The organism is Streptomyces sp. NPDC014891, from assembly GCF_043081085.1.
Taxonomy (GTDB): Bacteria; Actinomycetota; Actinomycetes; order Streptomycetales; family Streptomycetaceae; genus Streptomyces.
Map to the genome: position 1 here is coordinate 113,613 of NZ_JBIBWF010000002.1, position 54,876 is coordinate 168,488.

51 protein-coding genes, 1 other RNA gene and 1 pseudogene (2 of these 53 running past the window's edge) are annotated in these 54,876 nt (G+C 74.3%); 25 read left to right on the forward strand and 28 right to left on the reverse strand.

What is annotated here, in order from left to right; translation table 11 throughout:
- The 3 genes in view from efeB to ACF09E_RS05135 are tightly spaced (at most 30 nt apart) and all read left to right on the forward strand, a layout consistent with a single transcriptional unit that may run on beyond the window.
- On the forward strand, positions 1-974 hold the 3' portion of the coding sequence (gene efeB, locus ACF09E_RS05125) for an iron uptake transporter deferrochelatase/peroxidase subunit (protein WP_392203940.1). The gene continues 301 nt to the left of window position 1, outside the view; the window shows 974 of its 1,275 coding nt (coding positions 302-1,275); its start codon lies beyond the left edge, outside the window; the stop codon is at positions 972-974.
- Positions 975-1,004: 30 nt separating this feature from the next.
- On the forward strand, positions 1,005-1,886 hold the full coding sequence (gene efeU, locus ACF09E_RS05130) for an iron uptake transporter permease EfeU (protein ID WP_392203941.1): 882 nt from the start codon (positions 1,005-1,007) through the stop codon (positions 1,884-1,886).
- On the forward strand, positions 1,843-2,919 hold the full coding sequence (locus tag ACF09E_RS05135; RefSeq protein WP_392203942.1) for a hypothetical protein: 1,077 nt from the start codon (positions 1,843-1,845) through the stop codon (positions 2,917-2,919). Before efeU ends, ACF09E_RS05135 begins: the two co-directional genes overlap by 44 nt.
- Before the next feature lie 90 nt (positions 2,920-3,009).
- On the opposite strand, the gene ACF09E_RS05140 is transcribed toward ACF09E_RS05135, so the two are convergent.
- Both ACF09E_RS05140 and ACF09E_RS05145 read right to left on the reverse strand, forming a co-directional pair.
- On the reverse strand, positions 3,010-3,789 hold the full coding sequence (locus ACF09E_RS05140) for a bifunctional DNA primase/polymerase (RefSeq protein WP_361850166.1): 780 nt from the start codon (positions 3,787-3,789) through the stop codon (positions 3,010-3,012).
- Positions 3,790-3,904: 115 nt separating this feature from the next.
- Positions 3,905-4,543, reverse strand: coding sequence for a TetR/AcrR family transcriptional regulator (locus ACF09E_RS05145; protein ID WP_392203943.1), 639 nt, complete (start codon positions 4,541-4,543; stop codon positions 3,905-3,907).
- Between the two features lie 170 nt (positions 4,544-4,713).
- On the opposite strand from ACF09E_RS05145, the gene ddaH reads away from it, so the two are divergent.
- Positions 4,714-5,544, forward strand: a complete 831-nt coding sequence (gene ddaH / locus ACF09E_RS05150) for a dimethylargininase (RefSeq protein ID WP_392203944.1) — start codon at positions 4,714-4,716, stop codon at positions 5,542-5,544.
- 88 nt (positions 5,545-5,632) lie between these two features.
- Here the strand turns inward: ddaH and ACF09E_RS05155 are convergent, their stop codons facing one another.
- Together ACF09E_RS05155 and ACF09E_RS05160 are read right to left on the reverse strand one after the other, a co-directional pair.
- Positions 5,633-6,616 carry a small ribosomal subunit Rsm22 family protein gene (locus ACF09E_RS05155; RefSeq protein WP_392203945.1) on the reverse strand — a complete coding sequence of 328 codons (984 nt, stop codon included), beginning with the start codon at positions 6,614-6,616 and terminating at the stop codon, positions 5,633-5,635.
- A 9-nt stretch (positions 6,617-6,625) separates the two neighbouring features.
- Positions 6,626-7,951 (reverse strand): Bcr/CflA family multidrug efflux MFS transporter, encoded by a 1,326-nt coding sequence (locus ACF09E_RS05160; protein WP_392043396.1) that lies wholly within the window; start codon positions 7,949-7,951, stop codon positions 6,626-6,628.
- Positions 7,952-8,034: 83 nt separating this feature from the next.
- Here ACF09E_RS05160 and ACF09E_RS05165 point away from each other — a divergent pair, with 83 nt between their 5' ends.
- Positions 8,035-9,075 carry a Gfo/Idh/MocA family protein gene (locus ACF09E_RS05165; RefSeq protein WP_392203946.1) on the forward strand — a complete coding sequence of 347 codons (1,041 nt, stop codon included), beginning with the start codon at positions 8,035-8,037 and terminating at the stop codon, positions 9,073-9,075.
- On the opposite strand, the gene ACF09E_RS05170 is transcribed toward ACF09E_RS05165, so the two are convergent.
- Positions 9,062-10,702: an alkaline phosphatase D family protein gene (locus ACF09E_RS05170; protein WP_392203947.1), complete on the reverse strand. Its 1,641-nt coding sequence runs from the start codon at positions 10,700-10,702 to the stop codon at positions 9,062-9,064. The genes ACF09E_RS05165 and ACF09E_RS05170 overlap by 14 nt on opposite strands.
- A gap of 135 nt (positions 10,703-10,837) precedes the next feature.
- Between ACF09E_RS05170 and ACF09E_RS05175 the strand changes: the two genes are divergently transcribed.
- Positions 10,838-11,581 carry an SDR family oxidoreductase gene (locus ACF09E_RS05175; RefSeq protein ID WP_392203948.1) on the forward strand — a complete coding sequence of 248 codons (744 nt, stop codon included), beginning with the start codon at positions 10,838-10,840 and terminating at the stop codon, positions 11,579-11,581.
- A 102-nt stretch (positions 11,582-11,683) separates the two neighbouring features.
- Here the strand turns inward: ACF09E_RS05175 and ACF09E_RS05180 are convergent, their stop codons facing one another.
- Positions 11,684-12,007 carry a nuclear transport factor 2 family protein gene (locus ACF09E_RS05180; RefSeq protein WP_392203949.1) on the reverse strand — a complete coding sequence of 108 codons (324 nt, stop codon included), beginning with the start codon at positions 12,005-12,007 and terminating at the stop codon, positions 11,684-11,686.
- 306 nt (positions 12,008-12,313) lie between these two features.
- Between ACF09E_RS05180 and ACF09E_RS05185 the strand changes: the two genes are divergently transcribed.
- Entirely contained in the window at positions 12,314-12,769 is a 456-nt protein-coding gene (locus ACF09E_RS05185) for a hypothetical protein (RefSeq protein WP_392203950.1), read from the forward strand.
- A gap of 166 nt (positions 12,770-12,935) precedes the next feature.
- Here the strand turns inward: ACF09E_RS05185 and ACF09E_RS05190 are convergent, their stop codons facing one another.
- On the reverse strand, positions 12,936-13,397 hold the full coding sequence (locus ACF09E_RS05190) for a VOC family protein (RefSeq protein ID WP_392203951.1): 462 nt from the start codon (positions 13,395-13,397) through the stop codon (positions 12,936-12,938).
- Between the two features lie 146 nt (positions 13,398-13,543).
- Between ACF09E_RS05190 and ACF09E_RS05195 the strand changes: the two genes are divergently transcribed.
- The 3 genes from ACF09E_RS05195 to ACF09E_RS05205 all read left to right on the forward strand — a co-directional run bounded on the left by ACF09E_RS05195 (position 13,544) and on the right by ACF09E_RS05205 (position 15,522).
- Complete coding sequence (locus ACF09E_RS05195; protein WP_392203952.1) at positions 13,544-14,515, forward strand: helix-turn-helix transcriptional regulator; 972 nt, start codon at positions 13,544-13,546, stop codon at positions 14,513-14,515.
- A 23-nt stretch (positions 14,516-14,538) separates the two neighbouring features.
- Positions 14,539-14,940 (forward strand): VOC family protein, encoded by a 402-nt coding sequence (locus tag ACF09E_RS05200; protein WP_392203953.1) that lies wholly within the window; start codon positions 14,539-14,541, stop codon positions 14,938-14,940.
- A 75-nt stretch (positions 14,941-15,015) separates the two neighbouring features.
- Entirely contained in the window at positions 15,016-15,522 is a 507-nt protein-coding gene (locus ACF09E_RS05205) for a DUF1203 domain-containing protein (RefSeq protein WP_392203954.1), read from the forward strand.
- Between the two features lie 43 nt (positions 15,523-15,565).
- Here ACF09E_RS05205 and ACF09E_RS05210 read toward each other — a convergent pair whose 3' ends face one another.
- A complete protein-coding gene (locus ACF09E_RS05210; RefSeq protein ID WP_392203955.1) occupies positions 15,566-16,339 on the reverse strand; it encodes a glycosyltransferase family 2 protein in 774 nt (257 codons plus the stop codon).
- 218 nt (positions 16,340-16,557) lie between these two features.
- An RNA gene (rnpB, locus tag ACF09E_RS05215) (RNase P RNA component class A) lies at positions 16,558-16,956 on the reverse strand.
- Positions 16,957-17,066: 110 nt separating this feature from the next.
- On the opposite strand from rnpB, the gene ACF09E_RS05220 reads away from it, so the two are divergent.
- A complete protein-coding gene (locus tag ACF09E_RS05220) occupies positions 17,067-17,837 on the forward strand; it encodes a MerR family transcriptional regulator (protein WP_392203956.1) in 771 nt (256 codons plus the stop codon).
- Positions 17,834-18,733, forward strand: a complete 900-nt coding sequence (locus tag ACF09E_RS05225) for a hypothetical protein (RefSeq protein WP_392203957.1) — start codon at positions 17,834-17,836, stop codon at positions 18,731-18,733. The genes ACF09E_RS05220 and ACF09E_RS05225 overlap by 4 nt, the downstream gene beginning before the upstream one ends.
- Here ACF09E_RS05225 and ACF09E_RS05230 read toward each other — a convergent pair.
- Positions 18,678-20,120 carry an RNB domain-containing ribonuclease gene (locus ACF09E_RS05230; RefSeq protein WP_392203958.1) on the reverse strand — a complete coding sequence of 481 codons (1,443 nt, stop codon included), beginning with the start codon at positions 20,118-20,120 and terminating at the stop codon, positions 18,678-18,680. The genes ACF09E_RS05225 and ACF09E_RS05230 overlap by 56 nt on opposite strands.
- Positions 20,121-20,430: 310 nt before the next feature.
- Here ACF09E_RS05230 and yaaA point away from each other — a divergent pair, with 310 nt between their 5' ends.
- Both yaaA and eda read left to right on the forward strand, forming a co-directional pair.
- On the forward strand, positions 20,431-21,198 hold the full coding sequence (gene yaaA, locus ACF09E_RS05235; protein WP_392203959.1) for a peroxide stress protein YaaA: 768 nt from the start codon (positions 20,431-20,433) through the stop codon (positions 21,196-21,198).
- 110 nt (positions 21,199-21,308) lie between these two features.
- The gene (eda, locus tag ACF09E_RS05240) at positions 21,309-21,965 is read left to right on the forward strand and encodes a bifunctional 4-hydroxy-2-oxoglutarate aldolase/2-dehydro-3-deoxy-phosphogluconate aldolase (RefSeq protein ID WP_392203960.1); all 657 of its coding nucleotides are present in this window, start codon (positions 21,309-21,311) and stop codon (positions 21,963-21,965) included.
- Here eda and ACF09E_RS05245 read toward each other — a convergent pair.
- The 4 genes from ACF09E_RS05245 to ACF09E_RS05260 form a co-directional block, all read right to left on the reverse strand.
- Complete coding sequence (locus ACF09E_RS05245) at positions 21,946-22,752, reverse strand: GNAT family N-acetyltransferase (RefSeq protein WP_392203961.1); 807 nt, start codon at positions 22,750-22,752, stop codon at positions 21,946-21,948. The genes eda and ACF09E_RS05245 overlap by 20 nt on opposite strands.
- 71 nt (positions 22,753-22,823) lie before the next feature.
- Complete coding sequence (locus ACF09E_RS05250; protein ID WP_392203962.1) at positions 22,824-24,275, reverse strand: bifunctional RNase H/acid phosphatase; 1,452 nt, start codon at positions 24,273-24,275, stop codon at positions 22,824-22,826.
- Positions 24,275-25,018 (reverse strand): C4-type zinc ribbon domain-containing protein, encoded by a 744-nt coding sequence (locus ACF09E_RS05255; RefSeq protein ID WP_361862921.1) that lies wholly within the window; start codon positions 25,016-25,018, stop codon positions 24,275-24,277. The genes ACF09E_RS05250 and ACF09E_RS05255 overlap by 1 nt, the downstream gene beginning before the upstream one ends.
- Entirely contained in the window at positions 25,015-25,884 is an 870-nt protein-coding gene (locus ACF09E_RS05260) for a Nif3-like dinuclear metal center hexameric protein (RefSeq protein ID WP_392203963.1), read from the reverse strand. The genes ACF09E_RS05255 and ACF09E_RS05260 overlap by 4 nt, the downstream gene beginning before the upstream one ends.
- Positions 25,885-26,371: 487 nt before the next feature.
- On the opposite strand from ACF09E_RS05260, the gene ACF09E_RS05265 reads away from it, so the two are divergent.
- Together ACF09E_RS05265 and ACF09E_RS05270 are read left to right on the forward strand one after the other, a co-directional pair.
- Positions 26,372-27,580, forward strand: a complete 1,209-nt coding sequence (locus tag ACF09E_RS05265) for a hypothetical protein (RefSeq protein ID WP_392203964.1) — start codon at positions 26,372-26,374, stop codon at positions 27,578-27,580.
- 48 nt (positions 27,581-27,628) lie between these two features.
- Positions 27,629-27,757: a hypothetical protein gene (locus ACF09E_RS05270; RefSeq protein WP_361856233.1), complete on the forward strand. Its 129-nt coding sequence runs from the start codon at positions 27,629-27,631 to the stop codon at positions 27,755-27,757.
- Positions 27,758-27,869: 112 nt separating this feature from the next.
- Here ACF09E_RS05270 and ACF09E_RS05275 read toward each other — a convergent pair whose 3' ends face one another.
- From ACF09E_RS05275 to ACF09E_RS05285, 3 genes are all read right to left on the reverse strand, one after another.
- The gene (locus ACF09E_RS05275; RefSeq protein WP_392203965.1) at positions 27,870-28,832 is read right to left on the reverse strand and encodes a 3-oxoacyl-ACP reductase; all 963 of its coding nucleotides are present in this window, start codon (positions 28,830-28,832) and stop codon (positions 27,870-27,872) included.
- Positions 28,833-28,916: 84 nt separating this feature from the next.
- Positions 28,917-29,993: a Zn-dependent alcohol dehydrogenase gene (locus tag ACF09E_RS05280; RefSeq protein ID WP_392203966.1), complete on the reverse strand. Its 1,077-nt coding sequence runs from the start codon at positions 29,991-29,993 to the stop codon at positions 28,917-28,919.
- A gap of 103 nt (positions 29,994-30,096) precedes the next feature.
- Positions 30,097-30,951, reverse strand: a complete 855-nt coding sequence (locus ACF09E_RS05285) for a MaoC/PaaZ C-terminal domain-containing protein (RefSeq protein ID WP_392203967.1) — start codon at positions 30,949-30,951, stop codon at positions 30,097-30,099.
- A gap of 399 nt (positions 30,952-31,350) precedes the next feature.
- Here ACF09E_RS05285 and ACF09E_RS05290 point away from each other — a divergent pair.
- Positions 31,351-31,770 (forward strand): annotated as a pseudogene (locus ACF09E_RS05290) (response regulator transcription factor); the annotation flags it as partial.
- A gap of 195 nt (positions 31,771-31,965) precedes the next feature.
- Here the strand turns inward: ACF09E_RS05290 and ACF09E_RS05295 are convergent.
- Genes ACF09E_RS05295 through ACF09E_RS05310 form a run of 4 tightly spaced genes read right to left on the reverse strand, consistent with a single transcriptional unit; the run spans position 31,966 to position 38,133 of the window.
- Entirely contained in the window at positions 31,966-33,252 is a 1,287-nt protein-coding gene (locus ACF09E_RS05295; RefSeq protein ID WP_392203968.1) for a phosphatidylserine/phosphatidylglycerophosphate/cardiolipin synthase family protein, read from the reverse strand.
- Between the two features lie 10 nt (positions 33,253-33,262).
- Positions 33,263-34,714 carry an MFS transporter gene (locus tag ACF09E_RS05300; protein WP_392203969.1) on the reverse strand — a complete coding sequence of 484 codons (1,452 nt, stop codon included), beginning with the start codon at positions 34,712-34,714 and terminating at the stop codon, positions 33,263-33,265.
- Between the two features lie 49 nt (positions 34,715-34,763).
- On the reverse strand, positions 34,764-35,957 hold the full coding sequence (locus ACF09E_RS05305; RefSeq protein WP_392203970.1) for a lipid-transfer protein: 1,194 nt from the start codon (positions 35,955-35,957) through the stop codon (positions 34,764-34,766).
- Between the two features lie 13 nt (positions 35,958-35,970).
- A complete protein-coding gene (locus ACF09E_RS05310) occupies positions 35,971-38,133 on the reverse strand; it encodes an acyl-CoA dehydrogenase (RefSeq protein WP_392203971.1) in 2,163 nt (720 codons plus the stop codon).
- 217 nt (positions 38,134-38,350) lie between these two features.
- Here ACF09E_RS05310 and ACF09E_RS05315 point away from each other — a divergent pair, with 217 nt between their 5' ends.
- Positions 38,351-39,115 carry a hypothetical protein gene (locus tag ACF09E_RS05315; protein ID WP_392203972.1) on the forward strand — a complete coding sequence of 255 codons (765 nt, stop codon included), beginning with the start codon at positions 38,351-38,353 and terminating at the stop codon, positions 39,113-39,115.
- A 123-nt stretch (positions 39,116-39,238) separates the two neighbouring features.
- Positions 39,239-39,643 carry a DUF4259 domain-containing protein gene (locus tag ACF09E_RS05320; RefSeq protein WP_392203973.1) on the forward strand — a complete coding sequence of 135 codons (405 nt, stop codon included), beginning with the start codon at positions 39,239-39,241 and terminating at the stop codon, positions 39,641-39,643.
- A 4-nt stretch (positions 39,644-39,647) separates the two neighbouring features.
- Here the strand turns inward: ACF09E_RS05320 and ACF09E_RS05325 are convergent, their stop codons facing one another.
- The 3 genes from ACF09E_RS05325 to ACF09E_RS05335 all read right to left on the reverse strand — a co-directional run bounded on the left by ACF09E_RS05325 (position 39,648) and on the right by ACF09E_RS05335 (position 46,751).
- Positions 39,648-40,937, reverse strand: a complete 1,290-nt coding sequence (locus ACF09E_RS05325) for a hypothetical protein (RefSeq protein WP_392203974.1) — start codon at positions 40,935-40,937, stop codon at positions 39,648-39,650.
- 118 nt (positions 40,938-41,055) lie between these two features.
- Positions 41,056-45,954, reverse strand: a complete 4,899-nt coding sequence (locus ACF09E_RS05330) for a ricin-type beta-trefoil lectin domain protein (protein WP_392203975.1) — start codon at positions 45,952-45,954, stop codon at positions 41,056-41,058.
- Between the two features lie 425 nt (positions 45,955-46,379).
- Positions 46,380-46,751: a winged helix-turn-helix transcriptional regulator gene (locus ACF09E_RS05335; protein ID WP_392203976.1), complete on the reverse strand. Its 372-nt coding sequence runs from the start codon at positions 46,749-46,751 to the stop codon at positions 46,380-46,382.
- Positions 46,752-46,886: 135 nt separating this feature from the next.
- On the opposite strand from ACF09E_RS05335, the gene ACF09E_RS05340 reads away from it, so the two are divergent.
- Complete coding sequence (locus ACF09E_RS05340) at positions 46,887-47,762, forward strand: NAD(P)-dependent oxidoreductase (protein ID WP_392203977.1); 876 nt, start codon at positions 46,887-46,889, stop codon at positions 47,760-47,762.
- Here ACF09E_RS05340 and ACF09E_RS05345 read toward each other — a convergent pair.
- The 3 genes from ACF09E_RS05345 to ACF09E_RS05355 are packed head-to-tail and all read right to left on the reverse strand — an operon-like array spanning position 47,746 to position 49,290.
- Positions 47,746-48,195 carry a hypothetical protein gene (locus ACF09E_RS05345; RefSeq protein ID WP_392203978.1) on the reverse strand — a complete coding sequence of 150 codons (450 nt, stop codon included), beginning with the start codon at positions 48,193-48,195 and terminating at the stop codon, positions 47,746-47,748. The two genes, ACF09E_RS05340 and ACF09E_RS05345, sit on opposite strands and share 17 nt — an antisense overlap.
- Before the next feature lie 2 nt (positions 48,196-48,197).
- A complete protein-coding gene (locus ACF09E_RS05350) occupies positions 48,198-48,482 on the reverse strand; it encodes a DUF397 domain-containing protein (protein WP_392203979.1) in 285 nt (94 codons plus the stop codon).
- Positions 48,442-49,290, reverse strand: a complete 849-nt coding sequence (locus tag ACF09E_RS05355) for a Scr1 family TA system antitoxin-like transcriptional regulator (RefSeq protein WP_392203980.1) — start codon at positions 49,288-49,290, stop codon at positions 48,442-48,444. The genes ACF09E_RS05350 and ACF09E_RS05355 overlap by 41 nt, the downstream gene beginning before the upstream one ends.
- Positions 49,291-49,374: 84 nt before the next feature.
- Between ACF09E_RS05355 and ACF09E_RS05360 the strand changes: the two genes are divergently transcribed.
- Positions 49,375-49,782: an ATP-binding protein gene (locus tag ACF09E_RS05360; RefSeq protein ID WP_392203981.1), complete on the forward strand. Its 408-nt coding sequence runs from the start codon at positions 49,375-49,377 to the stop codon at positions 49,780-49,782.
- 46 nt (positions 49,783-49,828) lie between these two features.
- Positions 49,829-50,461, forward strand: a complete 633-nt coding sequence (locus tag ACF09E_RS05365) for a class I SAM-dependent methyltransferase (protein WP_392203982.1) — start codon at positions 49,829-49,831, stop codon at positions 50,459-50,461.
- Positions 50,462-50,536: 75 nt separating this feature from the next.
- On the opposite strand, the gene ACF09E_RS05370 is transcribed toward ACF09E_RS05365, so the two are convergent.
- Positions 50,537-52,516, reverse strand: coding sequence for a hypothetical protein (locus tag ACF09E_RS05370; RefSeq protein WP_392203983.1), 1,980 nt, complete (start codon positions 52,514-52,516; stop codon positions 50,537-50,539).
- A gap of 253 nt (positions 52,517-52,769) precedes the next feature.
- On the opposite strand from ACF09E_RS05370, the gene ACF09E_RS05375 reads away from it, so the two are divergent.
- From ACF09E_RS05375 to ACF09E_RS05385, 3 genes are all read left to right on the forward strand, one after another.
- On the forward strand, positions 52,770-53,678 hold the full coding sequence (locus tag ACF09E_RS05375; protein ID WP_392203984.1) for an N-acetylmuramoyl-L-alanine amidase: 909 nt from the start codon (positions 52,770-52,772) through the stop codon (positions 53,676-53,678).
- Between the two features lie 109 nt (positions 53,679-53,787).
- The gene (locus tag ACF09E_RS05380; RefSeq protein WP_392203985.1) at positions 53,788-54,627 is read left to right on the forward strand and encodes a DUF5336 domain-containing protein; all 840 of its coding nucleotides are present in this window, start codon (positions 53,788-53,790) and stop codon (positions 54,625-54,627) included.
- Between the two features lie 119 nt (positions 54,628-54,746).
- Positions 54,747-54,876: the start of an LLM class F420-dependent oxidoreductase gene (locus tag ACF09E_RS05385; RefSeq protein ID WP_392203986.1), read on the forward strand. 881 nt of this gene lie beyond the right edge of the window; only the first 130 of its 1,011 coding nucleotides appear in the window; the start codon lies at positions 54,747-54,749; the stop codon falls past the right edge of the window.

Below are 54,876 nucleotides of genomic sequence, written 5' to 3' on the forward strand. Positions count from 1 at the left end.
CGCGGGCGGCCGAGCGGATGACGGCCGGCGCCGAGGTCGGCGAGGGCGCCTACGGGGGTCTCCCGGAGGCGCCGCCGGACGACACCGGCGAGGCGCTCGGCCTCAAGCCCTCCCGCCTCACCCTCACGATCGGCTTCGGACCCTCCCTCTTCGACGGGCGCTTCGGGCTGAAGGGCCGCCGGCCCGGGGCCCTGGTGGAGCTGCCCAGGTTCCCCGGCGACAACCTGGACCCGGCCCGCAGCGGCGGCGACCTCTGCGTCCAGGCCTGCGCCGACGACCCGCAGGTCGCGGTGCACGCCATCCGGAACCTGGCGCGGATCGCCTTCGGGAAGGCCGCGGTCCGCTGGTCGCAGCTGGGCTTCGGCAAGACGTCCTCGACGACCCCGGACGCCCAGACGCCCCGCAACCTCTTCGGCTTCAAGGACGGCACCCGCAACATCGCGGGCACCGAGACCGAGCGGCTGGCGCGGCACGTGTGGGTCTCGGGCAGGGACGCGGAGGGCCCCGCGGCGTGGATGGACGGCGGCTCGTACCTGGTCGCCCGCCGCATCCGGATGAACGTCGAGACCTGGGACCGCACTTCGCTCGCCGAGCAGGAGGACATCTTCGGCCGCGACAAGCGCGAGGGCGCGCCCGTGGGCAGGGCCGAGGAGCACGACGAGCCGTTCCTGAAGGCGATGAAGCCGGACTCCCACGTCCGGCTCGCCCATCCCGACACCAACGCCGGGGCGACGATCCTGCGGCGTGGCTACTCCTTCACCGACGGCACGGACGGCCTCGGCCGCCTGGAGGCCGGGCTGTTCTTCCTGGCGTACCAGAAGGACGTGCGGACCGGCTTCGTCCCGGTGCAGACCTCCCTGTCGCGGGCCGACGCCCTCAACGAGTACATCCAGCACGTGGGTTCGGCGCTCTTCGCGATCCCGCCGGGCGTCCGGGACAAGGACGACTGGTGGGGCCGGGCGCTCTTCTCGTGACACACCACGCAACCCCGGGAGGGAACCGGCGTGTTCGGTAACTATCTGATCGGCCTGCGCGAGGGCCTCGAAGCCAGCCTCGTCGTCTGCATCCTCATCGCCTACCTGGTGAAGACCGGCCGGCGCGACGCGCTGAAGCCGGTCTGGGCCGGCATCGCCGTGGCCGTCACCGTGGCCCTGGCCTTCGGCGCCGGCCTGGAGTTCGGGTCCCAGGAGCTGACCTTCGAGGCGCAGGAGCTGCTGGGCGGCTCGCTCTCGATCGTCGCGGTCGCCCTGGTGACCTGGATGGTCTTCTGGATGCGGCGCACGGCACGGCACCTCAGGGCCGAGCTGCACGGCAGGCTCGACGCGGCCCTGCGGATGGGGACGGGCGCGCTGGTCGCCACCGCCTTCCTCGCGGTGGGCCGGGAGGGCCTGGAGACGGCGCTGTTCGTCTGGGCGTCGGTCCGGGCCTCCTCGGACGGCACCTTCGCGCCGCTGGCCGGGGTCCTCCTCGGGCTGCTCACGGCGGTGCTGCTCGGCTGGCTGTTCTACCGGGGCGCGCTGCGGATCGACCTGGCGAGGTTCTTCACGTGGACCGGCGGCATGCTGGTGGTCGTGGCGGCGGGCGTCCTCGCCTACGGCGTGCACGACCTCCAGGAGGCCCGTTTCCTGTCCGGCCTCGCCGACAAGGCCTTCGACATCTCGGCGACGATCCCGCCGGACAGCTGGTACGGCACCCTCCTCAAGGGCGTCTTCAACTTCCAGCCGAACCCGACGGTCCTTCAGGTCACGGTGTGGGCGCTGTATCTGGTCCCGACGCTCGCGCTGTTCCTCGCCCCGATAGGGTCGGGTCCGTCCACGCGGGTGAAGAAGCAGAAGGCGACCGATGAGAAGGCTGACGCTGAGGCGAGCGCCGGGCCGACCGCTTGAGCGGTCGTCGGCAGGACGGTCCACCACAGCCGCCGGGGCCGGGCGCCCCGCGCGGCCCGTACGCCTCCTCTCCGCGACGGCGGCCGCGACCGTCCTCGCGCTGACCGCGAGCGGCTGCGTCACCGTGCACGGCGAGCTGGCCCTGCTGCCGCCGGCCACCCGGGCCGAGGCGGCGCAGGCCCTCGCCGACTTCACGGCCGCCTACAACGCGGCCGACAAGGCCCACGATCCGGCGCTGGACGCGGGACGGGTCACCGGCCCGCTGGGCGAGATCAACCAGGCGGGTCTGCGCGCCCGGGCGGTCACCTCGCCCGGGACCAACCCGAGCCACCGCCCCCTCGAACTCTCGGACGCGCGCTTCGTGCTGCCCCGGAAGGCGGGCTGGCCTCGCTGGTTCCTCGCGGACACCGACCCCAGTCTGGACACCGACGGGGGCTCGGGCGACCAGCGGTGGCTCCTCGTCTTCGTGCGCAACGGCCCCGAGCAGCTGTGGGAGGTCGCCCACCTGGTGATCCTCGGCCCGTCCCAGGTGCCCGAGTTCGCCGAGGAGGACGGGTACGCGGTGCCGGTCGCCCGGGACGGCGACGGCCTCGCGGTCGCTCCCGGGGACCTCGGCAGGGAGTACGTCGCGTTCCTGGAGAGCGGGCGGCCGGGGCCGTTCGCGGCGGGACCGCACACGACGCTGCTGCGGGAGCAGCGGGAGAAGGGCGCCAAGCGCCCGGGGCTCGCCACCCAGTACCTCGACCGGGTCGCGGACGGCGGCGACTTCGCCCCGCTGGGGCTGCGGACGAAGGACGGCGGCGCGTTCGTGTTCTTCGCGACGCGGTTCTTCGAGCGGCAGACGGCGGCCGCGGGCTACCGTCCCAAGGTCGACCCCGACATCAAGGCGCTGCTGACCGGCGAGGTGCGGAACACGGTCACCAAGGAGTGGGTCTCCAACCAGGCGGTCCTGGTCAAGCCGGCCGGCGCCGACCGCGACGCGGTGACGTTCAAGGCCCGGCTCCAGGGCGTGGTGGGCGCGCAGGGCTCGTAGCGGCCCGCCGGCCGCGCACGGGTCCGCCCGCTCCGCCCCACCGGGGGCGGCGGCCCGCGACCGGCGCGGGTGCGTCGGCGGGGACGCGGGTCAGCGGGTCAGCGGCCAGGCGATCTCGTGGGCCGTGTGCTCCCCGTCGCCCTCCGCCTCGCGCGCGGCCGCGTGGCGGGCGCAGGCGTCCTGGAGGGTCTCCAGGAGGTTCAGCGGATCGGGCAGCGGATGCTCGGGGCCGCGCAGCCAGGCCACGACCGGATGGGCGCTCTCGTCACCGGGAAGCCGGGCCGGCGGGACCAGGACGTAGCTGCCGCGGCAGTGCCAGCGCAGCCCCGGGTGCTCGTCCATCGTCTCGGGATGGCAGTCGAGCTCGCACGGCCACCACTCGTCCTCGTCCTCGGGAGTGCCGCGGGTGGCGGTGAAGAAGAGCATCCGGCCGCCGGCCGGGTCGGCGTCGGACGACTCGGCGACCGGCCCGACCTCGACGCCCTCCGCCAGGAGGCGCTCCAGGGCGGCGCGGCCGGCGGCGAGCGGTACGTCGAGGACGTCGTGGACCATGCCGGTGGCGGTGATGAAGTTCGCCTCGGGCTCGTTGCGGGCCCAGCGCTCGATCTGGCCGCGGTCGGTGGTCGACTGCGTCTGCCAGGCGAAGGAGACGGGGTGCCGGGCGGGGGTGGGACAGCCGATCCGCTCACAGGAGCAGCTGTAGCCGACGGGGTACGCGGCGGGGGCGAGGGGCAGCCCGGCGGCGGCGACGGCCAGGAGCAGCGTCTCGCGGTCGTTCTCGTCGTCGGCCGCGGTGCGTTTGGGACGCCTGCGCAGCCACTGCGCGAGTTTGCTCTCCGTGCCGCGGTAGCGGCCGATCCCGTCGCCCATCTATCCCCTCACACCTCATGCTCGCCCGTTCGGCTCTGCCCATGGTCCCACCATCCTGCGCCCTGGGTGACCGGAGTGCGGAACCGGGGGGTGGAACCGGTGTGCGACGGATGTCTCAGTCCCTCGGCGCGAGGCCGCGCAGGGCGAGGTCGACGAGGGTGTCGGCGTAGGCGTGGGTGAGCGGCAGGGTGCGGTGGAGCCAGCGGTGGTGGAGCGGTCCGACGAGGAGTTCGAGGGCGATCCGGGGGTCGATGGCGGGGTCGACGTCGCCGGCCGCCTGGGCCGCCGCGATCCGGCGGGCGTAGTACTGGAGCTGCGGTTCGAGGAGGGCCTCGGTGAAGCGGGCGCCGAGCTCGGGGTCGACGATGCTCTCGGCGGCGAGGGCGCGACTGGGGGCGTCGAACGCGGGGTCGTTCATCTCGTCGACGGTGGCGCGCAGGACGTACCGGAGGTCGGCGGCGAGGTCGCCGGTGTCGGGGATCCCGGCGTCCCCCTCCCCGCCCTGGGCGTCCTCGTGCCGAACGGCCTCGTTGGCGCGGGCGGCGAGGTCGAGGAAGGCGTCGAGGAGGACGGCGGCCTTGGAGGGCCACCAGCGGTAGATGGTCTGCTTGCCCACTCCGGCGCGGGCGGCGATGCCCTCGATGGTGGTCTTCGCGTAGCCGGTCTCGGAGACGAGGGCGAGGGCGGCGTCGAAGATGGCGCGGCGCGAGCGCTCGCTGCGGCGGGAGGCGTCGGGGGCCTTGGCGTCGGACATGGGCCCAATCTAACAGCTCGCGAGACGTCACGTCTCGTGAGTCGGTGGCCGGAACCGAACCACCCGAACGGTCCACTGCGCACCGGGCCCGGAAGGCGGACCATGGGGTTCACCGAACCGGCGGAGACCCCCGCCGGTTTCTCTGACCACCCGTCCGTGAGGAGCCCTCATTGCGCACCACTCCGCGCACGCCCTCGCCCCGCCGTTATCTGATGTGCCCACCCGCGCACTTCACGGTGACGTACTCCATCAACCCCTGGATGGACCCCACGAAACCGGTCGACCTGCCGCTCGCCCTCACCCAGTGGGAGGACCTGCGCGACCGCTACCGCGCGCTCGGCCACACGGTCGAGCTCCTCGCCCCCGACCCGGCGCTGCCGGACATGGTCTTCGCGGCGAACGGCGCCACCGTCGTCGACGGCCGGGTCCTCGGGGCGATGTTCGCCCACGCGGAGCGCACGGCCGAGGCCGCCGCGCACCTGGCCTGGTTCCGAGGAAACGGTTGGGCAGCCGAGGACGTACGCGCTCCGGAGCACATCAACGAGGGCGAGGGGGACTTCGCCGTCACCGCCTCCTGGATCCTGGCCGGGCGCGGCTTCCGCTCCAGCCCGCTCTCGCACGACGAGGCGCAGGAGTTCTTCGGGCGGCCGGTGATCAGCCTGGAGCTGGTGGATCCGCGGTACTACCACCTGGACACGGCGCTGTGCGTCCTGGACGACGCGGCCGACGAGGTCATGTACTACCCGGACGCCTTCTCCCCCGGCAGCCGCGCGGTGCTCGCCCGGCTCTTCCCCGACGCCCTGATCGCGACGGCGGAGGACGCGGCGGCGCTCGGCCTGAACGCGGTCAGCGACGGCCGGCACGTCCTCCTGCCCCAGGCGGCGGTCGGCCTCTTCGACCCGCTGCGCCGCCGGGGCTTCGAACCGATCGGCATGGACCTGGGCGAGCTGCTCAAAGGCGGCGGCAGCGTGAAGTGCTGCACCCAGGAGCTGCGGCCCTAGGCGGCGGGCGGGACCGGTCCCGCGCGGTGCCCGCCGGCGGTCCGGCGGGCACGGCGCGGGCGCGGGGCCGCGGGTCGGGTGCGGGCCGTCAGCCCTCGTCCTCCGGCGGCCAGGAGTCGCCCCACTCCGCGTCGCGGGCCTGCCGGTACAGCGGGCCGTGCCGCTTGGTGACCGTGTCGCGGCCCAGCCCGTCCGGGCCGCACAGGTCGAGCAGGACCATGCCCTTGCGGATCTGCGGCCTGCGCGTGATGCGGGAGGCGGCCGGCGAGGGCGGGAGCCGGGTCGCCGCCACGTAGGCGTACTTCTCGTCCTCGTAGGGCAGCGAGCCGCCCTTGACCTGCCGGTGCAGCGAGGAGCGGCTGACCCGGGCCGCGAAGTGGCACCAGTCCGTGCCCGGCTCGATCGGGCAGGCCCCGCTGTGCGGGCAGGGCGCGGCGACCGTGAACCCGGCCTCGATCAGCAGGGTGCGGGCGGCGATGATCCGCTCGTAGCCGTCGGGGGTGCCGGGCTCGACGATCACGACCGTCTGCGCGGCCCGCGCGGTCTCGGTCACGAGGGCGGCCCGGTCGGCCGGGGTCAGCTCCTTGAGCACGTACGACACGGTGACCAGGTCCGTGTCGTCGAGCTTCAGCGCGCCGCCGATCCTGGCCGTGCGCCACTCGGCGTCCAGGGCGCCGGCGGCCAGTTCGCGGCCCAGCGCGAGGGCCGGCTCGGCCCAGTCCAGGACCGTGCTGCGGGGCGGCCGCTCCGCCCAGGCCTCGGCGACGGCCCAGCTCGCCGCGCCCGTGCCGCCGCCGACGTCCGTGTGGGTGCGCGGCTCCCAGTCGGGCGCCGCCGCGCGCAGGGCGGCGAGGGCGCCCCGTACCGCCTCGAAGGTCGCCGGCATCCGGTACGCGGCGTACGCGGCGACGTCGGAGCGGTCGCGGAGCACGGGGGCGTCCGTCGGGGTGGTCCCCCGGTAGTTGGCGATCAGCCGGTCGACGGCCTGGGCGGCCTGCTTGGGCGGCAGCCCGCCGAGGAGCCCGGCGAGGGCGGCGCGCAGCGAGTCGGCGGAGGGAGCGGAGGCGTTCACCGACCCAGTCTAGGCGGCGGGCCCGGTGGTCCCGGGGGCCCGGACCGGCCGGCCCGCCCCGGCCGACCGCCACGGGCGGCACAGGCCCAGGAAGCAGGCCAGGGCCAGGACGGCGCAGCTCAGCTGGACGACCGCCATCGGCACGGCGGTGTGCTCGCCGGCGATGCCGACGAGCGGGGAGGCGACGGCGCCGACGAGGAACGACGTGGTGCCGAGGAGCGCGGAGGCGGAGCCGGCGGCGTGCGGGGTGCGCATCAGGGCCTGGGCGTTGGTGTTCGGCATCGCGAGGCCCATCGCGGACATCAGGACGAAGAGCCCGGCCGCGACCGGCGCGAGTCCGACCTTCCCGAAGACGCCGGCGGTCATGAGGAGCAGCGCGAGCGAGGCGACGAGGATCGTCCCGAGGCCCCAGCCCAGCGCCTTGTCGAGGCTGACGCGGCCGACGAGCAGCTTGCCGTTGATCTGGCCGACGGCGACCAGGCCGATCGAGTTGAGGCCGAAGAGCAGGCTGAAGGTCTGCGGCGAGGCCCCGTAGATCTCCTGGACGACGAACGGCGAGGCCGAGATGTACGCGAAGAGGGCGGCGAAGGCGAGGCCGCCGGTCAGCATGTACCCGGCGAAGACGCGGTCGCCGATCAGTCCCCTCATCGTGCGCAGGGCCTGCCCGACCCCGCCCTCGTGCCGGCGCTCGGGCGGCAGCGTCTCGGCGAGGAAGCGCCAGACGACCAGGGTGAGGAGGACGCCGATGACGGTGAGGACGTGGAAGACGCCCCGCCAGTCGGTGATCCGGAGGATCTGGCCGCCGATGAGGGGCGCGATGACCGGGGCGACGCCGGAGATCAGCATGAGGGTGGAGAAGAACCGGGCCATCTCCACGCCGTCGTACAGGTCGCGGACGACCGCGCGGGCGATGACGATGCCGGCGGCGCCGGCGAGTCCCTGGAGCAGCCGGAAGGCGATGAGCAGTTCGGCGGAGGGGGCGAGCGCGCAGACGGCGGTGGCCAGGACGTACACGATCATGCCGACGAGCAGGGGGCGGCGACGACCCCACTTGTCGCTCATGGGGCCGACGACGAGCTGGCCGAGGGCCATGCCGGCGAGGCAGGCGGTGAGGGTGAGCTGGACGGTGGCGGCGGGGGCGTTCAGCGCGCCGGTGACCTCGGGCAGGGCCGGGAGGTACATGTCCATGGAGAGCGGGGGCAGCGCGGTGAGCCCGCCGAGGACGAGGGTGACGAGCAGCCCGGTGCGCCGGGCGGCGGTGACGGACTCCGCCGGAGCGACCGGAGTGCTCTCGGTTATGTGTCCTTGTGTTGCTTTCTGACCGCTCTCCGGCATCGACTGCTCCATATCGTTGAATCCTTGCCTATGCTCTCAGCTCGATCGGCATGGTCGAGACCTCTGTGGGACGGGTGGGGTACATGAGTGACACGGTGCGCTGGGGAATCCTGGCGACGGGCGGCATGGCGGAGCGGTTCACCACGGACCTGCTCACTCTCGACGGCGCCGAGGTCGTCGCGGTGGCGTCCCGCACGGACGCCTCCGCCCGGGCCTTCGCGGACCGGTTCGGCATCCCGCGGGCGTACGGCGGGTGGGACGGGCTCTTCGCCGACGAGGACGTCGACGTGGTCTACGTGGCGACCCCGCACCACGCCCACCGCGAGGCGGCCGGCCGCGCCCTGGAGGCGGGCAGGGCGGTGCTCTGCGAGAAGGCTCTCACGCTCAACGCCCGCGAGGCAGAGGAACTCGTCACCCTGTCCCGGGACCGCGGCCTCTTCCTCATGGAGGCCATGTGGATGTACTGCAACCCGCTGATCCGGCGGCTCGCGGAGCTGGTACGCGACGGGGCGATCGGCGAGATCAGGACCGTGCAGGCCGACTTCGGGCTCGCGGGCCCCTTCCCGGCGGACCACCGGCTGCGGGACCCCGCGGTGGGCGGCGGGGCGCTGCTCGACCTCGGGGTGTACCCGGTGTCGCTGGCCCAGCTGCTCCTCGGCGAGCCGGACAGCGTCCACGCGCACGCGCTGCTCTCGCCGGAGGGCGTCGACCTGAACACCGGCATGCTGCTCGGCTGGTCGGACTCCGGGGCCTCGGCCCTGCTGTCCTGCTCGCTCGACGCGGACACCCCGCTGACGGCCTCGGTCACCGGCTCGCTGGGCCGGATCGACCTCCCCCGCGGCTTCTTCTTCCCGGAACGCCTCACCCTCCACCGCGCCGGCCGCGAGCCCGAGGTGATCACCGCGCCGGAGGACCCGCACTCCCTCCGGCACGAGGCCGCCGAGGTCGTGCGCTGCCTGCGGTCCGGTCTGACGGAGTCCCCGCTCGTCCCCCTCGACGGCTCGCTCGCGGTGATGCGGACGCTCGACGCGGTACGGGACCGCATCGGCGTCCGCTACCCGCAGGAGGCCGTGCCCGGGCCGCGCGGGGCATCCGACGACGGTTCGGGGCTCACGCGGGCGTGAGCCCCGGGTTCCCGGCCTCCGTGACGAAGGAGCCGGCCGTGGCGACGGGAGCGCCCGGGGCCGTGACGTACGGCACCGTCCGGAAGTCGGCCCGGGCGGCCTCCTCCCCGAGCGCGACCGTCACGTAGCCGCGCCGCCCGTTGAAGAACCTCAGGTGCGGGTTGGCCTGCATGAGCTTGTCGTAGTTCGACGGGCGGTCGGCGCCGTCCTTGCCGCTGCTGATCGAGGTGGCGACGATCTCGGTGCCGACGGTCCGCGAGGACGGGTCGCGGAAGTCGGCCTTGAGGTCCAGGCCGTAGCCGACGTGGACGTCCCCGGTGAGCACCATCAGGTTCTCCACCCCCGCGGCCCCGGCACCGGCGAGGAGCCGCCGCCGGGAGGCCGGGTAGCCGTCCCAGGAGTCCATCGACAGCTTGAAGTCGGCGGTGGCGCGGTCGCGCCGCTCGGCCAGGACGACCTGCTGCGGCAGGACGTTCCAGCGGGACCGGGAGCCGCGCCAGCCGTCCAGCAGCCACCTCTCCTGCGCGGCACCGGTCATCGTCCGCGCCGGGGCCTCCGACTCCGGGCCCGGGACCTGCCAGCCGTCGCCGTACGCCTGGTCGGAGCGGTACTGGCGGGTGTCGAGGATGTCGAACTGGGCGAGCCGCCCGAAGCGCAGCCGCCGGTAGAGCCGCATGTCGGGGCCCTGGGGCCGCTGGGGTGCGCGGAGCGGCTGGTGCTCCCAGTAGGCGCGGTAGGCGGCGGCGCGGCGGAGCAGGAACTCCTCCGGCGGGACGTCGTTCTCGGGGGTGCCGCCCGCGTAGTTGTTCTCGGTCTCGTGGTCGTCCCAGGTGACGACGAAGGGATGGGCGGCGTGCGCGGCGCGCAGGTCGGGGTCCGACTTGTAGAGGCCGTACCGGAGCCGGTAGTCGTCCAGGGTGAGCGTCTCGCGGGCGAAGACGGCCGGGAGGGTCCGGTCGGTGTAGGCACGGGCGCCGCCGGTGGCGTTCACGGCGTACTCGTAGAGGTAGTCGCCGAGGTGGAAGACGACGTCCACGTCCTCCTGCGCGAGGTGGCGGTAGGCCGTGAAGTAGCCGTCGTGGTAGGCCTGGCAGGAGACGGCCGCGAGCTTCAGGCCGGTGGTGCGGGCCCAGGGGGCGGGTGCGGTGCGGGTGCGGCCGACGGGGCTGGTCCAGTCGCCGACGCGGAAGCGGTAGAAGAAGTCCCGGCCGGCGTCCAGGTGCTCGACCTCGACGTGCACCGTGTGCGAGAACTCCGGGTGCGCGGTGGCCAGGCCGCGGCGCACGGTCCGGGTGAAGCGCTCGTCGAGGGCGAGCTCCCAGCGGACCGGGACCCGGACGGCGGGCAGCCCGCCGCCGGGCTCGAAGGGGCGGGGCGCGAGCCTGGTCCAGAGCAGGACGGAGCCGGGCAGGGGGTCGCCGGACGCCACGCCGAGGGTGAACGGGTCCTCGGTCAGCCGGCGCCCGTCGAGCTCGGCGGCGGCGGCCGAGCCCGCGAGCGGAAGCTGCGTGGCGAAGGCGAGCGCGGCGGCGGCCCCGGTGGCGGTGAGGAACCGACGGCGCGCCAGGTGGCGTGCGGCGGCGCGGAGTTCGTCGGAATGCTCGTGGACGTCGTGTACGCGGTTCATGTGCCCCTCCCCAGACGGATGCGGTCCGTCGGTCATTCGAGGGGGGCGGGACGACCTCGCGTTGTCGGGTACAGGACATCCACGTGTCGGGACGGTGAGTTCACGGGGCATGCGTCTCGCGTACGCTGCGCGCCCATGAGCATCGCAGTGGTGACGGGAGCGGGATCGGGCATCGGCCGGAGTGTGGCCCTCGCCCTGGCGGCGGCGGGCTGGTCGGTGGCCCTGGCGGGCCGCCGGGCGGGCGCCCTGGAGGAGACTGCGGCGGCGGCGCCCGACGGAGACTTCCTGGCCGTCCCCACGGACGTCACCTCGGCGGACGAGGTGTCCGCCCTCTTCGCGGCGGTCCGGGACCGCTACGGACGCGTCGACCTGCTCTTCAACAACGCGGGTACGTTCGCGGGCGGCGGCGTCCCCGTCGAGGACCTGGACCCGGACACCTGGCGCGCGGTCGTCGACGTCAACCTGACCGGCGCGTTCCTGTGCGCCCAGGCGGCGTTCCGGACCATGCGGGAGCAGGACCCGCAGGGCGGCCGCATCATCAACAACGGCTCGATCTCGGCCCATGTGCCGCGCCCGCACTCGATCGCGTACACGGCGACGAAGCACGCGATGACGGGCCTGACGAAGTCGCTGTCGCTCGACGGGCGCCCGTACCGGATCGCCTGCGGGCAGCTCGACATCGGCAACGCGGCGACGGACATGACGGCCCGCATGCAGTCCGGCATCCTCCAGGCCAACGGCGAGACGGCCGTGGAGCCGGTCATGGACGCGGCGGACGTCGCGGCGACGGTGGTGCACATGGCGGCCCTGCCTCTGGAGGCCAACGTGCAGTTCGCGACGGTGATGGCGACGGCGATGCCGTACATCGGGCGGGGCTGACCGCCCGGCATCCGGCCCCGGGGCGGGGGCGCGGGCGGACCCCGAGCCCGTCCGCCGCGGGCGGACGGGCTCAGGAGGCGGACGAGGGGCCCGTAGGGACCGTCAGGCCTGGCCGGTCTCGAAGCGCGCGACCTTGCCGCCGTCGACGACGAAGCGCCAACGGGTCTTCATCTCGCCCCAGGTGTCGTTCCGGAACCGGGCGACGAGGTCGAGGCCGCCGCCCTTCTCCGACTCGACCTCCATGTGCCCGCGCGAGGAGAAGATCTCCCGGTCGGTCCACTCCGAGAGGTCCCGGTCGGACCCGTCGTCGGACATGGTGGCACCGGGGGTCAGAGCCTCCCGGAAAGCCGTCTGGTCATGGGCGTTGATGGCCGCGACGAAGGCGCGCACGGCGGGGTCGGTGAGCCGCTCCACGGGAATGGTCATGCCCTAGCCGTACACCGCGCGGACCGGCCCGACCGGCGACCACGCCGTGCGCCTGCGGCGTGTCGGCGGACGCGCTGGGCCACCTGGGCGAGCGGCCCGCCGGGGCGGGATCCCGGGGCCCCGCCCCGGGCCGGGCCCGCCGAACGGCCCACGCGGCCTGCCCCTCCCCGGCGACTTCCCGGCTCCACACGGCCCAGGACCCGCGTGTGCACCGGCGCCGGCCCCGCACGGTGGGGCACCGTCCTCGGAGCGCCGCACACAGGCGGCCGGACGCGGACAACCGACCCGCGGAACGCAGGAGGAGCGATGGCGAACGCCGGCAAGGTCGTGAAGCTGTACGCGAAGGGGGCCCCGGTCGGGGTCGAGGAGGGAGCCGTCGTCGGCTTCCTCGCCGATCCGGCCGGGGCCGGGGAGTGGCTGGTCACCCGGGAGCGCGAGGGCTTCCGCTTCACCGCCAAGGGGACGGAGGAGACGATCACCGCGGAGGGCACGGAGCGGGCGCCGGTCGTGGTCCGCCCCGACGACTCCCCGGCCTCCGTCTGGCGCCTCCAGCGCGTCGACGGCGGGGAGGGAGCGGGCGGGGCCGTCACGCTCACCACCCTCACCGCGCTCGCCGACCTCCGGGACGGCACGTACGTGATCGACCAGAACGGCCTGGCACTGGGCCGCGACCTGTTCGAGGACCGTTCCCCGCTCCCGAAGCGGATCTTCGTCCGCACGGACGACCGGGACCCGCAGTGGCGGATCGAGGTGCTCGACTAGGACGGCCGGGGCGGCGGGCGGTACGGAGGACCGGGGCTGAGGCGGTACGAGGGGGCTGGGGCCGAGGCGGTCACGGAGGACCGGGGCCGAGGGCCCGGACGACGGGCCGGCGACCAGGGGGCCCGGCGGTGCGGGGCGGCCACGGCCAGGGGCCGCCCGCCGCCCCTCAGTCCAGGCAGAACTCGTTGCCCTCCGGATCCGCCATCACGATCCACCCGTTGCTCATCGGCGGCTCCGGCTCGAAGCGGCGCAGCCGGGTTCCCCCCAGGGCCACCAGCCGCTCGCACTCGGCCTCCAGGGCCGCCATCCGCTCGTCTCCCTCCAGACCCGGCGCCACCCGCACGTCGAGGTGGACCCGGTTCTTCGCCTCCTTGCCCTCCGGCACCTGCTGGAAGAACACCCGGGGCCCCTCGCCCTCCGGGTCCTCCACGGCCGATCGCGTGTTGCGCTGCTCCTCCGGCACCCCGAGGCCCGCGAGGAAGCCGTCCCACGCGGCCAGCGGGTCGGCCCCCTCCGGGAGTTCGACCCCGGGCGGGCCCGGGTGGACGTACCCGAGGACGTCCCGCCAGAAGGTCGACAGCGCTGCCGGGTCGTGCGCGTCGAACGTGACCTGGAATCGGCGGCTCATCGTGCTGCTCCGTTCATCTCGTCGTACGGGCGGCGGGAGCGGCGGCGGTCCGCGTGTCGGCGCGGACCCGCACCCGTGGCCTCTGCGCCCACCCTGGCACCCGAGGCGGACAGAATCGGTCCGCCACCTCTGGCAGGCTGACCCGCATGGACGAACTGGGTACGACCGAGCGGGTGCTCACCCTCCTCGGCCTGTTGCAGCGGCGCCGCGCCTGGTCCGGCCCCGAGCTGGCCGAGCGGCTCGGCGTCACCCCTCGCACGGTCCGCCGCGACGTCGAGCGGCTCCGCACGCTCGGCTACCCCGTGCACGCCGGCCAGGGGATCGGCGGCGGCTACCGGCTGGGCCGCGGGCAGGACCTGCCGCCGCTCCTCCTCGACGACGAGGAGGCCACCGCGACCGCGGTCTCCCTGCTGGCCGGGGCCACCGCCGGGACCGGCGATGCCACGCTCCGGGCGCTGACCAAGCTGGACCAGGTGCTGCCGACCCGGCTGCGGCACGAGGTGCGCGCCCTGTCGGGCTCGGTCGAGTTCTTCGGCGCGGGCCGCGCCCCCGTCGAGCCCGAGGTGCTGCTGATCCTGGCCGGTGCCTGCCGCGACGAGGTCGAGGCGGCCTTCGACTACCCCTCCGGCGGCACGCCGCGGCCCCGCCGGGTCGAACCCCACCGGCTGGTCGCCTCCGACCGGCGCTGGTACCTCCTGGCGTACGACCTCGACCGCGACGACTGGCGCACCTTCCGCGTGGACCGGATGACGGCGGTGACCGCGCGGACGTGGCGCTTCCGGCCCCGGCCCGCGCCGGACGCGGCGGAGTACGTGCAGGAGGGAGTCGCGAGCCGCGTGTACGCCCACCGGGCACGCTTCCTCGTGCACGCGCCGGCGGAGACGGTCCGGGCTCAGGTCCCGTCCTCGGCGGCCGTCGTACGGGAGCGGGACGGGGGCCGCTGCGAGGTGCTGAGCGGCGCCGCCGACCTCGACCGGGTCCTGCTGCACGTCCTTCTCCTCGGGCACGAGTTCGACGTCCTCGACCCTCCGGAACTCGGGGACCGCTGCCGGGCCCTGGCGGAGCGGCTGCTGTCGGCCGCCACGCCGCCGGCCGGCGACGAAGCGGCGGAGGCGTAGACCCCGGGCGTAGGGTCGCGGGCATGGCATGCCGCATCAGCGAACTGGTCGTCGACTGCGCCGATCCCGAGGCGCTCGCCGCGTTCTGGAGCGAGGTCCTGGGTTACGTCGAGCTCGGGCGGGAGGACGACGGAAGCATCGAGATCGGTCCGCCCGGGGTCGGCTTCGGCGGTCCGCAGCCCACGCTCGTCCTCAGTCCCAGCAGCGATCCGCGGCGGGGGAAGCTCCCGCTGCACATCGACGTCAATCCCACCGACCGCGACCAGGAGGCCGAGTGGGAGCGGCTGCTCGCGCTCGGCGCCCGGCCGGCGGACGTCGGGCAGAACGGCACCGAGAACTGGAAGGTGCTGGCCGACCCGGAGGGCAACGAGTTCTGCCTCCTGCACCGCAGGCTCCCGCCGCTGGCTTCCGACGACACCCCCTAGGCGTGCCGGGCGGGCCGGGAGCGTCGCGTCCGAATGGCGCCAGCGGTGCGGGCGACGGCGGGTGACGCTGGTGGCATGAGCAACGAGACCGCCTACACCGCCCGCGCCCTGACCCCCTCCGCCCACGCCGAGCTGCGGGTCGCGGACGACGCCGGCCGTGCCTGCGTCCCGCACCGCGCCGTCGAGGGCGGCGATCCGCTCCGCTGCTGTCTGCGCCCGTCCCTGCCGGGCGAGCGGATCGCCCTCGTCTCGTACGCGCCGCTGCGGCGCTGGGCGGCCGGGACGGGCGCCGATCCCGGGGCCTACGACGAGCAGGGCCCGGTCTTCGTCCACGCGGAGGAGTGCGGCGGCCCGGCGCCGTCGACGACGTATCCCTTCGCCCGCGCCGGGGCGCTCCGGACCCTCCGCCGGTACGACGCGGCGGGCCGGATCGTCGGCGGCCGGCTGCTGGAGATCCCGGAGGCGGCGTCGGAGGGCTTCGACCGGGCGTTCGCCGAGGCCTTCGCCGATCCGGCCGTGGCGCTGGTCCACGTCCGGGCGGTCGAGTACGGCTGCTTCCACTTCGAGGTCCGCAGGCCCTGAGCGGCGGACCCGGCGACCGTTCGAACGGCCCCGGGTGCCGTTGCTAGATGCGCGAGTTGCGCAGCGACTGCCACACGGCGCCGGCCAGACCCCGGGTCGCCCGCGGGACGGACAGGCCCTCGTGGCGGCGGTACAGCTCCCAGTTGTACTGGACCAGGGACAGCTTGTTGGAGGACAGGGAGCCGGCCTGGTGGGCGCGGTAGACCGCGAGCGGCTCGGCCAGACCGCGCGCGTCGGCGCCGTCGCGCATGATCGACAGCCAGAGGGCGTAGTCCTGGCGCTTCCGCATCTCCGGCATCAGGCGTGTGCCGAGGACGGAGCGGTCGTACATGGCGGTCAGCGCGCCGATGTAGTCGCGGACCAGCATCGCGCGGTAGTCCACGTGCGCGCGGGCGCGGACCACGCGCCCGTTGGGCTCGAAGTCGGTGCTCTCGCCCGCGTAGTCGGCGTCCATCTTGTAGTACGAGGTGAACGTCAGGGGCGCGGTGCCCTCCGCGGCGAAGGCGACCTGCCGCTCGGTCTTCTCCGGGAGCCACATGTCGTCGCTGTCGAGGAAGGCGACGTAGTCCCCGCGGGCCCGCTCGATGGCGAGGTTCCGGGCCCGGCCGGCACCGCCCTGCTCCGGCGCGGACGCCGGCTTGACGCGCTCGTCGCGCCGGGCGAACTCCATGAGCAGGTCCATCGAGTCGTCGGTGGACTTGTCGTCGGTGACCAGGAGCTCCAGGTCGGTGTGGGTCTGCGACAGCACCGACCGGACCGCCGCGCCGAGCGTCGCCGCGGAGTTGTAGACGGGCATCACGACGGACACCAGGGGCACAGCGGTTCTCCTTGCTCGGGCGGGGACGACCGTCCCATTCAAACACTGGAATCGTAGGGGTCCGGCCGGGCCCCGGAGGACCCGCGCCCCGGCGGTCCGAGTGGTCGGCCCGTCCCCCGGGTGCCGCGCCCCGGGGCGCTCTCGCGGGCGGCGCCGGTACGGCAAGAGGCCCCCGACCAGGTGGAACACCCGGGCGGGGGCCCTTGCGGAACGGCCGGCAGACGAGTCGGGCTGTACGCCGGGTTCTGTCCCCCGGGACCTCGCGGTCGTCGGGGCGACGGCCATCCATCTAGGACCGGCGTTGCCGCCGGCCTCCTGCGGTCTACCCGCGGACTCGGGCGAGCAGCCCTCGAACATCCGCGCAGGGACACCGGGGTGTCCCCTCTTGACCTTGCTCCGAGTGGGGTTTACCTAGCCGCCTGAGTCGCCTCAGGCGCTGGTGGTCTCTTACACCACCGTTTCACCCTTACCGAGGACCGAGGTCCCCGGCGGTCTGTTTTCTGTGGCACTGTCCCGCGGGTCACCCCGGGTGGCCGTTAGCCACCACCCTGCTCTGTGGAGCCCGGACGTTCCTCGGGGAGATCCGGGGATCTCCACGCGGCCGCCCGCCCGGCTCGTCTGCCGTGCCGACCATGCTACCCGGCGATCAGGAGGGCGGCGGACTCCCCCGGAGGGACCGGCGGACCGTCCTTGACCTTGTCGCAGCGTCAGGGTTTCTACTGGGCTCATGCGTATCGGCGAGATCGCCGCCCTGGTCGGGGTCACCCCCCGCGCCGTGCGGCACTACCACCAGTCGGGACTGCTGCCCGAGCCGCCCCGGCGGGCCAACGGGTACCGGGAGTACGGCGTCCGGGACGCCGTGCTGCTCGCCCGTGTCCGGCGGCTCACCGAGCTGGGCCTGGGCCTGGACGAGGTCCGGGGCGTGCTCGCCGACGACGAGGGGCGGGGGCTCGCCGAGGTGCTGGAAGAGCTCGACGCGGACCTCGCGCGCCAGGAGGCGGAGATCCGGGGACGGCGCGCACGGCTGTCCGGCCTCCTCGCCGAGGCCCGGGCCGGCCGGCTTCCGGCCGACGGGCCGCTGTCGCCCGAGCTCAGCGCCCTGCTCGCCGGTCTGGGCGAGCTGCCCGAGTCCCCCATGGCGGCGAAGGACCGGCAGATCCTGGCCCTGATGGACGTCGTCGTGCCCGAGGAGGAGCGGGCCCGGCTGATGGGGCTGATGGCGGGAGCGGCCGAGCGCGCGCACGAGGTGTACCCGCTGCTCGACGCCCTCTCCGGGGCGGAGGCGGACGACCCGCGGGTCGCCGCGGCGGCCCGCGTGCTGGCCGACTGCCTGCCGGACGAGCTGGGGGCGTCCCTGCCGCCGGACGCGGCGGACGGCCCCGGCTCCTTCGACGGCTCCCTCGCGGACGCCCTCTTCGCGGACCTCGCACCCGCCCAGTCGGCGGCCGTCCGGCTGGCGATCCGCCTGGTCGGGGAGCGACGGGAGGAGAACCGGTGACCCGCGGGACGCCGGCCGCCACCCCGGCCGAGGCGAAGGCGGGCTCCGGCGGCGGGCCCGGCGGGGTGCGTCTGCTCCGTCCGCTCGCCTACGCGGTGCTGCCCGCCGAGGTCGTCCTGGCCGTCCTGCTCGTCGGCGGGTTCCGGATCCCCGCGGCCGTGTGGGCGGGCGTCGAGCTCCTCGTCGGCGCGCTGCTGCTCGCCGAGGTCCTCGCGTACCTGCGGCTGCGGCGCCGGGGGCTCTCACGGCGGGAGGTCCTGGCCGCGCTCGTGCCCGCGCCGGTGCTGCGGATCGTGGGGCACGAGCTGCGGATCATGGCGTGTCTGGGGCGGTGGGCGGCGCGGCGTCCGCACGGGGTGGAGGGGGTCGACGGGGTGTTCCCGCACGCCCGCGACCAGGCGGCGCTGATGTACGGCTTCGCGTTCGTGTGCGTGGTCGAGACCGTCGGCCTGTCGTACCTGCTCGCCGACTGGCCGGCGGTCCACGCGGTCGTCCTGGTCCTGGACGTGTACACCGTGCTGTTCGTCCTCGGTCTGCACGCGGCCGCCGCGACCCGCCCGCACACCCTCACCGGGGAGGTGCTGCGGCTCCGCCAGGCCGCGCACGTCGACGTGTCCGTGCCGCTGGGCCTGATCGCGTCCGTCCGCCACGATCCGGTGTTCTCCCACGAGCGGGCCGAGGGCGAGCTGAACCTGGCCGTCGGCTCCCAGACCTCGCTCACCGTCGAGCTGGCCGGGCCGATCGACGTGCCCCGGTTCTTCGGCCCGCCCCGGCCCGTCCGGCTGATCCGCTTCCACGCCGACGACGCCCGCGCCCTGCACCGCGCGCTCGCCCCGGCCGTCACGCGGGCGCGAACAGCACCTTCGCCGTCCCCGGATCCGCTTCCGCGAGCCTGACCCGCAGCCACTCCCCCAGCGGCAGGCGGGACGTGCCGCCCGCGATGCGGGCGACGACCGCCGGGTCGTCCAGGTGGACGGTGCCGACCGCCGGTTCGCGTTCCTTCACGTCGATCACGTAGGCGTCGAAGATCTCGCCGACCCGTTCCCTCAGCAGCGCGGCCTCGACGATGTCGACGCTCTCGCGTTCCACGGTGTTGGCGCGGCGCGAGCCGTCGGCCATCTCGTCGGGCAGGGCGGGCAGGGCGGCCCGTACCCACTCGGGCGGCTCGTCGCCCGCGACCGCCGCGACGCACAGCTCGCCCGCGTACCGGTCGACGAGGCGGCGGAGGGGCGCGGTGCAGTGGGTGTACTCGTCGGCGACGGCGGCGTGCACGGCCGGGGTGGGGACGTGGCCGTCGGTGAAGACGGTGTACCCGGCGCCCCTGAGCAGGGTGGTGCACTCCTGGAGGAAGGCGGCCTGGCGCGGGTCGGCGGGGTCCGCGGCCCGGACGACGTCGGCGTACGAGACGTGGTGCGGCCAGTCGACGCCGAGGGCCTGCGCGGAGCGGCGCAGCCGGGCGACGGCGCCGTCGGGGGCGGTGGGGAGGGTGCGCAGGATGCCGGTGCCGGCGGCGGTCATGAGGTCGGCGGCGGCCATGCCGGTGAGAAGGGAGATCTGGGCGTTCCAGCCGTCGGCGGGGAGCGGCGCGCGGTAGGCCAGGGAGTAGGTGTGGTCCTGCTCGACGATCTCCTGCTCGGGCACGTCGAGGGAGATCCCGCCGCGCTCGGCTTCCAGGGCCTCGCGGAGGCGTCCGACGTCCCGCAGGAGGGCCACCGGCTCCTCGGCGGTCCCGGTGTCGATCTGCCGCTGGACGCCCGCGTAGTCGAGTTTGGCGCGGCTGCGGACGAGGGCGCGGCGGACGTCGGTGGCGACGCGGCGGCCTTCGGCATCGAGGTCGATGCGCCAGAGGAGGGCGGGGCGGGGCTCGCCGGGGAGGAGGCTGGCGGCGCCCTCGGAGAGGACGGTGGGGTGGAGGGGGACCTTGCCGTCGGGGAAGTAGAGGGTGAGGACCCGCCGGTGGGCCTCGGCGTCGAGGGCGGAGCCGGGGGCGACGAAGGCGGCGACGTCGGCGATGGCGTAGTGGACGCGGTATCCGCCGTCGGCCCTGCGGGCCAGGTGCATGGCCTGGTCGAGGTCGGTGGAGGTCGGCGGGTCGACGGTGAAGAGGGGCAGGTCGGTGGCGTCGAGCGCCGGAAGCCGGGGGGCCTTGGCGGCGGCCTCGGCCTCGGCGAGGACGGCGGGCGGGAAGTCCTCGGGGACCGCGAGCTCGGTACGGAGTGCGCGCAGGGCGGCCCGCAGCGGAGCCTCGGCTGCGCCGGTCACATGGATGTGGCGGCGGGGCATGGACCGAGCGTAGGGGGACGGGAGGGGCGCGGCACCTCGTACGGCGGGGGCGTCGCCCCGCGGGCGGGGGCCGGATCGCCGCGGGCGGGGGCCGGATCGCCCGGCGCCGCCGCCGGGGGTGCCGCCTCGTCCGTGCGGGGCGGGTCTCGGCACCTCGTACGGCGGGGGCGTCGCCCCGCGGGCGGGGGCCGGATCGCCCGGCGCCGCCGCCGGGGGTGCCGCCTCGTCCGTACGGGGCGGGTCTCGGCACCTCGTACGCTGGGTTCCCGGGGCCGCACCCCCATCCCCGTACGGACGAAGGAGAACCACCGTGCTCGTGCTGTTGCCGCCCTCCGAGGGCAAGGCCTCCTCGGGGCGCGGGGCGCCGCTCAAGCCGGAGTCGCTGTCCCTGCCGGGGCTCGCGGAGGCGCGGGCCGCGGTCCTGGACGAGCTGGTCGAGCTGTGCGCGGCCGACGAGGAGAAGGCGCGCGAGGTGCTGGGCCTGAGCGAGGGCCTGCGCGGCGAGGTCGCGAAGAACGTGGAGCTGCGGACGGCGGGCGCTCGGCCGGCCGGGGAGATCTACACGGGTGTGCTGTACGACGCGCTGGGTCTGGCGACCCTGGACGCGGCGGCCCGGCGGCGGGCCGGCCGGTCCCTGCTCGTGTTCTCCGGGCTGTGGGGCGCGGTGCGGGTGACCGACCGGATCCCGTCGTACCGCTGCTCGATGGGGGTCAAGCTGCCGGGGCTCGGCGCGCTGGGGGCGCACTGGCGGGGCGCGATGGCCTCCGTGCTGCCCGAGGAGGCGGGGGACGGCCTGGTCCTGGACCTGCGGTCCGCGGCCTACGCGTCGGCGTGGAAGCCCAAGGGCGAGACGGCGGCGCGGACGGCGACGGTGCGGGTGCTGCACGCGCCGACGCGGAAGGTGGTCAGCCACTTCAACAAGGCGACGAAGGGCCGGATCGTCCGGAGCCTGCTGGAGGCGGGGGCCGCGCCGCGCTCGCCGGAGGAGCTGGTGGTGGCTCTGCGGGACCTGAAGTACGTGGTGGAGGAGGGCGGGAAGCCGGGGGCGCTCGACGTCCTGGTCGACGAGATCCACTGAGGGGCCGCCGGGAGCACCGGTCATCTCACCGTCTCCCGGCATTTCCGCACCCGTTGCGCTCTGCGCAACGCCCGTTGCGTGTGACGCTCGCCGTGGGCAGGATGGCGCCCATGACGAGCGTGTTCGACCTTGCCCCGGAAGTCCCCTCCGTCCCGGTCGTGCCGGTGGTCGTGATCGAGGACGCCTCCGACGCCGTGCCGCTGGCCCGGGCCCTGGTGGCCGGCGGGCTGCCGCTCGTCGAGGTCACCCTGCGCACGCCGGCCGCGCTCGACGCCGTGCGCGCCATCGCCGACGAGGTGCCCGGCGCGGTCGTCGGAGCGGGGACGGTCGTCACGCCTGAGGGCGTCGCGGACGCGGTCGGCGCCGGAGCGCGGTTCCTGGTCAGCCCCGGGTGGACGGAGCGGCTGCTCGGCGCGATGCGTGACTCCGGGCTGCCCTTCCTGCCCGGCGTGTCGACCACCTCGGAGGTCGTGGCGCTGCTCGAGCAGGGCGTGGAGGACATGAAGTTCTTCCCCGCCGAGGCCGCGGGCGGCGCCCCGTACCTGAAGTCGCTCGCGGGACCGCTCCCCCGGGCCCGGTTCTGCCCCACGGGCGGCGTCTCGCTCGCCTCCGCCCCCGCCTACCTGTCCCTGCCGAACGTGGGCTGCGTCGGCGGTACGTGGATGCTGCCGCCCGACGCCCTCGCCGCCCGCGACTGGGCGCGGGTGGAGACGCTGGCGCGCGAGGCGGCCGCGCTGCGGGGGCCGGTCAGCCCGCGGTCCCGCTGAACTCCACCCCCACGTGGTCCGTCACCGGGCGGTAGCCGAGGCGCCGGTAGAGGGCGTTGCTGGTGGGGTTGGACAGGTCCGTGAAGAGCAGGATCCGGGTGGCGTCCCGTGCGGCCGCGACCCGGCCGACGGCGTCGGTGGCCCCCGCGGCGTAGCCGTTGCCGCGTTCGGCGGGCGGGGTGTAGACGAGGTGGACGCGGGCCTGCCCCTCGATCGTCCGGGAGACGGCGGCCATCGAGACCGGGCGGCCGTCGGGCGCCTCCCAGAGGACGAGGCGCCCCTCCGAGACCCGCTCGCCGACGAAGCCGGTGTAGTCCTCGGCGGGCTCGTCGCCGATGGCCACGGCGAACTCCCGCGTCCAGGCCGCGACGAGCGGGACGTCCCGCGCGGCGGCCGTCCGCTGCCGGCCGGCCGGGGCCGGGTCCGGCGGGACGGGCTCGCCGAGCCGGAAGAGCCGCATGCGGACGACGGGCCGCCACGGGCGCCCGGAGGCCCGGGCGTACGCCTCCACCGCGGCCGTCTCGCCGCGGACCGAGACCGGCTCCTCCCCCGGCCGGGAGGCGAGCGTCCGGGCCGCCTCCTCCGTCGTGGCGCCGAGGTGCAGGGCCCCGGACCGGGACACCGCGAGGACCCCCGTGGTGCGGCCGTCGGGCCCGGTCCACCAGCCGAGCCGGTCCGCCCCGTCCATGAGGGTCAGCACGACGGTGTTCCGCGTGGCCTCGGCGGCGAGGTGCGCCCCGGCCGCGGCCTGGAAGGCGGCGGTGTCCTCGGTGAAGTGCCAGGTCATGACGGGATGGTGGTACGGGGCAGGGGCATCGCGCCACTCCCTTTTCCGGCCTCCCCCCGGCCGGCGCGGCCCTACCGGAGGTGGGAGGTGTCGTTGAGGAGCCGTACGGACGCGTTGCCGTCGGCGTAGTAGGCGACCGCCGAGATCGACGCGGCCGACAGCTCCATCCGGAACAGCGACTCCGGTGGGGCGCCGAGCGCCAGCCGGACCAGCGTCTTGATGGGCGTCACATGGGTGACGAGGAGGACCGTGCGTCCCGCGTGGGCGGCGGCGAGCCGGTCGCGGGTCGCCGCCACGCGCCGGGCGACGGTCGCGAAGCTCTCGCCTCCGCCGGTGGGCGCGGCCTTCGGCGAGGCCAGCCAGGCGTCGAGGTCCTCGGGGTGCCGCTCGCGCACCTCACCGAACGTCAGTCCCTCCCAGGCTCCGAAGTCGGTCTCGCGCAGCCCCTGTTCGACGCGGACGTCGAGCCCGAGGCGGGCGGCGACGGCGGCGGCGGTCTGGCGGCAGCGGGTGAGCGGCGAGCTGACGATGTCCTGGATGGTGCCTCGCGCGGCGAGCGCCTCCGCGACGGCCTCGGCCTGCCGGAGTCCGGCCGCCGAGAGCTCGGGATCGGTCCCGCCGCTGCCGGAGAACCGCTTCTCGGGGGTGAGCGCGGTCTCGCCGTGCCGGAGGAGGACGAAGGTGGCGGGGGCGCCCATGTCGGGAGCGGCGGACCAGCCCTGCCCGGGAGCGGCGGGAGCCGCGGAGGCGGACCGAGCGGCCGGGGCGGGCGCGGAGGCGGCGCCCGCCTCCGCCTCGAAGTCTCCCGAGGCCGGGGTCGTGAGGGCCTCATCGGCGGCGAACAGGCCGTCGTCCCCGGCCGTGGGGCGGGCGGCAGCGGTGCCGGGCCAGGCGCCCGAGCCCGTGGCCGCACGGCCGGAGTCGGAGTCGGAGTCGGCGGACGGGACCGTGCCCGTGCCCGTCGCCAGGGCCGCGCGGGCCCGGGCGGCGCCCGCCGTCGCGTCGCCCGGCGGGCCCGAGGGCTCCGGGGGAAGGGACGCGGCGTTGCGGGCGGCCGCGGTGTCCAGCGCGGCCGTCGAGTCGGACGGCCGCCACGGGACGCCGCGCTTGCCCGCGTCCATCGCCTCGTTCGCGAGCCGGTCCGCGTGCTTGTTGCGCTCGCGCGGGATCCATTCGTAGCGGACCCGGCCCGCCGGGAAGACCCGGCCGGCCTCGGCCGCGAGCGGCTTCATGTCCGGGTGCTTGATCTTCCAGCGGCCGGACATCTGCTCGACGACCAGCTTGGAGTCCATCCGGACGTGGACGGTGGCGTCGGGGAACAGCGACCGCGCCGCCTTCAGACCCGCCACCAGGCCCTTGTACTCGGCGACGTTGTTCGTCGCCACGCCGATGTACTCGGCCGCCTCCGCGAGGGTCTCGCCCGTCACCGGGTCCAGGACCACGGCGCCGTACCCGGCGGGCCCCGGGTTGCCCCGGGAACCGCCGTCCGCCTCGACGATCACCTCACGCGAAGACGACGTCATTACAGGCCGGACTCCGACGTGCGGACGAGGATCCGGCGGCAGTTCTCGCAGCGGACGACGGCGTCCTTGGCCGCGGCGCGGACCTCGTTCAGCTCGGTGATGTTGAGCTCGATGTGGCAGCCCTCGCACTTGCGCTGGTACAGCCGGGCCGCGCCGACGCCGCCCTGCTGCTCGCGGAGCTTCTCGTACAGCTTCATGAGGTCGGCCGGGACGGTGCCCGCGACGAGCTCGCGCTCCTTCGTGACGGAGGCGGCCTCGGTGTCGAGCTCGCCCTGGGCGGCGTCGCGGCGGGCGCTCGCGTCGTCCGTCTTGGCCTGCACGGCGGCGACCCGCTCGGTCAGCTCGCCGAGGCGCTCCTGCACCGACTCGCGGCGCTCCATGACCTCCAGGACGATCTCCTCCAGGTCGCCCTGGCGCTTGGCGAGGGAGACGATCTCGCGCTGGAGGTTCTCCAGGTCCTTCGGGGAGGACACCGCGCCCGAGTCGAGGCGCTGCTGGTCGCGCGCGGCCCGCTGGCGGACCTGGTCGACGTCCTGCTCGGCCTTGGTCTGCTCGCGGCCGCAGTCGCTCTCCTCGGTCTGCGCGGCGACGAGCAGGTCGCGCAGCTGGGTGAGGTCCTTGGTCAGGGACTCGATCTCGGCGTGCTCGGGCAGCGAGCGGCGCTTGTGCGCGAGCTGCTGGAGACGGACGTCGAGGGCCTGGACGTCGAGGAGGCGGATCTGGTCGGCGGGCGCGGCGTTCAGTTGGGGGCTCCAGGAGAGGTGTGGTCGGAAGGGGCGCGCGAAGCGCTCTCTGGAAGGGCGGCGGCGGGGACGAGGTGGGCGGACCAGGGGTCGGTGACCGTCTTCGAGACGTGCACGCGGAGGTCCCAGCCGTGGCGGTCGGAGATCTCGTCGAGCTGGGCGGCCGCCTGCTCGCACCAGGGCCACTCGGTGGCCCAGTGGGCGGCGTCGACCAGGCCCAGCGGCGACTGCTGGGTCGCCTCGGAGACGGGGTGGTGGCGCAGGTCCGCGGTGAGGAAGGCGTCCACGCCGGCGGCGCGTACGGCGTCGAACAGGCTGTCGCCGGAGCCGCCGCTGACGGCGACGCGGCGCACGGTCATGCCGGGGTCGCCCGCGACGCGGACGCCCTGCGCGGTGGCGGGCAGCCGCTTCGCCGCGCGGGCGGCGAACTCGGCGAGCGTCTCGGGGTGGTCGAGCTCGCAGATCCGGCCGAGGTTGTTCTCGGGCACGAGGGGGCCGGTGACCCGGAGGTCGAGGGCGCCCGCGAGGGCGTCGGAGACGCCGGGCTCGGCGGTGTCGGCGTTGGTGTGCGCGACGTGGAGGGCGATGTCGTGCTTGATGAGACCGTGCACGACGCGGCCCTTGAAGTGGCCGGCCGCGACCGTCGTCGTCCCGCGGAGGTAGAGCGGGTGGTGGGTGACGATCAGGTCGGCGCCGAGGGTGATCGCCTCGTCGGCGATCTCCTGGACCGGGTCGACGGCGAAGAGCACGCGCGTGATCTCGGCGTCGGGGTCACCGCAGACGGTGCCGACGGCGTCCCACGACTCGGCCCGCTCGGGTGGCCAGAGGGCGTCGAGCGCGGCGATGACTTCAGACAGACGGGGCACGGGGAAAGGCTACCTGGCTCGCCTTCGGGGCCGGTACCGCAGGCGCGGGGGCGGGAGCACTCCGCCCGGGCGGGCGGAGCCGCGCGTCCAGCGGGTGGGCGTTCGAGGTGCTCGCGACCTACGGGCTCCGGGCCTCCGTCCACCGGGCCTCCGGGCTTCGGGCTCCGGGCTTCGGGCTCCGGGCCTCCGGGCTTCGGGCTCCGGGCCTCCGGGCTTCGGGCTCCGGGCCTCCGTCCTCCGGGGCGAACCCGGGCGGAGCGCCATGGTCCGGACGTGGTGCCCGGGGGCCGCTCGGGGAGCTCCGCAGCGGACCCTCATCCTCCGTTTAGGGTCGCCTTACCTCATCGATCACAGGCAACTCCAGCACACCGGCCCCCCGGCCCTCAGCCGAACCGCCGCACAGCCACCCTTCCGTGTGAAGTGACCCTGCTCGTGTTGTTCGGCTGGAAGTGCGAAAACTAGCTTCGTGGCCGGAGGTGACGAGTCGATGACAGCGTGTGCCATCGAGACCACGGCCGAGGACGACGACCGCGACGGGGAGCACCCGGCCCGCGGCGTACGGCCGGAGGCGTGCACGACGGGTCTCACGATCACGGCGAACGGCGCGTACGCGGCCAGGCTCGCGGGCGTCGGGGACGCCCTGTACGCGGAGCGGTGGACGCTCGACGGCCCGGAGCCGTACGCCGTCCCGCTCCCCCTCGACCAGCCGGAGGAGCCCGGCACCCAGCTGCTCCCGCTGGCCGACGGACGGGTCCTGGCCGCCCGCCGGGTGGACGGGCGGCGGAACACGTTCTCGCTGCTCTACCCCACCGGCCCCGCCACCGGGGAGCTCCGGCTGGGCGCCGTGGAGGCCCCCGGCTCCGAGCACCTGGTGCTGCTGCCGCCGTCGCCCGACGGCATCTGCGCGTACGCCCTGTGCGTCGGACCCGAGACGAGCACGCTGTGGCTGGTCGCGGGCGGGGCCTTCGGCCCCGAGCAGGTCGCGGAGGTGCCGGGGCGGTGCTCGGGCGGGGTGTGGCTCGACCGCACGGGCCGGATGCTCGCGCTGGACCGGAGGCAGGCCGGCGGGCCGGTGAAGGCGGTCGCCGTCGACCTGGAGCGGGGCGGGGAGGTGACGCCGCTGCTCCAGATCACCGAGGACAGCGACGACCGGCTGCTGCTCGCCGATCCGGACAGCGGACTGCTCCTGATCCGCTCCGACGCGCCGTCACCGGGACACGACCGGCTGGGCTGGGGCGTGCTCGGCAGCCTGCTGCCGGTGCGGTTCCCGGAGTGCCTGCGGCTCGACGACGCGGCCGTGACGCCCTTCGCCGTGCAGCCGGGGCAGGTGCTGATGCCCGAGACCTGTGCGGTGGCGCTGCGGATCGACGCGGCGGGCGGCAGCTGGGTGGGCACGTGGCAGCCGGCGGCCCGCCGGATGGGCCAACTGGCGGCACCCGCGGGGTGGCTGGCGGGGGCGGGCCTCTGGACGCCGGAGGGGGTGCTCCGGCTGCCGTACGCGACGGCCGGGGCGCCCTGCGGTCTCGCGGACGTGGAGGCGCCTCCTGAGCCCTCCCCGGAGCCCGCCGCGGTGGCCGCCGCCGCGGCCTCGGCGGGGTCGGCCGCGGGCCCGGGCGGGGCCGCCGGGGCGCCCCGGGTGTGCCGTCCGGTGCCGTTGCAGCAGGCTCCCCTGACGGACGGGAAACCCGCTGGCTAGACTCTCGGGCTGCACAGCACGACCGATGTCAACGGGGTGAGTTCGACCATGTCGGAAAACAGCACGGACGGGCAGGAGCCGAACGGCTCCGGCAAGCACCGCGGTGACGCCGCGCCGTCGGAGGACTCCGCGTCCTCCCCGCACGGCCGCCACCGTCGCGAGCCCGTCTCGAAGTAACGGGCGGTACCGGAACGGGCGAAGGGCCCCGGGGTTCTCCCCGGGGCCCTTCGTCCTCCCCACCGTCCCCCTCCCGGCCGGGCCGCACCCCGGCCGGCGGTTCCTGTCGGCCTCAGCCCTTCTTCAGGCCGAGGACCTCCGCCGCCGCGAAGGTCTCGCCCGCCGGGCGGGCCGCGTAGTGCGGGGTCAGGAGGCCGTCGAGCTCCTCGTACGTGAACGCCTCCTTGGCCGTGTCGAACGCGGCCGCCACCCGCGGGCGGTCCATGATCGCTACCATCCCGCCGTGGACGACGAGCAGTTGGCCGTTGACCCCGGCAGCGGCCGGCGACGCGAGGTAGCCGACGAGCGGTGCCACGTGCTCCGGCGACAGCGGGTCGAGTCCGCCCCCGTCCGCCGGTTCGGCGCCCCCCTTGTTCGCCGGGATGGCCGCGAAGACGTCCTCGGTCATCCGGGTGCGCGCCCGGGGGCAGATGGCGTTCGCCGTCACCCCGTAGCGGGCGAGCGCGAGCGCCGTCGAGGTCGTGAGGCCGACGATCCCGCCCTTGGCGGCCGCGTAGTTGGGCTGGCCGGCCGAGCCGGCGAGGAAGGCCTCCGACGAGGTGTTGACGATCCGGCCGTACACGCCGGACTCCCCCGCCTTGGCCCGGGTCCTCCAGTGCACCGCCGCGAAGTGCGTGGTGTTGAAGTGGCCCTTGAGGTGGACCCGGATGACCGAGTCCCACTCCTCCTCGCTCATCGAGAAGACCATCCGGTCGCGCAGGATGCCCGCGTTGTTGACCAGGACGTCCAGCTTGCCGAACTCGCTCACGGCCAGGTCCACCAGGGCCCGGGCCGTCTCGAAGTCGGCGATGTCGCCGAGGTGGGCGACCGCGCTGCCGCCCGCCGCGCGGATCTCCGCGGCCACCTCCTCGGCGGGTACGGCGGAGGCCGCGCCCGAGCCGTCGCGCCCCGGCTGGCCGTAGTCGTTGACGACGACGGCCGCCCCGAGCCGGGCCAGTTCCAGGGCCTCGGCGCGGCCGAGTCCCCGGCCGGCGCCCGTGACGATCGCGCTCAGCCCCTCAAGCGGGAGTGCCATGTGTCGCGGTCCTCTCAGTTCTCGGTGCGGTGCCGGCCGGCTCCCGGTGGCGGGTGCCGGCCGGCCCCCTGTCGCGGGTGCCGGTCAGATCTCGATGCAGGTGCGGAGGGCGACCCCCGTCCGCATCTGCTCCAGGGCCTCGTTGACGCCCGCGAGCGGGACGCGGTGGGTGATGAGGGACTCCAGGTCGATGCGGCCGGCCCGCCAGAGGGCGATGGCCCGCTCGTAGGAGCGGAGCACGTCCCCGCCGCCGTACATCGAGGGCAGGATCCGCTTCTCGTCGAAGAACAGCTCGAACATGTTGAGCTGGAGGTTGTCGTCCATCGCGCCGGCGCCGACCACGCACAGGGTGCCGCCGCGCCGGGTGGTCTCGTAGGCGGTGCGGGCGGTGGCGGACTTGCCGACGACCTCGAAGACGTAGTCGAAGCCCTCGCCCGCGGTGATCCGCTGCCGGGCGTCGGCGAGCGCGTCCGGGGCGACCGCCTCGGTGGCGCCGAAGCGCAGGGCGGCCTCGCGGCGGGACTCCACGGGGTCGACGGCGACGATCTGGGCGGCGCCCTGGAGCTTGGCGCCCTGGATCGCGGAGATGCCGACGCCGCCGCAGCCGATCACGGCGACCGACGAACCGGCCTCCACCTTGGCCGTGTTGATCGCGGCCCCGAGGCCGGTGGTGACGCCGCAGCCGATGAGGGCGGCGATGTCGAAGGGCACGTCGTCGGGGATCGGGACGGCGCAGCCCGCGTCGACGACGACCTCCTCGGTGAAGGTGCCGGTGCCGGCGAAGCCGAAGACGTCGCCGCCGGGGCGCTTGAAGTTGGGGATGCCGGCGTTCATGAACCCGGCCAGGCAGAGCTGGGTCTGGCCGCGCCTGCAGGCGGGACAGCTGCCGCAGGCGGGCAGCCAGCAGAGCAGCACCCGCTGGCCCTGGGCGAGTCCGGTGACGCCGTCGCCGACGTCGACGATCTCGCCCGCGCCCTCGTGGCCGGGGATGAAGGGCGCGGGCTGCGGGAGGACGCCGCTCATCGCGGAGACGTCGGAGTGGCAGAGGCCGGTGGCCCGGACCCGGATCCTCACCTTGCCGGGGCCGAAGCCCACCGCCTCGACGTCGTCGACGACTTCGAGCTTGTCCTGGCCGATCTCGTGCAGTACGGCTGCGCGCATGGTGCGGCTCCCTCCGGGATGGGTCTGCGAGTGCCGGGATGGGTCGGCGAGTGCCGGTCCGGGTCTTCGAGTGCCGGTCCGGATCTTCGAGTGCCGGTCCGGTCTAGGCGTGTTCGACGAGGGTGTCGGCGAGTACGGGTGCGTCGTCCCGCTCGACCGCCGTCACGGTCACCTGGACGCGGCCCTCGTCGGCCCACATCCGGATGCGCAGGGTCTCGCCGGGGAAGACGATCCCGGCGAAGCGGGTGCGGTACGAGCGGACCCGGGTGACGTCGCCGCCGAGCACCGCGTCCACCACCGCCTTGAGGGTCATGCCGTACGTGCACAGGCCGTGCAGGATCGGCCGCTCGAAGCCGGCGAGCTTGGCGAACTCCGGGTCGGCGTGGAGCGGGTTCCAGTCGCCGGACAGCCGGTAGAGGAGGGCCTGCTCCTCGCGGACGGGCCGCTCGACGGTCCGGTCCGGCTCTCGCCCGGGGACGGCGAGGCGCTCGGAGGGGCCGCGGTCGCCGCCCCAGCCGCCCTCCCCGCGGACGAAGATCTGGGCGTCGCTGGTCCAGAGCGGCCCGTCGGCGTCGGAGGCCTCGGAGCGCAGGACGAGGACGGCGGCCTTCCCCTTGTCGTACACGGCGGCGACGCGGGAGGTGGAGACGGCGCGGCCGGCGGCCGGAAGGGGGCGGTGGAGGGTCACCGTCTGGCCGCCGTGCAGGACGGCGGTGAGGTCGATGTCGATGCCGGGGGCGGAGAGCCCGCCGACGACGCCCATGCCGGCGCCCGCGACGGTCGCGAAGCTGGGCAGGACGTGGAGCCGGGATTCGAGGGTGTAGCGGAGCTCGTCGGGGTCGGTCGCCGGGGTTCCTGCGCCCAGTCCCAGGTGGTAGAGCTGGACGTCCTTGTGGTCCCAGGAGATGTCGGCGCTGCGGGGTTCGGCGGCGACGGCCTTGGCGGGGTCGATGGGCATCGGGCTGCTGCTCCTCGTGGCGGTGAAGACCTCGATGCGACCGTCCGCACCGTCGGCCGCACCGAGGCCGTGCGGGAACCGTCCCGTACGCGGCCGTTCTAGAACGCGTTCTAGGTCGGTGGTCCCCATGTATAGCCCAGCCGACAGGAGTTGGGAACCCTTCCGGCAACCCACACCTGACGATCCGTCAGACATGCGCGTCGGCGCGTGCCGGCGCCGCCCCGGCGGAGGGCCCGGAGTGCGGACCGGCGGCCGCCGTACGGCCCGCCTGCGCGCGCGGGGCGCGGCGGCAGGCGGCACTCTTGACTCGGGACCCGCTCCGCGGGGCCGGTCCCGGGTCGCCGGGGAGCCCTCCGCGGCGAGCTCCGGTCCGCACGAGCGCGAGGGAGAGCCCACGCCATGATCCGTCTGCTGCTCGCGGAGGACGAGGGGATGCCGCGCGGGGCGCTGGCCTTGCTGCTCGGGATGGAGCACGACATGGAGGTCGTCGCACAGGTCGGGCGGGGTGACGAGATCGTGGACGCGGCGCTGCTCGCGCGGCCCGACGTGGCGCTGCTCGACATCGGGCTGCCGGGCCGTTCGGGTCTGGACGCGGCGGCGGACCTGCGCGCGCAGGCCCCGGACTGCCGGGTCCTGATCCTCACGGCCTTCGGCCGCCCCGGGCATCTGCGCCGGGCCATGGAGGCCGGCGCGGCGGGCTTCCTGGTGAAGGACGGCCCGGTGGAGGAGCTGGCCGAGTCGATCCGTCGGGTCCTGCGGGGCGAGACGGTGATCGACCCGGCCTTCGAGGCCGCGGCACGCGGTGCGGGGCCCGACCCGGGTGGCGGTGCGGGACCGCACCCCACGCCCGACCCCGGCGACGGTGCGGGACCGCACCCGACCGGGGGCCCGCGACCGCACCCGACCGGGGGCCCGCGACCAGGGCCCTGACGGCCGCGGCGGGTGCGCGGCCCGCCGTCCGGGGCGGCTCGCAGGGCCCCGGCGCCTCGCCGGGCCCGCCGGTCGGGTCGGGGCCTACAGCCCCGCGATCGCCGCCGCCCGCTGGGCCTCGAAGTTCTGGACGTACGCGTCGAAGACAGTCGCGTCCTCGTACTTGAGGAGCGTCTCGTCGTTGTACCGGAGTGCCGTCGTCGTGTAGGTGTGGCTGCCGGTGAAGACGATCTTCTTGTCGGGGCCGCCGTTGTACGTGCCCTCGATCAGCAGGTACTTGGTGTGGGAGTCGGAGCCGCCGCGCTTGTCGTTGTCGAGCTGGTGCAGGGTGATCCGGCCCTTGCCGGTGACCGGCCTGGTCAGCCAGTTGGCGACCTGGCCCATCGGCTTGTCGTCGGCGGTCCAGTTGTCGAGCGACCGGTAGACGATCTCGATCTCGCAGCCCGCGTTGGCGAGTTCCCACAGCTTCTTCGCCACGTCGGGACGGGTGGTGTGGCCCTGGGCGATGCGGATCCTCGTACGGCCGTCCGCCGTGCCGAAGCCCGCGGAGTTGCCCCCGCAGGAGTCCGGGGTGCCGACCGGCGCCACCGTCCCGAGGATGTTGACGACCGTGTCGGTGCCGGACCGGGGGAAGAAGTAGACCTTCGCCTTGCCCGCCTGGGTGTCGTGCGCGTACTCCGCGACCTGCGGGATCTGCCCGGCGGCGGCCGCGGCGAGGTCGTCGAAGTAGCCCCGGTACGCGGTGAACAGCTCCGCGTTGCCGACGACCGTCAGCGCGTCGTTCCACCAGTCGTCGGTGTCCTGGCTCGTGAGGTTCCCGGAGCCCTGCACGACCACGTCGTCGACGAACACGTCGCCCTTCCCCCTGGTGCGGGAGAACAGGAAGAACTTGTTGTGGTTGACGTTATCGTACGTGCCGTTCGGGTCCGCCGCCGTGGTGCCCGGGTCGAGCGCCAGGCAGGCCTCCTCCGGCTTGCAGGTCCGCACCCAGGACCCGGTGGCGCCCGCCGGGTCCGCCAGCCGGGTCTTGAGGGTCTCCAGCCCGGTGGAGCGGCTGTCGGCGTCGACGACGACCTGGACGGTGACGCCCCGCTTGTGCGCGTCGCCCAGCTTGTTCGCCAGGTACACCGAGTGGAAGAGGTAGAGGGAGATCCGGATGGACGACCCGGCCTCCGCGCCGTCGACGAGCCCCGCCAGGTGGGAGAGGATCCGCCCCCGGGCGGAGGCGTCGGTGCTGTCGGGGTCGTTGAACACGGCGCCCGTGGTCACGGCCAGCACCGGTTCCGCCGAGGCCGAGGGGGCGGCCAGCAGGGACGCGCCGACGGCCAGCGCGGTCACGGCCGTTCTGAACTTGTTCTTGATCGATATCACCCGGGCATTGTCACCCGCGGCGGGCCGCGGCCCGGGCGGGCCTCGGGAGCCACAGGAGCATCAGCGCGGCCGCCGCGACCAGGACGCCCGCCGCCACGCGGAAGGCCATCGCGTACCCCGGGACCAGGGACGACGGATCCGGCGTGCCGGAGGTGACGGCGGGGGCGGCCGCCGCCGCGACGGTGGAGAGGATCGCGAGGCCCAGCGCGCCGCCCATCGTGCGGGAGGTGTTGACGAGGCCGGAGACGAGGCCCGCGTCGGACGGGGAGGCGCTGGACGTGGCGAGGGCGGCCAGCGGGGTGGTGGCCAGGCCTATCCCGGCCATCATGAGGATGCCCGGGCCGAGGATCGTCCCGAGGAACGTGCCGTCGGCCGTCAGGGTCGACTGCCAGGCGAAGCCCGCCGCCCCGACGAGGGCGCCGGCCACGGCCAGGTTCCGCGCGCCGACGATCGGCATCAGGTACGGGGCCAGCTTGGAGCCGAGGACCACGCTGAGGGAGCTGGGGACGAGGGCGAGACCCGCCTGGAGCGGGGTGTAGGCGAGGACGCTCTGCGCGTAGGTGGTCATGAAGAACCACATCCCGAAGGAGGCCGAACCGCACAGCAGGATCGACGCGTTGGCCGCCGACACCGCGCGGTTGCGGAAGATCCCCAGCCGCATCAGCGGTTCCGCCGTACGGGCCTCCACGGCCACGAACACTCCGAGGAGCGCCAGGCCGCCGAGGAGGGTGAGCAGGGTCGCGGGGGCCGTCCAGCCCGCCTCCTCGGTCTGCACGATGCCGTACGCGAGGGTGGCGAGCCCCGCGGTGACGAGGACGGCTCCGGGCAGGTCGAGGCGCCGGCCGGCGCCGGTGCGGGACTCCCGGAGCCAGAGCAGCGCGCCCGCGAGGACGAGGACGCCCACGGGGACGTTGATGAGCAGGACCCAGCGCCAGGACAGCAGGTCGACGAGGAGGCCGCCGACGAAGCCGCCCGCCGCGCCGCCGGCCGCGCCGACCGCCGTCCAGGTGCCGATGGCCCGGGTGCGGGCGGCTCCGGCGGGGACGGCGGCGGTGACCAGGGTCAGCGTGGCGGGTGAGAGGACGGCCGCGCCGAGGCCCTGCACGGCGCGGGCGGCGACGAGCTGCCAGCCCTCCTGGGCGAGCCCGCCCGCGACGGACGCGCCGGTGAAGAGGCCGAGGCCGAGCAGGAACATCGCCTTCCGCCCGTAGAGGTCGGAGGCGCGGCCGCCGAGCAGCATGAAGCCGGCGAAGGCGATGGCGTAGGCGTTGAGGACCCATTGCAGACCGAGCGCCGAGAGTCCGAGGTCGGTCCGCATCGACGGCAGCGCGACGTTCACCACGGAGACGTCGAGGACGACGAGGAACTGGCCCGCGCAGGCGGTCAGGACGACCGCCCAGGCGCGGGGTGCGGGCGGGGCGGGGGTGGCGGGGGTCGTCCGTGCGGAGTCGGTCTGCGGCATGGATGTGATGGTCGCAGACCGCCTCCGCCCCGTACATGGGGAGAAGGTCCTACGCCTTGCGGAGCAGGGTGACGACGGCCGCGCCGCCCAGGCCGATGTTGTGCGCCAGTCCGACCCGCGCTCCGGCCACCTGGCGGGGACCCGCCTCGCCCCGCAGCTGCCAGACGATCTCGGCGGCCTGCGCCAGGCCCGTGGCGCCCAGCGGGTGCCCCTTGGAGATGAGGCCGCCCGAGGGGTTGACCACCCAGCGGCCGCCGTACGTCGTCGCACCGGACTCGACGAGCTTGCCGGAGGCGCCCTCCTCGCACAGGCCGAGCGCCTCGTACGTGAGGAGTTCGTTGACGGAGAAGCAGTCGTGGAGCTCGATCACGTCGACGTCCTCGATGCCGAGTCCGGACCGCTCGTACGCCTGCCGGGCGGCGGCCCGGGACATCGGGCGGCCGACGGCGTCGATGCAGGAGCCCGAGGCGAAGGACTCCCCGGTGTCGGTGGTCATCGCCTGTCCGGCGATCTCCACCGCCCGGTCCCGCAGTCCGTGCTCGTCGACGAAGCGTTCGGAGACGACGACGGCCGCGGCCGCGCCGTCCGAGGTGGGCGAGCACTGGAGCTTGGTGAGCGGCCGGTGGACGGTCTTGGCGGCGAGCACCTCCTCGACCGTGTAGACGTCCTGGAACTGGGCGTGGGGGTTGTCCGCCGAGTGCCGGTGGTTCTTGGCGCCGACGGCCGCGAGCTGCGCCTCGGTCGTCCCGTACCGCTCCATGTGCTCGCGGGCGGCGTTGCCGAAGATCTGCGCGGTGGGCGGGCTCGCCTCGAAGCCGTGGGCGGCGGCCATGATCCCGTAGTGCCGGGCGACGGGCGAGGTCGAGAAGTCGCCCGCCCCCGATCCGCCGCCGAGCGCGCCCCGGCTCATCTTCTCGAAGCCGACGGCGAGGACGCAGTCGGCGAGGCCGCCCTCGACGAACTGGCGGGCGGTCATGAGGGCGGTGGAGCCGGTCGCGCAGTTGTTGTTGAGGTTGTAGACGGGGATGCCGGAGAGCCCGAGTTCGTACACGGCGCGCTGGCCGGCGGTGGAGGCTTGGAAGCAGTAGCCGACGGCGGCCTGCTCCACGCGCGCGTAGGGGACGCCCGCGTCGGCGAGCGCGGCGGTTCCGGCCTCCTCGACCATGTCCCAGTACTGCCAGTCCCGGGTCTCGGGCTTCTCGAACCGGGTCATCCCGACGCCGACCACGTACACCTTGCCCATCTGCGGTTCCCCCTCAGTCTCTCGGCAGGCCGAGCAGCCGCTCGGCGACGACATTGAGCTGTACCTGTGTGGTGCCGCCCGCGATGGTGAGGCAGCGGGACATGAGCAGTCCGTGGACGGCCCGTTCGCCGGGCCCCTCGCGCACGGCGCCCTCGGGGCCGAGGAGTTCGAGGGTGAGTTCGGCGAGCTTCTGCTGGTGGAGGGTCTGGACGAGCTTGCGGACGCTGGCGCCCGCGCCGGGTTCGAGGCCGGACACCTGGAGCAGGGTGGTGCGCAGGCCGATGCACGCGAGCGCGTGCGCCTCGGCGAGCAGCGTGCCGATCCGCACCCGCACGGAGTCGTCGGTCCCGTCCGCCCTCGCGATGACGGCTTCGAGGCCGGTGTCGAAGGCGACCTGGTCGGCCATGTGGACGCGTTCGTTGCCGAGGGTGTTGCGGGCGACCCGCCAGCCGTCGTCGACCTCGCCGACGACGGCGTCGGCGGGGAGGATCGCGTCGTCGAACCAGACCTCGTTGAAGAGGGACTCCCCGGTGATCTCCTTGAGCGGGCGTACGTCGATCCCGGGGGTGTTCCGCATGTCGACGAGGAAGTAGGTGAGGCCCTTGTGCTTGGGGGCGGCCGGGTCGGTACGGGCGAGCAGGATGCCGTGGTGGGCCCACTGGGCGGCGCTCGTCCACACCTTCTGCCCGTTGATCCGCCAGCGTCCGTCCTCGGTGCGCTCGGCGCGGGTGCGGAGGGAGGCGAGGTCGGAGCCGGCGCCGGGCTCGGAGAAGAGCTGGCACCAGAGGCGCTCGCCGCGCAGGGTGGGACCGAGGTGCTCCGCCTGCTGGGCCGGCGTGCCGTGGGCGAGGAGCGAGGGGACCACCCAGGTGGCGATGCCGAGCCCGGAGACGGCGATCCCGGCCTCGTCGAGCTCGCGCTGGACGGCGAGCTGCTGGAGGGGGCCGGCGCCGAGCCCGTACGGTGCCGGGAGGTGCGGGGCGGCGTAGCCGGTGGGGGCGAGGGCGCGGCGGGCGGCGGGCGGGTCGAGTCCGGCGGCGGGGGCGACGGCCTCGCGGGCCTCCCGCCGGTGGGCGTCGGCCTCGGGCGGCAGGTCGAGGCGGAGGCCGCGCCGGGTGCCGTCGGCTGCGTGCCGGACGGCGGCGAGGCGGTGCCGGTCGCCGGTGCCGAGGAGCTGGCGGGCGACGACGGCGCGGCGGAGCAGCAGGTGGGCGTCGTGCTCCCAGGTGAAGCCGGTGCCGCCGAGGATCTGGATGCAGTCCTTGGCGCAGGTGAACGCGGTGTCGAGGGCGGTGGCGGCGGCGAGGGCGGCGGTGAGGGAGCGGGCCTCGTCGTGGTGGGCGCGGGCGGCGTCCCAGCTGAGGGCGCGGGCCTGTTCGAGGCGGACGAGCATGTCGGCGCAGAGGTGTTTGACGCCCTGGAACTGCCCGATGGGCCGCCCGAACTGCTCGCGGGTGCGGGCGTGCGCGGCGGCGGTCTCGACGGCGCGGGCGGCGGTGCCGCAGGCGTCGGCCGCGAAGAGGACGGCGGCGAGGTCGTGGACGAGGGCGGTGTCGAGGGCGAGTGCGCGGGCGGTGGGGACGTGGAGGGCGCGGGCGGTGATCTCGGCGGTGGGCCGGGTGGGGTCGGCGCTCTTGTGGGGCCGCACGGCGAGCCCGTCGGTGTCGACGGCGAGCCAGACGGAGCCGTCGGCGGTGGCGGCGCACAGCAGGACGAGGTCGGCCTGGGCGCCGCCGAGGACCGGGGGCGCGGTGCCGTCGAGGAGGTGGCCGCCGGTGGTGCGGACGGCGGTGAGGGTGCCGGTGCCGCCGAGGGCCACGGCCCCGATCCGCTCCCCCCGCGCGAGTGCGGTGGCGAGCCCGTTCGCACCGGCCCCGAGGAGCAGTTCGGCGGCGAGTACGGAGGGCAGGTAGGGCCCGGGCAGGAGCGCCCTGGCCGCCTCCTCCACGACGACGGCGAGGTCGCCGAGGTCGCCGCCCCCGCCGCCGTGCTCCTCGGGGAGATGGACTCCGAGGAGCCCCTGCTCGGCGGCGGCGTCCCAGTACGCGGGCCGGCCGGTGGCGGTGCCGGGGACGTCCAGGTGCTTGCGGACCTCCTCGGGCGGTACGGCGCGGGCGAGCCAGCCCCGGACGGCTCGGGCGAGCTCCCGCTGTTCGTGCGTGATGGCGATGCCCATGCGCGGCAGACTAGAACACGTTCCATTCTGACGGAAGGTCAGATGCGGAGGATGTACGACGGCCTCGCGGACGACGGGCGGGGACGGCGGACGCGGACAGGTGGCGCGGACGGCGGGCGCGGACGGCGAGCGCGGACGGCGGGACGGGGGTCGGTAGGGTGGGAATCTTCGGCCGGCGGGAGCCGTCCGGAGTCCCGATGAGGCCGCCGTGACACCGATGACCACAGACGACACCCCCGCGGGCCGCCGGCTCGCCCGCGCCCTGGACGGCCTGGCCGCCGCCTTCCGCGGCATGACCGCCCGGCAGGACGAGGTCCAGTGCGACTGCCACTGGGGCAGCGAGGAGGAACTCGCCCTCCTGAAGATCCCGGACGCGCCGCTCGACCCGGACCTGCTGCACCGCACCTGGACCGCCCCCGACTGGGCCGACCACGGCGCGGTGCTGCGGCGCATCCTGCCCGCATTCGCCGCCGAGCTGGTCGAGGGCCGCACGACCACCCTGTTCGGCCTGCACGAGGTGGGCCTCTCCTTCGCCCGCGGCCGGTGGCGGCAGTGGCCCGCACCCCAGGCCGAGGCGGTGCGGGAGTTCCTGCACGCCTGGTGGGCCCACGCCCTGACCGACCCGGCCCCCGCCTACCCCGTCCACGAGCTGCTGGCCCTGTGCTCGGAGGCGTCCGACGCCCTGGGCCCGTGGCTCACGGCCTGGGAGGCGCTGGACGACCCCGTCGCCGACCGGCACCTGGCCGAGGCCGCCGACCAGTGGAGCTACTACCTGCTGGGGGACGAACTCCCCTGGCGCGCCTGGGAAGAGGAGAACGCCGAGGCGTTCCGCCTCGAACTGGACGCCTGGCTGGTCCGGCACGCGCCCACCCGACTCGCCCCGCGCGACGGCCACGAGGAGCTGCTCCACCGGATCCGCCTCATCGGACTGACGGGCCCCGCCCGCTGGGAGGACCCGCACTGGCCCGGCCACCTCTCCTGAACGGGCCGCCGCACCGACCGGAGTCCGGGCCCCAGGAGCCGGGTTCCGGAGGGGCGTTGTCAGTGGTGCCTGCCACTCTGTCGGTACAGCGGAACGACCGCGCACGGAGAGAGCGAGCACGCCATGGGCACCTGGGACATCGGCCCCTTCGACAACGACACCGCCGCCGACTTCTCGTACCGGGTGGACGAGGCACCGGCGGAGAAGAAGGCCGACGTCCTGCGCACGGCCTTCCGCGAGGTGATCGGCACCGGTGACGCCTACCTGGACGCGGACCTGGCGGACGAGGCGATCGCCTCGGCGGCCCTGCTCGCGGCCCAGTGCCCCGGCGGCGACCCGATCACCACCTCGTACGCGCCGAAGGACCCGCTGCCGCCCCTCCCGGCCGAACTCCGCCCGGAGGCCGTGACGGCCCTGGACCGCATCCTCACCGAGCCCTCCGAACTCCTGGAACTCTGGGAGGAGTCGGACGGCGAGGAGTGGAAGGCGGGCGTGCGGAAGCTGCGGGCGGTGCTCGCGGGGGCGTGACCGGTCAGCTCCGGGGATCCGGCAGGTGGTCCTCCACGTGCTCCGGGCCGTAGCCGAGACGCGCGGCGAGCTCCAGGAACCGCGCGCGCCGGGCCCCCGCCACGGGGACGGCGTGCGCCGAGAGGAGCTGGAGGAAGAGGCGGAAGCCCAGATCCGGATCGACGGTGGTGACGACGTCCGCGAGGAGCGGCACCGCGTCGCGCACGTCGGCCGGTTCCTCGTGCCCCGCCTCGTGGAGCTCCCGGAGGACGGCCTCCGTCTCATCGGTCCGGGCCGGCGAGACGTACGGCGCGTAGCCGGGGTCCACCCGGGCCAGCACCTCCCGGCACTCCTCGGCGACCGACTCCAGCCAGGCCCGCACGTCGGCGTCGAACTCGTCCTGTCCGGTGACGTACGTCCGCCGGGTGACGACCCGCCACAGCGTGCTCAGGGCCGTGTCGGAGAGGGCGGAGTCGAGGAGGCGGCGCAGGTCCTCCAGGAGGACGGCGGCGTACGATCCGGGCACGTCGCCGTAGTCGGTGTCGATGACGCGCACCAGGTTCTCCCGCACGGTTCCCAGGTGCGGCCAGTCGGTTCCGCGGAAGACGGCGGCCAGCATCTGCACCCCGAACCGGCCGATGCCGAGGTCCCGCCTCCCCGGGTCGACGGGCGGCCAGCGGACCTCCAGTGCCTGCTGAACGGCGTCCGGCGGATAGGCCAGCCGTCGGCCCAGCTCCGTCAGCCGGTCGTACGCGTCCTTGCCGAGGAGGACGGAGTACGACTTCGCCACGCGCAGGAACAGCCGAAGGCCGAGGTCCGCGTCGGCCTCCCGCACGACGCGCAGCAGGGCGGGCACGACGTCCGGCACGGCGACGGCGAGGCGGAGCTCCGCGGCGTTCGCCTCGATCTCCGCCGTCACCGCGCCCCGCAGCTCCGCCTCCGTGACGACCGGCCGCGCCTCGGCGAGGCCCGCCGCTGCATACGGACCCTGCTCCTGGTCCTGGGGCGGGCACACCTCGGAGACCCGGCGCAGCCAGGAACGGACGTCCGTGCCCTCCCGGGCGGGGTCGAAGCGGCGCCGCACGGCGGCCAGCCACACCGCGTGGAGCGTCCCGTCCGGCAGTCCCGACTCCAGGAGGGTCCGCACGTCCCGGCCCAGCTGGACGTCCTCGTCGGCCGCCTGGGCCGCGGCGAGTGCCAGGGTCACGTCCTCGTCGAGCCGGAGCCCGGTCCGGCCGGCCAACTCTCCGGCGTACCCGCTGAGTCCGAAGTCCGCCCCGTGGTCGTCGTAGTAGACCTCGCGCACCCGTTCCATACTCCCTCTTCCTCCCTGCCCTCGTACGTGCCCCAGCGGGAACGGGCACCCCTCGCGAGGAGGAGTGCCCGTTCCTCGTCGTTCCGTCAGCCCGCCGGACGGAGGTCCGGCGGCCCCGCTACTGCTTCTTCGGAAGCGGGAACGACGTGAACACGACGTACTTGCTCGGGTTGTGGGGCCGCGGCTCGGCCTTCTTCGGAACGTACCGGAGAACCACCCGTACGCTGTTGCCCGCCGCCTCCCCGGCCTCTGCTCCGCCCCTGCGCCACACGGTCCCGAGTGAGCCCTCGTTCTTCAGCGTCCACTCGAAGGACAGGCAGTCCCGCTCGGCCACGAAGCCGTTCTTGTTCTGCGACTGCTTCCGCTGCCAGTTCTCGAACGTCTTGGCGTTGTCCCCGTGCTTGATCCACTCCTCGATCGCCTGCTTGACGGCCGAGGCCGCCGTCGCCTCGTCGGTCCACTTGCCCGCGATCCCGTCGGCCTGGGCCTTGGCCCGCATCGCGTCGTCGGAAGCACGGACGTGCACCCCGAGGGTGTGTGCCCCGAACAGCCCCTCGTCCGCGACGATGTTGGTGCAGTTGTGGACGAGGACGTCCTGGACCCGCTCCTCGCCCCGCGGCCGCACGTAGAACGTGTGCGGCCCGTCGACCGTGAGGTCGTACACCGTACGCGGCGCGAGACCCGAGCGGTCGCGCAGCGCGGTGACGGTCTGCTCGGTGCCCTGCGGGGTGCGGAGCCGGTCGCCGACACGCAGCTCGGCGACGGTGGTCCAGCCACGGCCGAGGACGAGGAACCGGTGGCCGATCGTGCTGGTGAGCAGGCCGCCGTCGACGGTGATGTCCACCAGGCGCTCGGTGTCGTGGCGGAACGTGTCCGTCACGCCCTGCGGGCGCAGGCTCCCGGTGCGGGGGTCGGTGGCGAGGACCCGGTCACCGATCCGCACGTCGCGGATCGCCCGGTGGGAGCCGTCGGCCATGAGGACGCCGGTGCCGCCGGGGAAGCTGTTCGTGCGGCAGGCGACGAACACGTCCTCGTAGACGTTGACGGTGCTCTCGAGCCGGGCGATGGTCGCCGGGTCGAGGTCGAGCGCCCGCAGTGCGTTGAACGCCTCACGGACGCCGACGCCCGTGTGCAGGGACGCGTTGAACGCGTGGAGCGCGTCCCCGATCACCTTGAACGCCTTGCCGGGGATGAACCAGGTCGCGGCCCAGGCGCAGCCGGCCCAACTGCCCGACTCGCCGCCGGGCGCGATCTTCCGGGCGCACTCGATGAAGTCGCCGAGGAGGATCTTCACCGGGTCGATGCCGGCGTTGAACTCGGTCATCGACAGGGTGTGCGTGACCTCGCTCTTCTGGTCCTTGAGGACGTCGGAACCGAGGAAGACCACCGCGTCGGGCGGGCAGCCCGCCTGGGTCGCCGGCATGTCCTTCGCGGTGCACAGGAACAGGTCGATGTAGGCGTCGAAGTGGATGACGGCCGTGATCACGCAGTCGCCCACGTGAATGATGACGTTGCAGTTCTCCTTCTTCTTGATCTCCGGTTCACCGATCGGGACCATCTTGTCGACGACGTAGAAGACCCCGCCGACGCCGGTCGTCCCGCCTTCGGCGATCGAGTTGTTCTTCTGCGCGGCCTCGGCCCTGTCGGCCGCCGCCTGTGCCTCCTCGGCGTACTTCAGGGCGTCCTTGGCGGCCTGCTCCGCCTCGGTGGCGGCGACGTCGGCCCGGTCGGCGGCGGCGCGGGCGGCCTTGGCGGATTCCTCGGCCGCGGTGGCTGCCTGGCGGGCGGCCTGAGCGTCGAGGGCCGCCTGGTCGGCGGAGTCGCGGGCCTGCGCGGCGTAGCCCTCGGCGCGTCCGGCGGCCTTGTCGGCGGCGGCGGCGTCCTCGGCCGCCTTGCGGTCGTACTCGACGGTGCGGGCCAGCGACTGCGTGGCCTTCGCGGCGGCCGCGGCGGCGTCGGCCGCGTAGCCGAGGGCCTCCTTGGAGTAGCCGCGGGCGGTCGCCGCGTGTCCGGCGGCGGTGGCCGCGTACTGGTGGGCGATCTTCGCGTCGCCGACGGCCTGGTCGGCGATGCTCTTGGCGGCGACGGCCTCGGCCTGCGCGTTCTTGGCGTGGGCGTCGGCGACGGCCTTCTGCTGGTCGGCGATCGTCTTGGAGCCCTGACCGGTCAGCACGACGAGGCCGGCGGCCGAGTCGGTGGCGGCGTAGGGCGAGCCGAGCTGGATCGCGTCGTTGGCGGGCTTGGCGACCTGGACGGCGGCCTTGCCCGCGTCCACGGCGGCCTGCGCGGTGACGTGCGCGAAGCCGGCGGCCTTCACGGAGGCGGCGACGGCCTTGGCGGCCTCCTTGCTCGCCGCGTCCGCCTCGGCCTTGGCGGCCTTGGCGGACTTCTCCGCCTCCTCCGCCAGCCTGACGGCAGTCGCGGCCTCCGCAGCCGCGTGCTCGGAGGCGTCGATGGCGTCGGCCGCCGCGCTGGTCGCGGTCCGTACCGCTGCGTCGGCCTTCAGCTTGGCGGCCTGGGCGGCGTCCGCGTGGGCGCGGGACCGCTTGGCGGCCGCCTCGGCGCGGCTGGCCGCGGCGTCGGCTTCCGAGGCGGCGCGGGTGGCCGCGTCGGCCTCACCGCGGGCCCGTCCGGCGGCCGCCTCCGCGTCGTCGGCGTGCCGTGCGGCGGCTTCGGCCGCCTCACGGGACTCCTGGGCGGAGCTGTCGGACTCGTGGGCCTGGGCGTACGCGTCCTTGGCGTCGGCCTTCGCGCGAGCGGCGTCGGCCCGCTGTTCGGCCTCCCACGCGTCGTCCCGCTTGGCCTTGGCGTTGTCGCGGGCCTTCACGGCGGCGTTCTTCTTCTCGACCGCCGTGTTCTCGGAGGCCTCGGCGGCCCTCCTGGCGTCGTCGGCCCGGACGGCCTCCGCCTCGGCGTTCTGCCGGTGCTGCGCCGCCTCCCCCTGCTTCGCCGCGGCCGTGTCCTTCTCCGCCTTCGCCGTGGCCTCCTCGGCTTCGGCCGCCAGCCGCTTGGCGTGCGCGTCGGCGGCGGCCGCCTTCGCGTCGCCCTCGGCCTTCAGCGCGAGGGCCAGCTTGGCCTCGGCGGTCTCCTTGTCCTTCTTCGCGTTGTCGCGGTGCAGCTTGGCGCCGTCGGCCGCGGCCTTCGCCTGCTCCGAGGCGACGCGCGCGGCCTCCTTGCGGAACTCGGCGTTGACCTGCGCGGTCTGCGCGAGCGCGCGCTGCGTGATCGTCGCGCTGTCGCCCGCCGCGGCCCGGGTGGCGGCCTCTGCGGTCTCGCCGGCCTTCGCCATCGCCGTCAGCGCCGCGACGGCGCCCTTGGTGACCTGGGCCTTCTGCTGACCGACCAGGAGACCGCGGCCGCGCGGGGCGCCGGCGGCGTCCGCGATGCCGTACGCGGCCTGCACGGCCGTGTCGGAGGCGGTGGCCGAGGTCTTGGCCTTCGCCAGCTGGACCTTCACCGTGGCCAGGTGCGATTTCGCAGCCGCCTGGGCGTCGGCGAGTCCCTTCTTCGCCGCGTCGAACTGCGCCTTGGCCGGGTACGGGGTGCTGCCCGCGCCCTTCTCCCCGGTCGGCTTGACCAGGTACTTCTGCGCACTGGTGCCCTTGCAGTCCCACAGCCGCGCGTCGGTGCCGGCGGTGAAGGCGCTCAGGTCCAGGCACTTGCCCGTGGTCAGACTGGTCAGCGGCGAGGCGGCCCGGACATCACCCTTCCACGACTGGCCCTTGGTGCTGTAGCAGTCCGTGATCTGGATCTTCGTACCGTTGGCCGAGGCGTTCCCGGCCACGTCCAGGCACTTGAACGAGTTGACGTTGCGGAGGTGGAGATCCCCCTCACCGCCCTCCAGCTGCCACTTCTGCGCCGCGGTGTTGTTGCAGGTGTGGACCTGGACCGGAGTGCCGTTGGTCTTGCCGCCGCCCTGGACGTCCAGGCACTTGCCCGGTGCGCCAGGCACCTCGATCACCGTGTAGCCGTTGCCGATCCAGCCGACGCCACCGGGCGTCCAGTGGTCCTGCCAGAGGGTGTAGTAGTCGGCGAGCCACGACTGGCCGACGAGCAGGCTGAGGGCGTACGCGCCGTCCTGCAGCGCCTTCGCGGCGTCCTTGCCGGCCGTCAGGATCTGCTGCCGCTGGGTGGTCTGGCCGGCGATCTCCTGCTGCCACTCGGACGCGGCCTTGGCGACCTGCTGCCCGAGGACCCGGTTCGGGTCGATCGGGTCGTGCCAGCCGCAGGCCCCGAAGCGGGCCTTGAGGTCCTCGACCGCGATGCGGAACTCGGCGCTGTCCGGGGCCGGGGCCGTCCGGGGGAACCCGCCGGAGCCGAGGAAGATCCGGGCGTCGTCGGCGAACACCCGGGGCACGAAGAGCTGGTTCTCCTCGACCTTCCCGGAGTTCTTCTTCCAGAGCGCCCAGGCCTCCTTCTCCTTCGGGGTCCCGCCGCTCGTGTAGAGCGGGTCACCGATCGCCACGGCGGCGGCCTTCGTCTTGTCGTCGGCCGTCGGGGAGGAGTCGTAGAAGGGGTTGAACAGGTTGAGCGGGTCCGAGTAGCCCTGGTAGAGCCACGGGAGCAGACCGGTCTTGTCGAAGATCTCGTCCGCGTCCCTGGGCGCGTTGGGGTACGAGTCCAGGCTCGCGGCGCTGTTCCACGCGTCGCCCTGCTTCTGGACCTTGTCGAGCCACTGGTCGGTGAGCGCCCGGTCGGCGTTCCAGGCCGCGTGCAGCGGGGTCTTGTCGTCGTACATGTTCCGGACGAGCTTCGTGTGAAGCTGGTCGGGCGGCAGCGTGAGCGCGTTCTGCGCGAGGGCGTACAGGTTGGGTCCGCCCATGCGCAGGGCCTCGGTGCCCATGCACTGGTCCTCGCGCAGCTGCTGGGCCGCCTTGGGGTCGTAGCCGTCGTAGGAGTCGGCGGTCGCGGCGGCGGTCTGCGCGTTCTGCAGGGCCGGTTCGGGCCGGACGGCCGTTCCCCCGAGAACGGCCAGGGCGACGACGGACGTGACCGCCGTCGTGAGAGAGGTGGACAAGCGTGATCGAGAGGTGAACAACCCCGGTCTGAACCGCAAGGAAGGCGTCCTTCACAGCGAACGAGGGCAGGCAGGGGGTAGGCCCCGGGCGTTGTGCGACGACGAGTCGGCGTCGCGGCGATGGCGATGGCGATGGCCATGCCGTGTCTTCCCCCGTGGCGGTGGTGTCCCCCCGACCGCCGATGACGTGCGCGTGCCACGCCGGGATGGTCGGTCCCGGACACGCGCGGCGCTACTTAACCCCGGGTAAACAACGCTCGGCAAGCGCCGACCCGGGGCTCCGGAAGGCGGAGAGGGAAATCCGCTTGCCGGTTCTCCTCAGTCTCCACGCGAGCGATCGACGAGGTCAGGTGCGGTGCGGCCGGTGTGAGAGACCTGTGAAGAACGGGGCGAAAGGCAGCGATTTACAGCCATTGAATGGCCGACTATCGCTGCTCCCCTACCTCGCTGACGACGGGGACCTTCTCCGCACCGATCTCCCGGATCCGTTCGCCGCCCCACTTCCCCAGCGGGGCCAGCGCGGCGTTGAGGGAGATGCCGCGTTCCGTCAGGGAGTACTCGACCTTCGGTGGCACCTCCGCGTACACCTCGCGGCGGACGAGGCCGTCCTCCTCCATCTCCCGCAGATGCTGGACCAGCATCTTCTCGCTGACGCCCGGCAGCCCCCGCCGGAGCTGGGCGAACCGCCGGACCCCGTGGTGGTCCAGCTCCCACAGGATCAGCACCTTCCATTTCCCGGACACCACGTCCATCGCCGCGTCGATACCGCAGAAGTACGGGCCACGCCGTGCCGCCATCCGCCCCTCCTCGAACCGCGCACCGCGGGGTGCTTACCCCCGGGTGCGTACCCCACTATTCAGTCCGTACTGGTCAACCTCCGCAGCGGCGAAGAGCATTCCCTCAGGTCACCAACACGAGGGAGAGCCCAAGAGATGACGACCGACGACAGCGTCCAGGTGAGTGTGCTCGGCCTGGGAGCGATGGGGAGCGCGCTGGCCGCCGCCCTCGTGAAGGCCGGACACCCGACCACCGTCTGGAACCGGACCCCGGGCAGGGCCGACGGCCTCCTCGCCCTCGGTGCCACGCCCGCCGCCACCGCCACCGACGCCGTCCGCGCGAGCGGGCTGGTGATCGCCTGCCTCCTCGACCACGCGTCCGTGCACGAGGTGCTCGACCCGCTCACCGGCGACCTCGCCGGACGCACCCTGATCAACGTCACCACCACCTCCCCCGCCCAGTCACGGGAGTCGGCGGCCTGGGCCGCCCGCGCCGGCATCACGTACCTGGACGGCGGCATCATGGCCGTGCCGCACATGATCGGCCTGCCCGGGGCGTCGGTCCTCTACAGCGGGTCGGCCGAGGCCTTCGATCGGTACAAGCCGCTGCTGGACCTGTGGGGAACCAGCACCTACCACGGCGACGACGCCGGACTCGCGCCCCTGTACGACCTCGCCCTGCTCGCCGGCATGTACGTCATGTTCGCCGGTTTCGTCCACGGAGCCGCCATGGTCGCCCCGGCCGGCATCACCGCCCGCGAGTTCGCGGCCTCGGCGGCCCCGTGGCTGTCCGCCATGACCGGCGGCCTCGCGGGCTTCGCCGAGGTGATCGACGGCGGGGACTACACCGTCGCGGGCCAGCAGAGCCTGGAGTTCTCCCATCTCGGCGACCTCCAGGCCGCCACTGCCGAGCAGGGCGTCAGCACCGAGGTGCTCGACGTGGTGCAGGGGCTCATCCAGCGCCAGATCGACGCGGGCCACGGGACGGAGGGCTTCGCCCGCATCTTCGAGAGCCTCAGGCGCCCCGCCTGACGGCCGCCGCCCGCCGCGATCCCCGCACGGCGAGGGCGACGCTCGTCACGGTCGCGGCCACGGCGGTGACCGCCAGGACGAGGAGCCCGGGATTCACCCACCACGGGACGACCTCGATGCCGTGGCACACCAGGCTCACGGGCAGCGCACTACTGGAGTCCGGGTACGCCTTGATGCCCACGCCGAACCAGCACGCGTCCTCCGGGAAGAGGAACGGCAGGTAGGACAGGCCGTACACGTGGACCGCGCCGCCGGCGAGGTAGGCGAGTGCGGCGACCCAGGCGGCCTTCCTGGCGGGCGTGCGGCGGCGCCGGGGCGGCCGGAGCGGGGGCAGCTCGTCGCCCCGGCGGGCCCGGACCAGCCCGACGTACGTGATCCCCGCCCAGGTCGGCAGGCCGATGGCGAGGATCATCGTTCCTATGAGGATCGCCATGGTCAGCGACCGCCGATACGCCCCTCGGCGGCGGCCGCCACGAACGCCGTGAAGGCGGCGGGGGTGGCGAGGAAGGCGGGGCCTTCGGGGCTCTTGGAGTCACGGACGGCGATGTGGGCGGTGAGGTCGGCGACCTCGATGCACTGACCGCCGGTGTCGCCGCTGTACGAGGACTTACGCCAGGCGGCGGTGCCGAGGGGGGCGCACTCGATGCAGTTGCCGCCGGTGTCCCCGCTGTACGAGGACTTACGCCACCGCGCGCCCGTCAGGTTCTGGTCGGTCCCCATACTGTTCCTCCATGACGCGGGCGATCAGTGCGGCCGAACCCTCGACCGAGAGTGCAGCGGCCTGCAGGTGATCGTAACGGAGCGAGCCTTCTCTGAACGCGGCTGGATTGGCGGTCATATGACCCTGCACGAAGTCCTCCGTATAGACGACGTCGGGGTCGCCCTCGAAGCGCAGGAGGTTGAACTCGCCCATGAACCCGGCATGCGCGCCGGCCTCGAATGGCAGGACCTGGATCTTCACCCATTCGTACTCCTGCATGCTTAGCAGGTGGGCGAGTTGGGCCCTCATCACCGCCTTACCGCCGATCTCCTGCCGGAGCACTGCCTCTGTCAGGACAACCCACATCAGAGGAGGTGTCTCCCCGCAAAGGATCCGCTGGCGCTCCATTCGGGCGGCGACCCTGCCATCGAGATCCCCGTCCGTCCTGACGCCGAGAACTGCGCGGGCGTACGCCTCCGTCTGGAGAAGCCCAACGACCAGTTGAGGCTGGAACGAGGAGATGTACGTCGCCCTCGCCTCCATCTCCGCATAAGGCTGAAACCACGTCGGCAGCTGGCTCTTCAGCACCAGGCCCACCAGCCGCGAGAACAGCCCGCCCGTCATCAACGCCGCGTCGAGTTGCTCCGAGAACCGTCTCGTCGGAACCTTCTTCGCGGTCTCGATCTGGCCCACGAGCGAGCCCGTGCAGTACAAGATCTTGCCGAGCTGCGACTGACTGAGCCCCGCCTCCTCTCTCAGGCGGCGGAGTTCGTATCCGTAGTAGTCCAGTGGCGAAGCACTCGGATCCAGGCTGCGGATGTTGACCACGGCGAGGTCACCCCCAAGCTGACGCGGTGAGGCGTTGTGTTCAGGCCGTAGCCGAGCGTAACGAAGGCCGCCCAGTCTGGTGCCATGAATCAGGCAACAGACCTCTACCCTGCGGCCCTTGCGACGAGCTACCGCATGCGGTTCACCGTCGGTGACCACTCCGCGGGTCACATGCGCCGCATCCTCCGCATGTTCCTCACGCGGTGGGAGCTCGACCGGCCGGCCGACGCCGCGGCCCTCGCGCTGACCGAGCTCGTCGCCAACGTCGTCCGGCACGTGCCCGGCCGGCGTTGCGCGGTGCTGATCCTGCGCGAGCCGTACGGCCTCCGGGTCGAGGTCGCCGACGGCGTGCCCGGGGCCGTGTACGCGAAGGCGGCCGGTCCGCTGGACGCGGGCGGGCGGGGGCTGGCCCTGGTGGAGGCCGTGACGGACCGGTGGGGGGTCGACGAGCGGGCCGACGGGAAGACCGTGTGGTTCGAGTGCGACGCGTAGGGCACGATGGGCGCCGTCAGTCGCGTACCCGCCAGTAGGAGTCACCATGTCCGAGCCCGCGCCCGAGATCCTCGCCGCCTTCGAGGCCGCCAAGGGCTTCATGCCCGTCGGGGAGGGGCTCGCCCTGTACGCGGCGGCCGCCGAGGCCGCGAAGCTCGGGCTGCCGCTGCTGGAGGTCGGCACGTACTGCGGGCGCTCCACGATCCTGCTGGCCGACGTGGCGCGGCGGGCGGGGACCGTCGCGGTGACCGTGGACCACCACCGGGGCAGCGAGGAGCAGCAGCCGGGGTGGGAGTACCACGACGAGACGGTGGTCGACCCCGAGGTGGGGCTCATGGACACCCTGCCGACGTTCCGGCGGACGCTGCGCAAGGCGGGTCTCGAGGAGCACGTGATCGCCGTCGTCGGGCGGTCGCCTCAGGTCGCGAAGGTGTGGGGCGGAGAGCTCGGGTTCGTGTTCGTCGACGGCGGGCACACCGACGAGCACGCCGTGAACGACTACGAGGGCTGGGCCCCTAAGGTCGCCCCCGGGGGTCTGCTCGTCATCCACGACGTCTTCCCGAACCCGGAGGACGGGGGCCAGGCTCCGTACCGGATCTATCTCCGGGCGCTGGAGTCGGGGGACTTCCAGGAGGTCTCGGTCACGGACTCGCTGCGGGTCCTGCGCCGCCGGGGCTGAGCCGGAAACGACCCGGCGGCCGCCCCTCCGCGGGGGCGGCCGCCGGTCGCGTCTCGTCGTGGTCCGGGCGCCGGGTCAGAACCCCGACGTCACGTACAGGCAGTTGGTGTAGCTGTAGCCCGGTTCGATCTTCGCCTTGCTCGACTTGGTGTCACCGGCCGTGGACGTACCGGTGGAGGCCCGCTTCTGGAGGAAGTGGTAGTCACCGGCCGGCAGCAACAGGGTCGCCTTCGGGTACTTCGAGGACGGTCCGGTGCAGGCCTTGATCTTCTTGCCCCCCGCGAAGATCGGGTTGGGGTACTTGGTGCAGGTCGCGCAGGCCTTGAGGGTGACCCGGCCGGTCGTCGGACCGGTGTAGAGCAGGTCGACCTCGCCGGGGCCGTCGTTGCTGACCACCATCACCATCCGCGAACCGCCGGGCGCGGCGGCCGGGGGCAGCTTCCCGCCCGCCGCCGGCTCCTCCTCGGCGATCTCGGCGGCGATGGCGATGGAACGGGCGTGCGCGGCCTGCGGGCTGCTCGGGTACTCCTTCGCGTAGGCGGTCATCGTGTCGAGGGCGGCCTTGAAGTCCTTGTCCTTGAACTGGTCGGTGCCGCAGGCGAAGTCGCCCTTCTGGAGCGCCGCTCCGGCCTGGTCGGCGGCGCCTTCGAGCGACGGGTCCGACATGCCGTCGAGGGAGGCGTCGATGACGCGCAGCTCCGCCGTGGTGTCACAGGGGTCGCCGCCCGCGAGGGCGTCCGTCCGGGTCTTGATCGAGGCCTCGAAGGCCGGCGCGACCTTGGGGGCGTACTCCGACTTCGGGAAGGTGTTGAGCAGTTCGTTGAAGCTCTCCCGGGGGTCCGGCTCGTAGGTCGCGTCGCCGATGCCCGCCGCCCCGCACTCGTAGAGGGAGTGGGCCAGCGGTTCGTCGGTCTTGGCGGGCCGGGTGCCCAGCAGGTCCTTGTCGACGGAGCCCTGGAGCCCCCGCAGGTAGCCGAGGCGCGGGACGGCGTCACAGTAGGACTTGGCGGCGTACGGGGCGGAGACCGTCGCGTAGAAGGTGTCGAGGCGCGCGGGGACGAGCTTCCCGGCCCGCGATCCGGCATGCCGGGTGCCGAGTTCCTCGTACGTGTCGAGGGCCTTGCCGAGGGTCGGCTCGGCCTTGTCGAAGGCGAGGCCGTCGGCCGACTTCACGAGCGCGTCGGCGGCGGCGAGGCGATCCAGGAGGGCCTGCTGCCTGGCCTCGTCGCGGGCCGCGCCGTAGGCGAGCGAGCCGCCCGCGGGCACGGCGAGCAGTACCAGGGCCAGCGGCAGCGCGAGCCGGCGGAAGGACGGGCCGATCCGGAGGGTCGCGCGCAGGCCGCGGCGGGCGCCGTCGGCGGCGGCGAGAAGGAGGAAGACGCCGTAGCCGACGAGGAGGCCGACGGGCACGCCGTCGACGTCGGCCGGGAGGGCGAGGAAGAGCAGGGCGGCGGTGGCGATCCAGCAGACCGCGGCGCCGATCCAGTGGCGCAGGAGGACGTACCCGAGGCCCAGGCAGGAGAGGTTGAGCAGGCCGATCAGGGCCGCCTGGGCGCCGTTGGCCTCGCCGGGCGGCTGCGCGGGCGGCGGCGGACCGTAGCCGGGCGGGCCGTACCCGGGCGGCGGGCCGTACCCGGGCGGGGCGGCGGGCGGCGGGGGCGTCCCGGCACCGGCCCAGCCGGGGGCGGTGGCGGGACCGGCGGCGGGCGCGGGGCCGGGCACCGCGCCGGATCCGGGACCGGGGCCGGCGGCCTCGGGGCCGGGCCGGGCCGCCGCGCTCGCGGGCGGCTCGGTCGGCGGCCCGAAGCCCGCGGGCCGCGCCTCCCAGGGCGCGGGGGCCACGGGCGCGGGCCCGGCGGGGGCGGGGGCCGCGGGTCCGGCCGGCGCGGGCGGTGCGCCGGGGGCCGCGGCGGGCCGGTCCGGGGCGGGCCGGTCCGCCGCCGCCGGCCGCAGCATCCGCGTCGACGAGTCGAGCGAGCCGTCCTGCCCGGCGCCGCCCTCCGGCCCCGACCCGCCGGGCGGGCCCGCCTGCTGTCCCTGCTTCGCCAGGTGCACCCGATCCGCCTGCTGCGAGACACCCGGTGTGTCGTCCCGCACAGGACGGTCGGACGGCTCCGGACGCGCGTCGTTCGGTTCTTCCCCCACCACGGTTCCCCCTCGTGGTCCATGCGCGGTGACACCCCACCGCCGCCTCTTGCACCTACCCTTCACGGTCCGCTCACACGCGTCCACCGTTCCGTGAAGCGGTGACCAAGCTGCGACGTACCCACTGCGGGTCTCCGCCCCGCGCAGGGCCTAGAGTCGCCGGGTGCCGTACGACCACCGGAAGACCCCCCACCGCCTCCGCACCCTGCTGCGCGGCCCCGCGCTCGTCCTCGCGGCCGCGGGCTGCTGCGCCGCGCTCGCCGGCTGCGGGGCCTCGCAGGCCTCCCCCTCGGACGGGAAGTCCACGCAGGGCGCGGAGGCCGCCCCCACTACCGCCACGCCCTCCGGCCGACCGGACGGCTCGGGCGCCCCCGCGGCCTCCCCCGGCGCCGCCGGGTCCTCCCTCGCCGGGCGGACCGTCGTCCTCGACCCGGGCCACAACCCGGGCAATTTCCGGCATTCCAAGGAGATCAACCAGAAGGTGAACATCGGCACGAACCGCAAGGAGTGCGACACCACCGGCACCTCCACGAACGCGGGATACACCGAGGCCGCCTTCACCCTCGACGTCACCCACCGGCTGCGGGACCTCCTCACGGCGCGCGGCGCCGAGGTGGTCCTCACCCATGACGCGGACCGCCCCTGGGGCCCGTGCGTCGACGAGCGGGCGCGGATCGGCAACGCGGCCCGCGCCGACGCCGTGGTCTCCGTCCACGCGGACGGCTCCGCCGTGGGCCACCGGGGCTTCCATGTGATCCTGCCCGCGCGCGTACGCGAGGGGGCGGCCGACACCGCGAAGATCGTCGGCCCCTCCCGTGAGCTCGGCGAGCGGATCGCCGACCGCTTCGCCCGCGCCACCGGAACGGCCCCCGCCAACTACCTCGGTTCCGGTACCGGGTTGGACGTCCGCGACGATCTCGGCGGACTCAATCTCTCAACCGTCCCCAAGGTCTTCGTGGAATGCGGCAATATGCGTGATCCCAAGGACGCGGCGCTGCTCACGTCGGCGGCCTGGCGGCAGAAGGCCGCCCAGGGCATGGCCGACGGCATCGCCACCTACCTCCGGGGGTAGAACCCGCGGGCGATAGATTCGCTCCGTACGATGGGGCAGCTCCGTGCCATCCCCCGTGCCATGACCTGAGCGCCACCCCGACGCGACGACCCGACGAAGGACTTCTCACGTGAATATCCGCTCCCTCACCCGAGGCGATGGCGTGCTGATCGGTGCAGCGGTGGTGCTGTTCATCGCCTCGTTCCTCGATTACTTCTCCTACAAGGGCCTCACGATCGACGCCCCGAACGCCTGGGACTCCCTGGGCAACGCCATCGGTGTCTACATGGTGGGCGTCATCGGTGCGGCCCTGGTCGTCCTGAACCGCGCGCTGCCCCAGCCCCGCAAGATCGTCGGACTGGACCTCGGCCAGTTCGGCGTCGCCGCGACGGTCGTCACCGCGTGGTCCCTCCTCTGGACCGTGCTCGACCTCGGTGAGGTCGAGGCGGGCGCGGGCCTGATCCTCGGCCTGATCGCCGCCCTGGTCCTGGCCGCCGCCGCCGTGGCCGCGCCCCTGGTCCCCGCCCTCAAGGCCCCGCTGATGAGCGCGCCGCGCCCGCAGACCCCGCAGCCGTACGGCATGCAGGCCGGCCAGCCCGGCCCGCAGGGCGTCCCCGGCGGCTACGGCTACCCGGGTGCGCAGCAGCCGCAGTACGGCGGTCCGCAGGACCCGTCGCAGGGTGCAGGGCACCCGTTCGGCGGGCAGGCCGCCGCCCCGCAGCCGCAGGCCTCGCAGCAGCCGGAGCCGCAGGCGGCGCAGGCGCCGGCCGGGGGCTTCGACCCGTTCTGGTTCGCCGTCCCGGTCGCCCGTCCGCTGTACGCGGAGGACGGCTCGCAGGCCCCGATCGCGGAGCTGGCCCCCGGCACCTGGTACCTGGCGGTCGAGCAGCGCGGCGCGGCCCTGGTGGCCCAGACGCAGGACGGCCGCCGCGGCGTCCTGCAGGACACCACGGGCATCCAGCGCGGCTGACCCGCGGAAGCACCACCACCGACGGCCCCCCGGCCCGGAATCCCTTCCGGGCGGGGGGCCGTTGGCGTACAGTCCCGACATCCGGCTGAACTGACGCACCGTCAGAAAGGGTGTGGGGCATGCGACTCGGACTCGCCCTCGGCTACTGGGGCCGCGGCCCCTCCCCCGACCGCCTCGACCTCGCGCGCGAGGCCGAGCGGCTGGGCTACGACTCGGTGTGGACGGCGGAGGCCTGGGGGTCCGACGCCT

Coding starts and splice junctions, on each gene's coding strand:
- ACF09E_RS05335 (WP_392203976.1), bottom strand. CDS start 46,751: ATGGCGGCACGGCGTGGCCCGTACTTCTGCGGTATCGACGCGGCGATG.
- ACF09E_RS05145 (WP_392203943.1), bottom strand. CDS start 4,543: ATGTCCGACGCCAAGGCCCCCGACGCCTCCCGCCGCAGCGAGCGCTCG.
- ACF09E_RS05320 (WP_392203973.1), top strand. CDS start 39,239: ATGGGCACCTGGGACATCGGCCCCTTCGACAACGACACCGCCGCCGAC.
- ACF09E_RS05245 (WP_392203961.1), bottom strand. CDS start 22,752: ATGACCTGGCACTTCACCGAGGACACCGCCGCCTTCCAGGCCGCGGCC.
- ACF09E_RS05345 (WP_392203978.1), bottom strand. CDS start 48,195: ATGGCGATCCTCATAGGAACGATGATCCTCGCCATCGGCCTGCCGACC.
- ACF09E_RS05165 (WP_392203946.1), top strand. CDS start 8,035: ATGAGTGACACGGTGCGCTGGGGAATCCTGGCGACGGGCGGCATGGCG.
- ACF09E_RS05220 (WP_392203956.1), top strand. CDS start 17,067: ATGCGTATCGGCGAGATCGCCGCCCTGGTCGGGGTCACCCCCCGCGCC.
- ACF09E_RS05325 (WP_392203974.1), bottom strand. CDS start 40,937: ATGGAACGGGTGCGCGAGGTCTACTACGACGACCACGGGGCGGACTTC.
- ACF09E_RS05365 (WP_392203982.1), top strand. CDS start 49,829: ATGTCCGAGCCCGCGCCCGAGATCCTCGCCGCCTTCGAGGCCGCCAAG.
- ACF09E_RS05205 (WP_392203954.1), top strand. CDS start 15,016: ATGAGCAACGAGACCGCCTACACCGCCCGCGCCCTGACCCCCTCCGCC.
- ACF09E_RS05265 (WP_392203964.1), top strand. CDS start 26,372: ATGACAGCGTGTGCCATCGAGACCACGGCCGAGGACGACGACCGCGAC.
- ACF09E_RS05280 (WP_392203966.1), bottom strand. CDS start 29,993: ATGCGCGCAGCCGTACTGCACGAGATCGGCCAGGACAAGCTCGAAGTC.
- ACF09E_RS05230 (WP_392203958.1), bottom strand. CDS start 20,120: ATGCCCCGCCGCCACATCCATGTGACCGGCGCAGCCGAGGCTCCGCTG.
- ACF09E_RS05275 (WP_392203965.1), bottom strand. CDS start 28,832: ATGGCACTCCCGCTTGAGGGGCTGAGCGCGATCGTCACGGGCGCCGGC.
- ACF09E_RS05200 (WP_392203953.1), top strand. CDS start 14,539: ATGGCATGCCGCATCAGCGAACTGGTCGTCGACTGCGCCGATCCCGAG.
- ACF09E_RS05315 (WP_392203972.1), top strand. CDS start 38,351: ATGACCACAGACGACACCCCCGCGGGCCGCCGGCTCGCCCGCGCCCTG.
- ACF09E_RS05185 (WP_392203950.1), top strand. CDS start 12,314: ATGGCGAACGCCGGCAAGGTCGTGAAGCTGTACGCGAAGGGGGCCCCG.
- ACF09E_RS05170 (WP_392203947.1), bottom strand. CDS start 10,702: ATGAACCGCGTACACGACGTCCACGAGCATTCCGACGAACTCCGCGCC.
- ACF09E_RS05180 (WP_392203949.1), bottom strand. CDS start 12,007: ATGACCATTCCCGTGGAGCGGCTCACCGACCCCGCCGTGCGCGCCTTC.
- ACF09E_RS05350 (WP_392203979.1), bottom strand. CDS start 48,482: ATGGGGACCGACCAGAACCTGACGGGCGCGCGGTGGCGTAAGTCCTCG.
- ACF09E_RS05310 (WP_392203971.1), bottom strand. CDS start 38,133: ATGGGCATCGCCATCACGCACGAACAGCGGGAGCTCGCCCGAGCCGTC.
- eda (WP_392203960.1), top strand. CDS start 21,309: ATGACGAGCGTGTTCGACCTTGCCCCGGAAGTCCCCTCCGTCCCGGTC.
- ACF09E_RS05250 (WP_392203962.1), bottom strand. CDS start 24,275: ATGACGTCGTCTTCGCGTGAGGTGATCGTCGAGGCGGACGGCGGTTCC.
- ACF09E_RS05305 (WP_392203970.1), bottom strand. CDS start 35,957: ATGGGCAAGGTGTACGTGGTCGGCGTCGGGATGACCCGGTTCGAGAAG.
- ACF09E_RS05340 (WP_392203977.1), top strand. CDS start 46,887: ATGACGACCGACGACAGCGTCCAGGTGAGTGTGCTCGGCCTGGGAGCG.
- ACF09E_RS05300 (WP_392203969.1), bottom strand. CDS start 34,714: ATGCCGCAGACCGACTCCGCACGGACGACCCCCGCCACCCCCGCCCCG.
- ACF09E_RS05140 (WP_361850166.1), bottom strand. CDS start 3,789: ATGGGCGACGGGATCGGCCGCTACCGCGGCACGGAGAGCAAACTCGCG.
- ACF09E_RS05270 (WP_361856233.1), top strand. CDS start 27,629: ATGTCGGAAAACAGCACGGACGGGCAGGAGCCGAACGGCTCCGGCAAG.
- ACF09E_RS05195 (WP_392203952.1), top strand. CDS start 13,544: ATGGACGAACTGGGTACGACCGAGCGGGTGCTCACCCTCCTCGGCCTG.
- ACF09E_RS05285 (WP_392203967.1), bottom strand. CDS start 30,951: ATGCCCATCGACCCCGCCAAGGCCGTCGCCGCCGAACCCCGCAGCGCC.
- ACF09E_RS05190 (WP_392203951.1), bottom strand. CDS start 13,397: ATGAGCCGCCGATTCCAGGTCACGTTCGACGCGCACGACCCGGCAGCG.
- ACF09E_RS05360 (WP_392203981.1), top strand. CDS start 49,375: ATGAATCAGGCAACAGACCTCTACCCTGCGGCCCTTGCGACGAGCTAC.
- ACF09E_RS05135 (WP_392203942.1), top strand. CDS start 1,843: ATGAGAAGGCTGACGCTGAGGCGAGCGCCGGGCCGACCGCTTGAGCGG.
- ACF09E_RS05160 (WP_392043396.1), bottom strand. CDS start 7,951: ATGCCGGAGAGCGGTCAGAAAGCAACACAAGGACACATAACCGAGAGC.
- ACF09E_RS05175 (WP_392203948.1), top strand. CDS start 10,838: ATGAGCATCGCAGTGGTGACGGGAGCGGGATCGGGCATCGGCCGGAGT.